The sequence below is a fragment of the Marinovum algicola genome, from assembly GCF_900109145.1.
Lineage (GTDB): Bacteria > Pseudomonadota > Alphaproteobacteria > Rhodobacterales > Rhodobacteraceae > Marinovum > Marinovum algicola.
Window position 1 is genome coordinate 1 of the sequence record NZ_FNYY01000023.1, and the last position, 57,671, is coordinate 57,671.

Annotated in this window: 50 protein-coding genes and 1 riboswitch (1 of these 51 running past the window's edge); of the genes, 21 read left to right on the top strand and 29 right to left on the bottom strand. The window is 63.9% G+C overall.

All coding sequences use genetic code 11. The features are described from left to right. From BMW90_RS21780 to tkt, 5 genes are all read left to right on the top strand, one after another. Positions 1 to 249: ABC transporter permease subunit (locus BMW90_RS21780; RefSeq protein WP_139211511.1), on the top strand; the 249-nt coding region annotated here is incomplete at its 5' end. Next, a complete protein-coding gene (locus BMW90_RS21785; protein ID WP_244526574.1) occupies positions 225 to 1,025 on the top strand; it encodes an ATP-binding cassette domain-containing protein in 801 nt (266 codons plus the stop codon). The genes BMW90_RS21780 and BMW90_RS21785, both read left to right, overlap by 25 nt. Next, positions 1,012 to 1,668: a nucleoside/nucleotide kinase family protein gene (locus tag BMW90_RS21790; RefSeq protein ID WP_074839217.1), complete on the top strand. Its 657-nt coding sequence runs from the start codon at positions 1,012 to 1,014 to the stop codon at positions 1,666 to 1,668. Before BMW90_RS21785 ends, BMW90_RS21790 begins: the two co-directional genes overlap by 14 nt. 38 nt (positions 1,669 to 1,706) lie before the next feature. After that, on the top strand, positions 1,707 to 2,663 hold the full coding sequence (gene tal, locus BMW90_RS21795) for a transaldolase (RefSeq protein ID WP_074839220.1): 957 nt from the start codon (positions 1,707 to 1,709) through the stop codon (positions 2,661 to 2,663). Between the two features lie 93 nt (positions 2,664 to 2,756). Then, positions 2,757 to 4,823 (top strand): transketolase, encoded by a 2,067-nt coding sequence (gene tkt / locus BMW90_RS21800; RefSeq protein WP_074839222.1) that lies wholly within the window; start codon positions 2,757 to 2,759, stop codon positions 4,821 to 4,823. 121 nt (positions 4,824 to 4,944) lie between these two features. On the opposite strand, the gene BMW90_RS21805 is transcribed toward tkt, so the two are convergent. The 20 genes from BMW90_RS21805 to BMW90_RS21900 all read right to left on the bottom strand — a co-directional run bounded on the left by BMW90_RS21805 (position 4,945) and on the right by BMW90_RS21900 (position 30,058). Beyond that, positions 4,945 to 6,714 (bottom strand): IlvD/Edd family dehydratase, encoded by a 1,770-nt coding sequence (locus BMW90_RS21805; protein ID WP_074839224.1) that lies wholly within the window; start codon positions 6,712 to 6,714, stop codon positions 4,945 to 4,947. Position 6,715: 1 nt separating this feature from the next. Further along, positions 6,716 to 8,236, bottom strand: coding sequence for an aldehyde dehydrogenase (NADP(+)) (locus BMW90_RS21810; protein WP_074839227.1), 1,521 nt, complete (start codon positions 8,234 to 8,236; stop codon positions 6,716 to 6,718). Positions 8,237 to 8,248: 12 nt separating this feature from the next. Then, entirely contained in the window at positions 8,249 to 9,352 is a 1,104-nt protein-coding gene (locus BMW90_RS21815) for a fumarylacetoacetate hydrolase family protein (RefSeq protein ID WP_074839229.1), read from the bottom strand. Between the two features lie 228 nt (positions 9,353 to 9,580). Continuing rightward, positions 9,581 to 10,600 (bottom strand): LacI family DNA-binding transcriptional regulator, encoded by a 1,020-nt coding sequence (locus BMW90_RS21820; protein WP_074839232.1) that lies wholly within the window; start codon positions 10,598 to 10,600, stop codon positions 9,581 to 9,583. Positions 10,601 to 10,872: 272 nt separating this feature from the next. Then, complete coding sequence (locus BMW90_RS21825) at positions 10,873 to 11,901, bottom strand: hypothetical protein (protein ID WP_074839235.1); 1,029 nt, start codon at positions 11,899 to 11,901, stop codon at positions 10,873 to 10,875. Between the two features lie 10 nt (positions 11,902 to 11,911). Next, positions 11,912 to 12,976 carry an ABC transporter ATP-binding protein gene (locus tag BMW90_RS21830; RefSeq protein WP_074839237.1) on the bottom strand — a complete coding sequence of 355 codons (1,065 nt, stop codon included), beginning with the start codon at positions 12,974 to 12,976 and terminating at the stop codon, positions 11,912 to 11,914. Positions 12,977 to 12,993: 17 nt separating this feature from the next. Further along, positions 12,994 to 13,887 carry a carbohydrate ABC transporter permease gene (locus BMW90_RS21835; protein WP_074839240.1) on the bottom strand — a complete coding sequence of 298 codons (894 nt, stop codon included), beginning with the start codon at positions 13,885 to 13,887 and terminating at the stop codon, positions 12,994 to 12,996. A 2-nt stretch (positions 13,888 to 13,889) separates the two neighbouring features. After that, on the bottom strand, positions 13,890 to 14,789 hold the full coding sequence (locus BMW90_RS21840; protein ID WP_244526576.1) for a carbohydrate ABC transporter permease: 900 nt from the start codon (positions 14,787 to 14,789) through the stop codon (positions 13,890 to 13,892). Between the two features lie 69 nt (positions 14,790 to 14,858). Further along, entirely contained in the window at positions 14,859 to 16,154 is a 1,296-nt protein-coding gene (locus tag BMW90_RS21845; RefSeq protein WP_244526579.1) for an extracellular solute-binding protein, read from the bottom strand. Between the two features lie 588 nt (positions 16,155 to 16,742). Then, complete coding sequence (gene xylA / locus BMW90_RS21850; RefSeq protein ID WP_074839328.1) at positions 16,743 to 18,044, bottom strand: xylose isomerase; 1,302 nt, start codon at positions 18,042 to 18,044, stop codon at positions 16,743 to 16,745. Between the two features lie 14 nt (positions 18,045 to 18,058). Then, positions 18,059 to 18,730: a ThuA domain-containing protein gene (locus BMW90_RS21855; protein ID WP_074839247.1), complete on the bottom strand. Its 672-nt coding sequence runs from the start codon at positions 18,728 to 18,730 to the stop codon at positions 18,059 to 18,061. Further along, entirely contained in the window at positions 18,727 to 19,842 is a 1,116-nt protein-coding gene (locus BMW90_RS21860; RefSeq protein ID WP_074839250.1) for a Gfo/Idh/MocA family protein, read from the bottom strand. The genes BMW90_RS21855 and BMW90_RS21860 overlap by 4 nt, the downstream gene beginning before the upstream one ends. After that, complete coding sequence (locus BMW90_RS21865) at positions 19,839 to 20,846, bottom strand: ABC transporter ATP-binding protein (RefSeq protein WP_074839253.1); 1,008 nt, start codon at positions 20,844 to 20,846, stop codon at positions 19,839 to 19,841. The genes BMW90_RS21860 and BMW90_RS21865 overlap by 4 nt, the downstream gene beginning before the upstream one ends. Before the next feature lie 27 nt (positions 20,847 to 20,873). Further along, the gene (locus BMW90_RS21870) at positions 20,874 to 22,520 is read right to left on the bottom strand and encodes a glycoside hydrolase family 43 protein (RefSeq protein WP_074839256.1); all 1,647 of its coding nucleotides are present in this window, start codon (positions 22,518 to 22,520) and stop codon (positions 20,874 to 20,876) included. A gap of 4 nt (positions 22,521 to 22,524) precedes the next feature. Next, a complete protein-coding gene (locus tag BMW90_RS21875) occupies positions 22,525 to 23,355 on the bottom strand; it encodes a carbohydrate ABC transporter permease (protein WP_048534345.1) in 831 nt (276 codons plus the stop codon). Beyond that, on the bottom strand, positions 23,352 to 24,284 hold the full coding sequence (locus tag BMW90_RS21880; RefSeq protein ID WP_048534344.1) for a carbohydrate ABC transporter permease: 933 nt from the start codon (positions 24,282 to 24,284) through the stop codon (positions 23,352 to 23,354). Before BMW90_RS21880 ends, BMW90_RS21875 begins: the two co-directional genes overlap by 4 nt. A gap of 79 nt (positions 24,285 to 24,363) precedes the next feature. Continuing rightward, positions 24,364 to 25,620, bottom strand: a complete 1,257-nt coding sequence (locus BMW90_RS21885) for an ABC transporter substrate-binding protein (RefSeq protein ID WP_074839259.1) — start codon at positions 25,618 to 25,620, stop codon at positions 24,364 to 24,366. A 117-nt stretch (positions 25,621 to 25,737) separates the two neighbouring features. Further along, positions 25,738 to 26,766 carry a LacI family DNA-binding transcriptional regulator gene (locus tag BMW90_RS21890; RefSeq protein ID WP_074839262.1) on the bottom strand — a complete coding sequence of 343 codons (1,029 nt, stop codon included), beginning with the start codon at positions 26,764 to 26,766 and terminating at the stop codon, positions 25,738 to 25,740. Between the two features lie 119 nt (positions 26,767 to 26,885). Beyond that, a complete protein-coding gene (xylB, locus tag BMW90_RS21895) occupies positions 26,886 to 28,331 on the bottom strand; it encodes a xylulokinase (protein ID WP_074839331.1) in 1,446 nt (481 codons plus the stop codon). Between the two features lie 584 nt (positions 28,332 to 28,915). Then, positions 28,916 to 30,058 (bottom strand): alpha-hydroxy acid oxidase, encoded by a 1,143-nt coding sequence (locus BMW90_RS21900; RefSeq protein WP_074839266.1) that lies wholly within the window; start codon positions 30,056 to 30,058, stop codon positions 28,916 to 28,918. Between the two features lie 217 nt (positions 30,059 to 30,275). Between BMW90_RS21900 and BMW90_RS21905 the strand changes: the two genes are divergently transcribed. The 6 genes from BMW90_RS21905 to thiD all read left to right on the top strand — a co-directional run bounded on the left by BMW90_RS21905 (position 30,276) and on the right by thiD (position 36,534). Then, positions 30,276 to 31,406, top strand: a complete 1,131-nt coding sequence (locus tag BMW90_RS21905) for a sugar ABC transporter substrate-binding protein (protein ID WP_083416151.1) — start codon at positions 30,276 to 30,278, stop codon at positions 31,404 to 31,406. A 68-nt stretch (positions 31,407 to 31,474) separates the two neighbouring features. Next, the gene (locus tag BMW90_RS21910) at positions 31,475 to 33,010 is read left to right on the top strand and encodes a sugar ABC transporter ATP-binding protein (RefSeq protein WP_211568996.1); all 1,536 of its coding nucleotides are present in this window, start codon (positions 31,475 to 31,477) and stop codon (positions 33,008 to 33,010) included. Further along, entirely contained in the window at positions 33,007 to 34,011 is a 1,005-nt protein-coding gene (locus BMW90_RS21915; protein ID WP_083416152.1) for an ABC transporter permease, read from the top strand. The genes BMW90_RS21910 and BMW90_RS21915 overlap by 4 nt, the downstream gene beginning before the upstream one ends. Before the next feature lie 2 nt (positions 34,012 to 34,013). Beyond that, positions 34,014 to 34,784 (top strand): SDR family NAD(P)-dependent oxidoreductase, encoded by a 771-nt coding sequence (locus BMW90_RS21920; protein ID WP_074839271.1) that lies wholly within the window; start codon positions 34,014 to 34,016, stop codon positions 34,782 to 34,784. A gap of 13 nt (positions 34,785 to 34,797) precedes the next feature. Further along, positions 34,798 to 35,520, top strand: a complete 723-nt coding sequence (locus BMW90_RS21925; protein ID WP_048534332.1) for a FadR/GntR family transcriptional regulator — start codon at positions 34,798 to 34,800, stop codon at positions 35,518 to 35,520. Between the two features lie 46 nt (positions 35,521 to 35,566). Further along, a riboswitch (TPP riboswitch) is annotated at positions 35,567 to 35,659 on the top strand. Positions 35,660 to 35,718: 59 nt separating this feature from the next. Then, complete coding sequence (gene thiD, locus BMW90_RS21930) at positions 35,719 to 36,534, top strand: bifunctional hydroxymethylpyrimidine kinase/phosphomethylpyrimidine kinase (RefSeq protein ID WP_074839274.1); 816 nt, start codon at positions 35,719 to 35,721, stop codon at positions 36,532 to 36,534. A 35-nt stretch (positions 36,535 to 36,569) separates the two neighbouring features. Here thiD and BMW90_RS21935 read toward each other — a convergent pair whose 3' ends face one another. The 4 genes from BMW90_RS21935 to BMW90_RS21950 form a co-directional block, all read right to left on the bottom strand. Then, positions 36,570 to 37,325 carry a sulfite exporter TauE/SafE family protein gene (locus BMW90_RS21935; protein ID WP_074839276.1) on the bottom strand — a complete coding sequence of 252 codons (756 nt, stop codon included), beginning with the start codon at positions 37,323 to 37,325 and terminating at the stop codon, positions 36,570 to 36,572. A 96-nt stretch (positions 37,326 to 37,421) separates the two neighbouring features. After that, entirely contained in the window at positions 37,422 to 39,428 is a 2,007-nt protein-coding gene (locus tag BMW90_RS21940) for a sensor histidine kinase (RefSeq protein ID WP_074839279.1), read from the bottom strand. Between the two features lie 256 nt (positions 39,429 to 39,684). Beyond that, positions 39,685 to 40,209 (bottom strand): hypothetical protein, encoded by a 525-nt coding sequence (locus BMW90_RS21945; protein WP_048534325.1) that lies wholly within the window; start codon positions 40,207 to 40,209, stop codon positions 39,685 to 39,687. Positions 40,210 to 40,346: 137 nt separating this feature from the next. Beyond that, a complete protein-coding gene (locus tag BMW90_RS21950; protein WP_074839282.1) occupies positions 40,347 to 42,737 on the bottom strand; it encodes a GcvT family protein in 2,391 nt (796 codons plus the stop codon). A 111-nt stretch (positions 42,738 to 42,848) separates the two neighbouring features. On the opposite strand from BMW90_RS21950, the gene BMW90_RS21955 reads away from it, so the two are divergent. The 5 genes from BMW90_RS21955 to BMW90_RS21975 all read left to right on the top strand — a co-directional run bounded on the left by BMW90_RS21955 (position 42,849) and on the right by BMW90_RS21975 (position 48,950). Beyond that, positions 42,849 to 43,700: a MurR/RpiR family transcriptional regulator gene (locus tag BMW90_RS21955; RefSeq protein ID WP_211568998.1), complete on the top strand. Its 852-nt coding sequence runs from the start codon at positions 42,849 to 42,851 to the stop codon at positions 43,698 to 43,700. Between the two features lie 33 nt (positions 43,701 to 43,733). Next, positions 43,734 to 44,702: a TAXI family TRAP transporter solute-binding subunit gene (locus BMW90_RS21960; RefSeq protein ID WP_048534322.1), complete on the top strand. Its 969-nt coding sequence runs from the start codon at positions 43,734 to 43,736 to the stop codon at positions 44,700 to 44,702. A 126-nt stretch (positions 44,703 to 44,828) separates the two neighbouring features. Beyond that, complete coding sequence (locus tag BMW90_RS21965; RefSeq protein ID WP_074839284.1) at positions 44,829 to 47,429, top strand: TRAP transporter permease; 2,601 nt, start codon at positions 44,829 to 44,831, stop codon at positions 47,427 to 47,429. Further along, positions 47,426 to 47,854, top strand: coding sequence for a universal stress protein (locus BMW90_RS21970; RefSeq protein WP_048534318.1), 429 nt, complete (start codon positions 47,426 to 47,428; stop codon positions 47,852 to 47,854). Before BMW90_RS21965 ends, BMW90_RS21970 begins: the two co-directional genes overlap by 4 nt. 112 nt (positions 47,855 to 47,966) lie before the next feature. Then, on the top strand, positions 47,967 to 48,950 hold the full coding sequence (locus tag BMW90_RS21975) for an MBL fold metallo-hydrolase (RefSeq protein ID WP_074839287.1): 984 nt from the start codon (positions 47,967 to 47,969) through the stop codon (positions 48,948 to 48,950). 8 nt (positions 48,951 to 48,958) lie between these two features. Here BMW90_RS21975 and gspD read toward each other — a convergent pair whose 3' ends face one another. From gspD to gspG, 5 genes are read right to left on the bottom strand one after another with little or no spacing between them, the layout of a single operon-like run. Continuing rightward, positions 48,959 to 50,890 carry a type II secretion system secretin GspD gene (gene gspD, locus BMW90_RS21980; RefSeq protein WP_074839290.1) on the bottom strand — a complete coding sequence of 644 codons (1,932 nt, stop codon included), beginning with the start codon at positions 50,888 to 50,890 and terminating at the stop codon, positions 48,959 to 48,961. A gap of 9 nt (positions 50,891 to 50,899) precedes the next feature. Next, positions 50,900 to 51,808, bottom strand: coding sequence for a type II secretion system protein N (locus BMW90_RS21985; RefSeq protein WP_074839293.1), 909 nt, complete (start codon positions 51,806 to 51,808; stop codon positions 50,900 to 50,902). Between the two features lie 13 nt (positions 51,809 to 51,821). Continuing rightward, on the bottom strand, positions 51,822 to 52,154 hold the full coding sequence (gspI, locus tag BMW90_RS21990) for a type II secretion system minor pseudopilin GspI (protein ID WP_053083396.1): 333 nt from the start codon (positions 52,152 to 52,154) through the stop codon (positions 51,822 to 51,824). Continuing rightward, a complete protein-coding gene (locus tag BMW90_RS21995; RefSeq protein ID WP_048534313.1) occupies positions 52,151 to 52,621 on the bottom strand; it encodes a type II secretion system protein in 471 nt (156 codons plus the stop codon). Before BMW90_RS21995 ends, gspI begins: the two co-directional genes overlap by 4 nt. Beyond that, positions 52,618 to 53,103: a type II secretion system major pseudopilin GspG gene (gene gspG / locus BMW90_RS22000; protein WP_083416155.1), complete on the bottom strand. Its 486-nt coding sequence runs from the start codon at positions 53,101 to 53,103 to the stop codon at positions 52,618 to 52,620. The genes BMW90_RS21995 and gspG overlap by 4 nt, the downstream gene beginning before the upstream one ends. 166 nt (positions 53,104 to 53,269) lie before the next feature. On the opposite strand from gspG, the gene gspL reads away from it, so the two are divergent. The 5 genes from gspL to BMW90_RS22025 all read left to right on the top strand — a co-directional run. Beyond that, positions 53,270 to 54,355 carry a type II secretion system protein GspL gene (gene gspL / locus BMW90_RS22005; protein ID WP_275937333.1) on the top strand — a complete coding sequence of 362 codons (1,086 nt, stop codon included), beginning with the start codon at positions 53,270 to 53,272 and terminating at the stop codon, positions 54,353 to 54,355. Then, the gene (gspM, locus tag BMW90_RS22010; protein ID WP_074839298.1) at positions 54,352 to 54,810 is read left to right on the top strand and encodes a type II secretion system protein GspM; all 459 of its coding nucleotides are present in this window, start codon (positions 54,352 to 54,354) and stop codon (positions 54,808 to 54,810) included. The genes gspL and gspM overlap by 4 nt, the downstream gene beginning before the upstream one ends. Then, positions 54,807 to 56,273: a GspE/PulE family protein gene (locus BMW90_RS22015; RefSeq protein ID WP_074839301.1), complete on the top strand. Its 1,467-nt coding sequence runs from the start codon at positions 54,807 to 54,809 to the stop codon at positions 56,271 to 56,273. The genes gspM and BMW90_RS22015 overlap by 4 nt, the downstream gene beginning before the upstream one ends. 3 nt (positions 56,274 to 56,276) lie before the next feature. Next, positions 56,277 to 57,485: a type II secretion system F family protein gene (locus tag BMW90_RS22020; protein ID WP_074839304.1), complete on the top strand. Its 1,209-nt coding sequence runs from the start codon at positions 56,277 to 56,279 to the stop codon at positions 57,483 to 57,485. A gap of 65 nt (positions 57,486 to 57,550) precedes the next feature. Beyond that, positions 57,551 to 57,671, top strand: the beginning of a protein-coding gene (locus tag BMW90_RS22025; protein ID WP_074839307.1) for an ABC transporter substrate-binding protein. 947 nt of this gene lie beyond the right edge of the window; the window shows 121 of its 1,068 coding nt (coding positions 1–121); the start codon lies at positions 57,551 to 57,553; its stop codon lies off the right edge, out of view.

Sequence of the window (57,671 nt, forward strand, 5' to 3'; positions counted from 1 at the left end):
TCGCCCTCGGCCACGACCGGCGTGATCGGCAACATCCAGGCGATCACCGCCGTGGTGATCGGCGGCATCTCGCTCTTTGGCGGGCGCGGCTCGATCCTCGGCGCGTTCTTCGGGGCGCTGATCGTCGGGGTCTTCGAACTGGGGCTCCGGATGGCCGGCGCCAACCCGCAATGGACCTTCCTGCTCATCGGTGCGCTGATCATCGCCGCCGTGGCCGTGGACCAGTGGATCAGAAAGGTGACAGCATAACCCAACCCATACTCAAAGGACGCAACCTCACCAAACGCTACGGCAAGGTGACGGCACTCGATCATTGTGACTTCGACCTCTATCCGGGCGAGATCCTCGCCGTGATCGGCGACAACGGCGCCGGCAAATCGACGCTGATCAAGGCGGTCTCGGGCGCAGTGATCCCCGACGAGGGCACGGTGGAGCTGGACGGCAAGCCGGTCAACTTCCACTCGCCGATCGACGCCCGCAACGCCGGGATCGAGACCGTGTACCAGACGCTGGCCATGTCGCCCGCCCTGTCGATCGCTGACAACATGTTCATGGGCCGCGAGATCGTGCGCAAGGACTTCATGGGCAAGTGGTTCCGCAAGCTCGACAAGAAGGAAATGGAGCGGTTCGCCCGCGAGAAGCTGTCGGAGCTGGGCCTGATGACGATCCAGAACATCAACCAGGCGGTCGAGACGCTCTCGGGCGGCCAGCGTCAGGGGGTGGCGGTGGCCCGCGCTGCGGCCTTCGGATCGAAGGTCATCATCCTCGACGAGCCGACGGCGGCGCTCGGCGTCAAGGAGAGCCGCAAGGTGCTGGAGCTGATCCAGGACGTGAAGTCGCGCGGCATCCCGATCATCCTGATCAGCCACAACATGCCGCATGTCTTCGAGGTCGCCGACCGGATCCACGTCCACCGGCTGGGCAAGCGGCTCTGCGTGATCAACCCCAAGGATCACAGCATGTCCGACGCGGTCGCCTACATGACCGGCGCCAAGGTGCCGGAGCGTGCAGATGAGTTCGCCTGACGCGTTCGCCCCCGGCAATGTGGTCGATCTTGCGCGGCGCATTGCCGGATTGCCGCGGACGGGGAACCGCTGGCTGGTGGCCGTCGCCGGGGCGCCGGCAGGCGGAAAGTCCCTGCTGGCCGGAATGATTACGGCCGCAGTAAAAGCGGCGGGCCGCCCCGCCCGCGCCATCCCGATGGACGGGTTTCACCTCGACAATGGCCTGCTTGAGACACGCGGGCTTGTGGCGCGCAAGGGTGCGCCCGAGACCTTCGACGCGCAGGGCTTCATTCACATGATGCACCGGTTGAAGCAAGGCGGCGAGGTCGTCTATCCGCTGTTCGACCGCAGCCGTGACCTCGCCGTCGCGGGAACGGCCTCGATCGAGGCGGAGTGCGACGTGGCGATTGTCGAGGGCAACTACCTGCTCTTCGGCGAAGACCCTTGGCAATCGCTAAAGCCGCTCTGGGACCTGTCGGTCTGGCTCGACACGCCCGAGGAGGTGTTGCGGGGCCGTCTCTTGCAGCGCTGGCTCGACCATGGGCACACACCCGACGAGGCCCTGGCGCGCGCCGAACGCAACGATCTGCCGAACGCGCGCCGCATTCTCGCCGGCCGCCTGGAGGCGGATGTGACGTTTGCCGCAGACGACATCCGGGTCTGACGTTCGAACACAGCACAACCGATCAAGGAGGAAGACCCATGGCAAGCAGCCTGAGCCAATTGCGGGAGATGACCACCGTTGTCGCCGATACCGGAGACGTGAATGCGATCCGGGCGCTGAAACCCCACGACTGCACAACCAACCCCAGCCTGATCCTGAAAGCGTTGCAGATGCCAGCCTTCGAGGAGATGGTCGCCAAGGAGATCGAGGCCGGCAGGTCGGCCGGGAAGACGCCGCTCGAGATCGCGGATACCCTGACTGTCGGGGTCGGCGTGGAACTGGCGCAACTGGTACCCGGCCGGGTTTCGACAGAGGTGGATGCGCGCCTGTCCTTCGACACCGAGGCCTCGCTTGCCAAGGCGCGGGCGCTGGTCGCGGCCTACGGCGAACGCGGGGTCGGTCGCGAGAAGATCTTCATCAAGCTGGCCTCCACCTGGGAAGGCATCCGCGCCGCGGAAATCCTGCAAGACGAAGGCATAGACTGCAACCTTACGTTGCTCTTCTCGCTCGCGCAGGCTGCGGCCTGCGCCGAAGCCGGCGTGGCGCTGATCTCGCCCTTCGTCGGCCGGATCACCGACTGGTACACCGCCAAGGAGGGCCGCAGCTTCGACGCCGAGGAGGACCCCGGCGTGCGCTCGGTGCGCGAGATCTACGATTACTACAAGTCGAACGGGATCGAGACCATCGTGATGGGCGCCTCGTTCCGCAATACCGGCCAGGTCAAGGCGCTGGCGGGCTGCGACCGTCTGACGATCTCGCCCAATCTGCTCGAGGAACTCGACGCCGAGGAGGCCGGGGTGCGGCGGGTGATGACGCCCGAGAGTGCATCAGGCATGGCGCGGATCTCGCTGGACGAGTCGGATTTTCGCTGGCGGCTGAACGCCAATGCCATGGCCTCCGAGAAGCTGGCCGAAGGCATCCGTAATTTCGACGCCGACCATCAGAAGCTTCTGCAAGGCATCGAGCAAAAGCTGACGCAGTCGTCCGCCGCCTGATCAATCGGAAGGCCGGGGATATTCATCCCGGCCTCCACTCCCCTCATCAAAGCGCGTTCGCGCCTCATTGCCGAACTTGGAAGGAACGCAGTCATGAGCAATTCCGACGATCTCGATCAACTGTCGATCAACACGCTGAGAACTCTGACGATCGACGCGGTTCAGGCCGCCAATTCCGGCCATCCGGGCGCGCCCATGGGGCTTGCGCCGGTGGCCTACACCCTCTGGCAGCGCTTTCTGCGCTTTGATCCCGACAGACCGATCTGGCCGAACCGAGACCGCTTCGTGCTTTCGGTCGGCCATGCCTCGATGCTGCTCTATTCGTTGTTGCACGTTACGGGCGTCAAGGCGGTCAATCCCGATTACGAAACCCAGGGCGAACCGGCGGTGCCGCTCGATGCGATCCGGAATTTCCGCCAGATGGGCAGCGCGTGCCCGGGCCATCCGGAATATCGCTGGACCACCGGCGTCGAGGCCACGACCGGCCCGCTCGGCCAGGGCGTCGCCACCACAGTGGGTATGGCGATCGCGCAGCGGTGGCTTGCGGCGACCTACAACCGGCCGGGTTTCGAGCTTTTCGATTACGATGTCTACGCGCTGGCCGGCGACGGCTGCATGATGGAGGGAATTTCCGGCGAGGCGGCCTCGCTTGCCGGGCACCTCAAGCTGTCCAACCTTTGCTGGATCTACGACGACAACAAGATCACCATCGAGGGGTCGACCGACCTGGCCTTCAGCGAGGATGTGGGCAAGCGGTTCGAAGCCTATGGCTGGAACGTGCTCCGGGTCGCGGATGCCAACGATCTCGATGCGCTGGATCAGGCCTTTCGGAGTTTCAGGGCGGCAGAGGACCGACCGACGCTGATCATCGTGCGCAGCCATATCGGTTATGGATCCCCCAACAAGCAGGGCACCTACGGCGCGCATGGCAGTCCGCTGGGCGACGATGAAATCCGCCTGACCAAGCGGAATTACGGCTGGCCCGAGGACGCGAAATTCGAGGTGCCGGACGAAGTGATCGCACATTTCCGCGACGGGCTTGGAAAGCGGGGCGATGAAGCGTCCAGCGCCTGGAACGCGCTGTTTTCCGAGTACCAAGACACATATCCGGACCTCGCGCATCAGCTGAACTGCACGCAACGGCGCGTGCTGCCGGACGGCTGGGACCAGAGCCTGCCCAGCTTTCCGGCGGATGACAAGGGGCTGGCAGGCCGGGTCGCCTCGGGCAAGGTGCTAAACGCCATTGCCGAACAGGTGCCCTGGCTGATCGGCGGCGCGGCCGACCTTGCGCCGTCGACGAATACAAGGCTGACCTTCGACGGCGCCGGCGACTTCAGCGCCGAGGACCATGCCGGCCGCAACTTCCACTTTGGCGTCCGCGAACACGCGATGAGCGCCGTCCTGAACGGCATGTCGCTGTCCAAGGTCCGGCCCTATGGCTCTGGCTTCCTGATCTTCAGCGACTACGCGCGCCCGGCCATCCGGCTGAGTGCATTGATGGAGATCCCGACGATCCACATCTTCACCCATGATTCCATCGGCGTCGGCGAGGACGGCCCGACCCACCAGCCGGTGGAACACCTTGCCTCGCTCCGGGCGATCCCGGGGCTTGTGGTTCTGCGGCCCGCCGATGCCAACGAAGTGGTCGAGGCCTGGCGCGTCATCATGCATCTGCGCCATGAGCCGGCGGTGCTGATCCTCAGCCGCCAGAACCTGCCCACTCTGGACCGCTCTCGCTATGCCCCGGCGGCCGGCGTCGCCCGCGGCGCCTATGTGCTGGCCGATGCCGTCGACGGCAAGCCGGACGTCCTGCTACTGGCCACGGGCAGCGAAGTGTCGCTGTGCATCGCGGCCTACGAGGAGCTGAAGGCTGCGGGTATCGCCGCGCGCGTCGTCAGCATGCCGTCCTGGGAGTTGTTCGAGCAGCAGGAGCGGGCCTACAAGGACGCCGTCCTGCCGCCGGACGTGACCGCCCGCGTGGCGGTTGAGAAGGCGTCGATCCTGGGCTGGACCAGGTATACCGGACTGCGCGGCCAGATCATCGGCATGCGCACTTTCGGAGCCTCAGCGCCGCTCGCGGAACTCCAGCGTCAATATGGCTTCACGCCGGGCAACATCGTGGCCGCAGCCAAGGAGCAGGTGGCTAACGCAAGGACATGATTTCCCCTGGGGGCGCCTTGGATTTCAGGCGCCCCCGGGTTCAGGTGGATGGCGGGAGCACACTTTTGCGGTGTAGTTCCTCGGGGGATGACTCGATCCAGAACCACCTTTGGAAAAGCGTTCAGTGATTGTGCCGCGGAAGGCGGTTCTTGGTCGCGCGAAACGATGGCGCCCCTTTGAGAATTCCGCCGTATTCGAGCTGCGTGACATTTTCGCGGTATAACCGCTCCCAAGGCGTATTCGCCTCGGGAACTTCAACGCCGCCTGCACTGCGCTGGCGCAGTTCCTCGTCGTCAACAACGGCATTGCAGGTGCCATTCTTGATATCAATTCGGATTGTATCACCGGTTCTCAGCAACGATAGGCCGCCGCCCGCGACACTCTCTGGCGAGGCGTTCAGGATGGACGGGCTATCAGCCGTGCCGGATTGGCGGCCATCGCCAAGCGTGGGCAGGCTGGTAATTCCCGATTTCAACAAATGATCCGGCGGCTGCATGTTGACCACTTCTGCCGAACCCGGCCATCCAATGGGGCCCGCCCCCCTGATCACAAGAATACAGTGGGCATCGATATTGAGGGCCGGATCGTTGATCCGCGTGAGATAGTCGTCTGAGCTTTCAAAGACGATCGCGCGGGCTTCAAACACGCCGGGCCTCTCAGGGTCGGACAGGTAACGTTCGGAAAACTCGTCTGAAATGACGCTCGTCTTCATAATGGCGAAATCAAAAAGATTGCCGCTCAAAACAAGAAAGCCGGCGCGGTCTTTCAACGGTTGCGAGTAAGAACGAATGACATCGCCGTCAGGGGCGGCGGCCCGCGCCAGTTGGATCGAGATTTTCTCGCCGGAGACGGTCAGGCATTCCCCGTTTAGCCTTTTGTTGTCCAGCAGTTCGCGCATGATTGATGCCACCCCACCGGCACGATGAAAACTTTCCCCGAGATAGTCGCCGGAGGGCTGAACGTTGGCCAAGAGCGGTATGTCATAGGCCGCCGACCAGTCTGCCGCCGTCAGGGACAGGCCTGCATGCAAGGCCATGGCGTTCAGATGGGGTTGTGCATTCGTGGATCCGCCAAGGGCAGCGCATGTGTTTACAGCGTTCAGAAATGCGGCTTTGGTCATGATATCGGACGGGCAGAGATCTGCGCGCACCATCTCGACGATCCGCATTCCCGTCCTGTACGCAATTTGGCCGCGCTCGCGGTAAGGCGCTGGGATCGTGGCGCATCCGGGCAAGGACATTCCCAGCGCTTCTGCCATTGCGTTCATCGTCAGGGCGGTGCCCATGGTGTTGCAATGTCCGGCCGACGGGGCCGAATCCAACGCTTCATCAAGGAATTCGTCACGGGTCATCTCGCCGGCAGCAAGTTTTCGCCGCGCCCGCCAGATGACGGTGCCGGACCCCACCCGTTCGCCGTTGTGCCACCCGTCCAACATCGGGCCGCCAGACAACACGATCGCAGGGATATCGACGGTCGATGCCGCCATGAGCGCGGATGGCGTGGTCTTGTCACAGCCCGTCGTCAGAACAACCCCGTCCAGCGGATAGCCGTTCATAATTTCGACGAGACCCAGATATGCCAGGTTCCGATCCAATGCCGCGGTCGGACGGCGGCAGTTTTCGAAGATTGGATGTGTCGGAAAGGCGATGGGGATACCTCCCGCATCGCGAATTCCGTCCCTGACGCGCGATTCATTGGCCAGATGCCCACGGTTGCAGGGGGCCAAATCGCTACCGCTCTGCGCAATCCCGATTATGGGACGACCTGATCGCAATTCGTCCGGCGTGATCCCGTAATTCATGAACCGTTCGAGGTAGAGAGCCGTCAGGTCGGCATGGTCGGGATTGTCGAACCAATCCTGTGAACGAAGGCGCGGTTTGGGCTGTGTCATGTCACGGATTGCCTGCGAAGTCGTCGACGAGCGAGTCAGGCAGGTTCTGATAGCAGACCGGACGGACAAAGCGGCGAATGGCCAGTGTTCCGACCGAAGTTGCCCCGAAATTCGTCGAAGCCGGGTAAGGGCCGCCATGCACCATCGTGTCAGATACTTCGACGCCGGTCGGAAATGCGTTGGCAAGGATGCGGCCTGCCTTGCGCTCGAGCGTCGGAATGAGCCTGCCGGCCTCTTCGCGGTCGTCGTTTTCCATTTGGAGCGTCAGCGTCAACTGACCATCGAGAGAAGCGGCAATCTTGTGCATCTGCCTGACGTCATCAGCCAGAACTACCAGGCCAAGGGGCCCAAAGACTTCGTGGTGCAGACTGGCATTTTCCAACCAGTCCTTTGCCGGGACCGACAGCAAGACCGGACGCGCCGTGCGCCCGTCACCCACCGAGCCGTCATGACCTGTGTGACGGGTGGTGGTGGCGTCGCTGTCAAATTTTGCGGCGCCGGATTGATAGGCTTGCGCAATCCCATCGGTCAGCATCGTCTGCGGGGCAATTCCATCAAGGGCGGTGGCCGCTGCCGCAATAAACGTATCTGCCTCTGGCCCGGCGACAACGATTGCGATCCCGGGTTTTGTGCAGAACTGGCCGACGCCCATTGTCAGGGAACCTGCCCACCCCTCCCCTATCGATGCCGCACGTGCCGACAGGGCGGCGGGCAGAACGAACATCGGATTGACAGACCCGAGTTCGCCAAAAAACGGAATTGGGGTCGGGCGTTGGGCGCACAGGTCAAACAGCGCCCTGCCGCCTGCCAAAGACCCGGTAAATCCGACGGCGGCGATCAAAGGGTGCTGCACCAAAGCGGTGCCGACATCGCGGCTGCCACCCTGAACCAACGAGAAGACGCCGGCGTCTATCCCGTGCGTCTTGCGCGCAACGTCGATCGCCTGCGCGACGATTTCACTGGTTCCAGGATGACCTGAATGCCCCTTGACCACGACAGGACAACCGGCCGCCAAGGCGCTCGCGGTGTCACCGCCAGCCACACTGAAGGCCAGCGGGAAATTTGACGCACCAAAGACCGCGACAGGACCAATCGGGCGCTGGATCAGTTTGAGATCGGGGCGGGGCAAGGGGGCGCGATCCGGCAAGGCGGCATCGTGACGGCGATCAAGATAATCACCCGCTGTGATGTGATCGGCGAACAGACGCAATTGCCCGGTTGTGCGGCCACACTCGGCGATCAGACGTTGTTCGGGCAGCCCGGTTTCCTGAGATCCGATCTTTGCGATCTCATCCACACGGCTATCAATTTCCTTCGCGATTTCGTTCAGAAAGGCGGCGCGATCTGCGCGGCTGGTCTTTCCATAGCTCGCAAAGGCAGCCTCGGCAGCTTCCACGGCTGCGTCAACAAGGTCGGGCGTGCCGACCGAGAATTCCCGAGGTTCGCCATGCGCCGGATCGGACCGGAACGTCCGCTCTCCGCCAATCCAGCTTCCAGCTATCAGATGTTTTCCGACACTCATTATTTGTCCTTGTTAGATAAGATTGCGCGCCGCCAAATTGCGCATCATGTCTGCCAGACCAAAAGTCCATTCGGCGCAGGATGTTGAAAGATCGACCGAGTTGACGAGCTGGCCTAATTCGGGACAGGACACAGTGACAATATCGCCTATTTTATGTGTAAATCCTTGTCCGGGCGCATCTCGGTCCTGTGTGGGGGCGAACAAGGTTCCGAGAAAGAGCACCAACCCGTCGGGGTACTGGTGATGCCTTCCGATGGTTTGTTTTACCAAGTCTTCGGGGTCTCGGCTGATCTGTTTCATCGAACTCGACCCTTCAAGCCGATAGCCGTCAACGCCCTCGATTGTGAGCTGAATTTCCAGATTCCGCACGGCGTCAAGGTCAAAAGTATCGTCAAAAAGCCGGATCATCGGTCCGATGGCGCAGCTGGCATTGTTGTCTTTTGCCTTGGACAACAACAAGGCGGATCGGCCCTCTACGTCGCGCAAATTGACGTCATTTCCCAATGTCGCGCCCAGGACGGCGCCCTTGGAATTCACAACGAGCACCACTTCGGGTTCCGGGTTGTTCCAGTTCGAAATGGGATGCAAGCCGACCGCGCTGCCAAAGCCGACAGATGACAGAACCTGGGCTTTGGAAAAGACTTCGGCGTAGGGGCCAATGCCCACCTCGAGGTATTGGGACCACAACCCCTCGGCCTTTAGAGCTTCTTTCACCTTTTCGGCCTCGGCAGAGCCCGGGACGATGTTGTTGAGACTGTCACCGATACGGGCGGCAACCCGATTTCGGATATCCTCGGCTTTTGCCGCATCGCCCGCGGCTTGCTCTTCAATAACGCGTTCAACCATCGACCCGGCAAAGGTCACGCCGCAGGCTTTGACGGCCTGCAAGTCACAGGGCGCCAGCCAATCCCATTCACCTTCGACCGGGCGTCCGGGCGCCGCCGCCACATAGGAGGCCGGGTCGTCCATTTCCATGATGTCGCGTACCGCCGGCGCATCGCGCGATGTGATATCCAGCAAGGTTCCGTCACGGGCCGTCACGACACATGGACCGACATCCGGGACAAGAATGCGCCCAAGCCAGAGGCCATCTGTTTCTGGTATTGGAAGTGGCATAAGAGTTTCCATCTGTGTTTCGCGGGCGCGGTCGAAAAATCAACTCATGCGCTGACGCCCTCCCCGAGGCGCTCCTTCAGCACCCACACGGCTTGAGCCCTGTCAGCGCGCCGATGACTCTATGATCATTTTAGATCATCGTCAATGATCATTTTGGGTCATTCCAGGATCGATATTTGACATTTTGCACTCTTCAAAATTGACAGCCAGAGCAACCAAATCTTCAGGTCAAGGCATGTTGTCGGCGAGGAAGATATCGATGGTTATCTTCTCCTGGCTTTCGACAATTGGCGCCCCCAGGCAATGAGCCCGCAGGACACGTACCGCGCTTCTGGCGATGTGATCGACGTTCTGGCCAATAACCGCATCCAACTCACCGCGCGACAAGGCTTCCCGCAGGCGCGGCGTCAACTCATGCATGATGACAATCGGTCGCTGTTCTATTTCGCTCAATGCCCTCAGTATGCCACTGTTGCCTGCGCTGCTGGAATAGATGCCGGAAATGTCCGGATGCTCCGCCAGCAGCTTGCGAACCAACTGATAATTCTTTTCGATTATGCTGTTGCCTTCAAGCGGCTCCAGAACCTCGACTGTCTTAAGGGTCGCGTCCAAGGCTTGGTTAAAGCCATAGATGCGATCAATTTGATCCCGCAACCGCGCCGTGCCGCAAACGATCGCGATCTTGTGGCGTCCGGCCGGCAGGAAGCGCCCCATCAGGCTTCCCGCAACACGCCCGGCGTTCACATTATTGATGCCGATGAAATTGACCGGCGCGTCGGTGATGTCCGAAACCAACGTCACCACCTGAAGCCCGCGGGTCTTGGCCCTTTCGATCGCATGCCGCACGCCGGGCGCATCCACGGCAAAGACAGCAATCCCCTGATAGTCCTCGCAGGACACGGCATCCAGCTGCGCGATGATCGCTTCATCATCGTCGAACGGGATATATCCGAAATCGATTTTCACCTCATAGTCGGGCACTGCGGCGGGGGCGGAGGCCACCGCTTGCTTGAACATTTGCAGGAAGGCACTTTCCCCGTTTGGAATGAGAAACAAGAACTTGAGGACACCGCGAACCGAATGCGTGATGGAATCAGGCAATTGGCGGTAACCCAGCTCCCGGACGGCGTTCGCCACCTTCTCGCGGGCATTGGCGCTGACGCTTCCGCGATTGTTCAGAACGCGCCCCACGGTCGCCGTGCTGACATCTGCATGTCGAGCTATATCCTCGACCGTCGGCTTCTTCATCGAGATCCTCCCCAGTTAGCGCCCCTCTCCTTTACCCTGAGGGCTGGGCAAGAAAAAGACAACGGTTCTGACGTAAAAAGATCATCTAGAGCCGCATTTTGATCGCACATACCAAGAGGTGAGCCCGCGACACCGCCCGTCAACAACGGGGCTGGCCATCCCCTCCCGGGGGATCTGTGCCGTTTATCAAGGCGTCCAATCATCGGCGAAACGACAACCGGCGGCAAATCTGTCTCTCCTGCCGCCGGCCTTCGCTTCAACGGCCGCTGGGCTCAAGTGCCTGCGATTTCCTTTGCCTTTTCAAAGAACCCGCGTTTGCGTGGGGATGAGATGCCCCAGTTCACCGGCACCGATTGATAGCCATCGTCGGGGCCATCCCCGTCCATCCTGTAGTCGAAAAAGCCCCAGCCGGCATAGCTTTCCACCGCGGCAACGAAATTGTTGTCATCCTTGTCAAAGTCGAAATGGTCATCCTCGTTGAACAGGATAGGCATCGGCCTGTAGCCCGGCACCTCGCGGGTCTTGCGCACCATGTCGCGGATCAGGTCGGGGTCATCCTGACCGTTTCCGTGAATCAGGATGAAATCGCTGCGCTCGACGACGTTGGTCTTGGGAATGAAGCCGCCGCCATAACTTGTCCCGGTCAAAAGACGACGACCATCCTTTTCGACGGATTTCGCGATGTCGATCAATTCGTGCACACCGTCCGGCATGAGAACCGGCAGCTGGTAAAGGATATCGCACTCATTGTTGATTTCCAGAAGGATGTTGCTGTGCCCCGTCTCCAACAACCAGGTCACGGCATTGTGCACGGCCGTTCGCACCGCATCCTCGCTGGCGAATATCTTCTCTTGACCGAAGTAGAACAGCCCGACGATCACCACCATGCCCAGCTCATCCGCCGCCCTGAGAATGCGGCTCAGCCGATCGAGGTATTCGTCGCGCAACGCGCCCTCAGGCGTGAATGCCGAGTTGATCCATGGCTGTTGCTTGGAATAGCCGTAGGGACTGCCTCCCTGAAGGTTGATCGTGAAAGCCAGCACGCCATGCGCCTTCCAGCTCGGCATTGCCGCGATGAACTCCTCGGTGTTGCGATCCGCATCCCAGCTCCCGGTATCCGCATAGGCCCAGTCGTCACGTGTCTCCGGATTCAGATCGTCAAAGATGCCTTGCACCATGCGGGTGTTCAGCAAGAGACCCTCGACCGGATGCCCTTTCCAGCTCCGCCCGCGATAGGTCGGCGCCCCGTTGATCTGGAACTTCGCGCCGTCAATGGTGACTTCGGTAGATTTGGTGGTCATGTGATGTCCCTTACTGGTCCAGGCGAATGCCGGACGATGTGTCGAACAGATGGCAATGCTCCTTCGCCATCCAGATATCGATGAAGTCCCCGACCCTGTGAGCCACCCGACCGGTCACCTCGATGGTCACTTTTTCGTCGCCCATTTCGACGACAAGGATCGTCGCGGGGCCGGTTGGCTCGATCACCGAGACCATGCAGCGCACTTTCATGCCCCCGGTATCCGAAAGCGAAATATATTCAGGCCGAATGCCAAGCGTGACCTCGGCCCCGGCCCGCAAGGACGCTCCCAGCGGCAGTTCAAGTCCACTGCCCAGCACGACAGTACCGCTGTCCGAAATGGTCCCGTCGATCAGGTTCATGGACGGCGAGCCAAGGAATTCCGCGACAAAGCGGTTGGCGGGCTGGTCATAGAGATCCAGCGGCGCTCCGACCTGTTCGATTGTGCCGGCGTTCATGACGACAATGCGGTCGGCCATGGTCATGGCTTCGATCTGGTCGTGGGTGACATAGACAATCGTGGTGCCCAGACGGTTGTGCAGCGACTTGATCTCGGCGCGCATCTGAACCCGCAGCTTTGCATCCAGATTGGACAGCGGTTCATCGAACAGGAACACCGAAGGATCGCGCACGATCGAACGCCCCATCGCAACCCGTTGGCGTTGCCCGCCCGACAATTGCGCCGGCTTGCGATCCAACAGGGAATCCAGCGCGAGGATCTTTGCCACCTCGTTGACGCGCTCGGCAACCTCCGCCTTGTCCGCGCCGTCGAGCTTCAGCGAAAAACCCATGTTTCCGGCAACCGTCATATGCGGGTAGAGCGCGTAAGACTGGAACACCATCGCGATATTTCTTTGGCGCGGCATCATGTTGTTGACGACCTCGCCATCGATCGCGACCTCGCCCTCGGTGATGCTTTCCAGCCCCGCCAACATGCGCAAGAGCGTGGACTTTCCGCAGCCCGATGGCCCGACCAGCACGATGAATTCGCCTTTCGTCACCTCCAGCGACAGATCGGGAATGGCCGTGACGGCACCGTATTTCTTGGTGACGTTCCGAACAGAAATTGTGGACATTCTTGGGGGTCCTCAGCTTATTTGACAGAGCCAGAGGTCAGCCCGGAAACGAGCCATCTCTGCACGAAAATGAACATGATCAGCGCCGGCACAGTGGCCAACACGCAGGCGGCCATGAACATGCTGACATAGCGGGTGCCGCCACCTTCGGCCGTCAGATCTCCGATCCCGACCTGGATCGTCTTCATCTCGCTGGAATTGAGCAGCAAGGACGCCCAGAGAAAATCGTTCCATGCATTGAGGAAGGTAAAGATCGTCACCGCGGCCAATCCCGGAAGGGAAATCGGCAGGATGATCCGCAGGAAGGTCGAGATGTAGCTGCACCCATCCACCAGCGCCGCCTCTTCGATCTCGGGCGGACATGAGGATTCGAAATACCCTTTCAGCAACAGGATCGAAAACGGCAGAGAGAACCCGGCATAGGACAGGATCAAACCGGTATAGGTGTTCAACAGGCCGGCATCCTGAATCAGCGCATACAGCGGAAAGACACGGGTGATCGGCGGGATCAGCTGGGTCACAAGGATCGTGACGAGGATCAGGGTCATGCCCGGAAAGCGGAACCGCGACAGGACATAGGCGGCGCTGGTCCCGATCAACGTTGCCAACAGCGCCGCCGCCGCCGAGACGTAGATCGAGTTGAAGATATAGCGCCAGATTGGGATCAGCAGGTTGATGTCCTGGTAGGAATCCAGCCGGATCTGATCGGGAATCCACTTTGGCGGCAATTGCTTGATTTCCGCCGCCGTCTGGAACGAGCTTTTGAGCATCCAGAAGATCGGCAGCAGAATGTAGATCAGCGCAATGACGGTTGCGGCAATGACGGTCAGCTTGGTGATCGTGTCGACACGGCGATAGCGGGAAAAGATCCCCTGCCCCTGACGCACAGCCGGATTGACGGTGGCATCCATGGTTATTTGTCTTTCCTGATTTGCGCGCGGATATAGAAGATGCAGATCACGCTGGTCATCAGAAAGACCACACCGCTTGCCGCAGACGCATAATCGAAGCGGAAGAAGTTGAAGGCCTGCTGATAGGCGTATACCGCCGCGACATTGGTCATGTCCTGCGGGCCACCGCCGGTCATGATGAAGTTGATTTCGAAGTGTCCGAAACCGGTGATCAGCAACAGCATCACGATGACACCGAGAACCGGTTTCAGCAAAGGCAGGGTGATATACCTGAAACGCCCGATCAGGCTTGCCCCGTCGATCGAGGCCGCTTCGTACAAGCTGCGCGATATCGACTGCATGCCCGCCAGCAGAAAGATCACCACAAACGGCAGCCCGTTCCACACCCGCACCGCCACCACGGACGCCAACGGCAGCGAAAGCGGTCCGGCGTCAGTGGTATCGGTCAGAAACCGCAGGTTGCCGTCGATCAGCCCCCAATCCATGAGAAGTGCGTTGATCGGGCTGCGATCGGTGTCCAGCATCCACACCCAGATGGCCGCGGCCACGACGGGCGGCACGAACCACGGGGCGCAGATCAGGGTTCTGACAATGGCGCGCCCGCGATATTTCGCATTCATGACATGCGCCAGCAGCAGCCCGAGCGCCACGACCAGAGCCATGACCATGACGGTCATCACCACGGTATTGACCAGCGAGGTCACGAACCGTTGGTCAGACAAGACTACCTGATAATTGCGCCATCCCACGAACGTCTCGCCGGCGGTTTCCGCCTGAATCAGATCGTAGTCCAGAAAGCTCCACCATAGCGACGTGACCATCGGCACGATGCCAAGGGCCAACGTAATCAGAAGCGCCGGTGCAACCATCAGATAGCAAAAGAGATTCTTGCGCAGTTCCATCGCCATCACGTCCTGTTTGTCTGGAAATGCGGCGCGAGACCCGGCCAGCCGGGCCCCGCACCAGGGAGGTTACTTGTTGAACGCCCGATCCATTTCGGCCTGCATCCGCTCTTCGGCCCGCTTGATCGTTTCGTCCATGTCGGCCTGCCGGATCACCACGTCATAAACCATGTCGTAGATCACGGCGCCGGCCTCATCCGCGGCAAGCGCATTCCACACCGGCGACGGGTGCTGCGACGTATGGGCGAATTCGAGACTTTCGGTCAGGACCGACTTCCATTCGGTATCGCTCCAGAATTCGGAATTCATCACACCGCGGTGCGGGCTGACATTGCCGCTCGCCTCGCTGAGCACCTGCATGTTTTCTTCTCGGCTCAGGAACTCGATCCATTTGACGCAGGACTCGACGTTTTCGCTGCCGCGCAGGACGCCAAAATATCCTGACCCCGAATAGGCATCGCGCCCCTCCGGGCCGGCCGCAGGCACGGCCAGGGCCCATTTGTCGTTCAGCTCGGGATATTCCACCGTCCAGTTCGAGGGCCAGCCGCCGGGTACGCTGCCGACGATCGACACCTTGCCCGCCAGAAAGGCCTCGCCGGTGTCGTTCCCCTTTTCCATGAAGTCAGGATCAAGAACCTCATGCGTCCAGACAAGGTCTTTCAGGAATTGCAGGGCGGTGCGCATGGCTTCGTTGTCGATGGTCGCGGTGCGGCCGTCTTCGGTCATCATTTCACCGCCGGCCTGCCAGTATAGCGGCGGAAACGATTGTCCGATGTTGTTGTTGCCAAGCCCGAAGCCCCATTGCGTCACGTTGCCGTTTTCGTCGCGCAAGGTCAGCTTCTTGGCATGCTCAACCAATTCGTCCCAGGTATCGGGGGGCGCGGTCAGGCCGGCCACCTCGAAATGATCGGTGCGATACATCATCGGACGCACGTCGCCACGCCAGGGGATGCCGTAGAAATCACCGCTCCACGTCACGTCCTGAAGGCTGCCCGTGAAAAAGTCTGTGTCGAGCGCAGGCCAGGTGCTGTCACGGTATTCATTGAGCGGCAGCGGCCCATGCTCGGTTCCGCCGATGGCGGAAAATGAATGCAGGAAGAACATGTCGGCGCAGTCCGGGGCCGGCCCGCCCTGAGCCACTGTAAGCCACCGCCGAAAGGCGACGCTCCAGTTGATCGGCTCGTAATTGACGGTGATGCCCGACTCGGCCTCGAATTCGTCGGCCAAGGCTTCGATTGACTGTTTCCAAGCAATGAGGTCGCCGTACGGCTGCGTCCAGAACTCGACCTCCTGAGCTTGCGCGGCCACATGAAGCGATCCGATGATCGCACCCAGCGCAACGCTCCGCGCCAATTTTCCCTGCATTTGATGTCCTCCCTGAGTCGCCATTCCACCACCCACACTATGTGAGCGATGCTTGTGCGTGAGTTAACGTATGCACTAATTTCAACATAGTCAATGACTGATTTGGATCATCCCAAGGCTGTAATGCGTCACGTCCCGTGCGCGAAGCCACGCCGAAGGGCGCGATGAAGATCGCGCGCCACACCAAAGTTAAAAGGATTTTTCCAATCGGCATTGCGCTCACGCGCCTGCTCGCCGCCCTGTCACAGCGGCCTGACCGAAACCGGGGAACACCACGTCTTCGAACACTATCATGAGCAGAAGCGCCCCCATGATCGGCAAACGTCCCGCCGTTCGCGCAGTAATGCGCGGGTCGCGTGGGAGCGATGCACGCGCGTCATTCAGGGTCTGGTTTGCAGACCTGCCCCATCACCGTCAGGATCAACCACGGGTGCCACCCGCTTCGCCGGCAGTTCGGGCATCAAACACTCCGATCCCGTGCCGCGTCACCCTCGGATCGCTGCGGGTCGCGCCGAGAACTTCGGCCTTCCTGATAAATCTGGCCGGAGGTGCAGCGGCGGCCCCGGTCGGGACCGCCGCTGCAAAACCTCAAACGTAACGGTTTACCAGGTTTTCGAGCCTTTCCTGCCGCCCCGAACGCGGAGTCGGGTTGAGGCCTTCGCCCTCGACACGGGCCGCGATCTCGTCCAGCCCTTCGGCGAGCATGGCCTGCACCTCGGCGCTGTCCCAGCCGGCGTAGCGGGCCTGCCGGGCTTCTTCCAGCTTGCCGTCTTCCAGCATCTTCGCCGCCGCCTTGAAGCCTGCGGCACAGGCGTCCATGCCGCCGACATGCGCGAGGATCAGATCCTCGGCATCTAGCGACTGACGCCGCAACTTGCTGTCGAAGTTGGTGCCGCCGGTGGTAAAGCCTCCGGCGCGCAGCACCTCGTAATAGGCCAGCGCCATTTCGGGCACGTTGTTCGGGAACTGGTCGGTGTCCCAGCCCGACTGGTAATCGTTGCGGTTCATGTCGATCGAGCCAAAGATCCCCAGCTCACGCGCCAGCGCCAACTCGTGCTCGAAGCTGTGACCGGCAAGGATCGCGTGGCCCTGCTCGATGTTGACCTTTACCTCCTTTTCGAGACCGAAGTCCTTGAGGAAGCCGTAGACCGTCGCGACATCGTAATCGTACTGGTGCTTGGTCGGCTCCTGCGGCTTGGGTTCGATCAGGATGGCGCCGTCAAAGCCAATCTTGCGGGCGTATTCGACGGCCTGTGTCAGGAACCGCCCGGCCTGCTGACGCTCGCGCCCCATGTCGGTGTTGAGCAGCGTCTCATAGCCTTCGCGCCCACCCCAAAGCACGTAGTTCTCGCCGCCAAGCTGATGGGTAGCGTCGATGCAGGTTTTCACCGTCGCCGCGGCAAAGGCATAGACGTCCGGATCCGGGTTGGTCGCCGCGCCGGACATGTAGCGCCGGTGCGAGAACAGGTTCGCGGTGCCCCAGAGAAGCTTTGTGCCGGTCGCCTCCATCTTGCCCTGGAAGTAATCGGTGATCTCGCGCAGGTTTCGGGTGTTCTCGGCAAAATCCGCGCCCTCGGGGCGAACGTCGACGTCGTGAAAGCAGAAATACGGTGCGCCGAGGATCTCGAACATCTCGAAGGCCACGTCGGCTTTGAGCTTGGCCTTTTCCATACCCTCGCCGAACCAAGGCCGCTCGAAGGTCTGCCCGCCGAAGGGATCGCCGCCCTCCCAGGCGAAGCTGTGCCAATAGGCGACCGAGAAGCGCAGGTGCTCCTTCAGGGTCTTGCCCATCACCACCTCGTCGGGGGCGTAATGGCGAAAGGCGAAATCATTGTTGCTGTCGGGCCCTTCGTGGCGGACCTTTGGGATGCCCTTGAAGAAATCTGTCATGCTTGTCTCGTCTTTCATGTGCCTGTCTCTCGGCTGTCTGTCGTTCGGCTGGCCCAGACCAGCCCGCGGCGAAGGATTTCGCGCATTTGGGGATTGGTGAATTCGGAGGCCTGATGGCCCAGGGCCGAGTAGAAGACCCGGCCGCGCCCATGGCGGCGGGTCCAGACTACCGGCATCACGGTGCCGGCGATCCAGGGCGCATGGCTGCCGTCGAACGTGGTCGTCGCCAGCACCTCGTTGCCGGGATCGACATGCAAGAAATACTGTTCCGAGCGATACTCGAAATCGTCGATCCCCTCCATCAGCGGGTGCTGCGGCTGGGCGATCTCGACGCGGTAGTCGAGGATGTCGCCGGGATGGGCCACCCATTGGCCGCCCGCCATGAACTGATAGGCCGGCGCATCGCGAAAGGTGTCGCCCATGCCGCCGTGAAAGCCCGCAAGCCCGGTGCCGGCCTCGATCGCCGTGCAAAGCCGCTCGAGCGGCACCTGGTCGATGCTCACCTGCGTGCACATCGGCACGATCAGGTCGAAGCGGGCCAGATCGGCCTCGCCCAAGACCGCGACGCCTGCCTCGGACCGGACGTCGAAGCCCTCGGCCTGCAACATCTCCTCGACGATGGCGGCGCAAGCTTCGGGCTCGTGCCCCTCCCAGCCGCCGTAAAATATCAGTGCCTTGGCGCTCATGCCGCCTCCTCCTGCAATGCGATTTCGCCGGTGCCGAGACCGGCTGCCAGCGGCGCGGGCCGCGCACAGCGCGTCGTGATCTCGATCGCCCTGCCCTCTTGGGCCGCAAGGTGCATGGCCTCCATCACCTCGAGAGCGTGCAGCGCCAGATCGCCGCTGGCGCAATGCGGGCGCCCCGAGCCGATGGCCTCTGCCATCTGTGCCAGACCGAGCCCGCGGAAATTGCCGTCGCCATGGCCATGGTGCATCGGTTGATCCCGCCATTCGCCGGTCTCGAACAGTTCGACCGTACCGTCGAAGCGATTGGGATCGGGGATCGTCATCGATCCCTCGGTCCCGTAAAGCTCGAGCGGCCCGTGCCGGTGCGCGCGGACATCAAAGCTCGTGGCGATCTGCACCAGCGCGCCCTGGGCGAACTCCAATACCCCCGCGAGGTGTGTATCGACCTCGACCGGCACTTGCGCACCCGCCCGCGGGCCGGTGGCAATCTCGCGGCTGTCGCGCGCGCGGCCGCCTAAGGCGGTCACACGCGCAATCGGGCCAAGCAGGTTCAGCATGGCGGTGATGTAATAGGGGCCCATGTCCATCATCGGCCCGCCGCCGGGCTGGCTGTAGTAGAAATCCGGGTTCGGATGCCAGGCCTCGTGGCCGGGCAGCATCAGGGTCGCGGTGCCCGCGACGGCGCGCCCAATGCGCCCCGCATCGATCAGCGCCCGCGCGGTCTGATGCGCGCCACCAAGGAAGGTGTCGGGGGCGCAACCCAACCGCAGACCCGCCGCACCCGCCGCCGCGTTGAGCGCGCGCGCCTCCTCGAAGCTCCCCGCGAGAGGCTTTTCCGAATAGACGTGCTTGCCCGCCTCCAGCGCCCGGTGACCGATCTCGGCATGGGCGGCGGGGATGGTGAGATTGAGCACGATATCGATGTCGTCGCGCGCCAAGAGCGCCTCGACCGTCATCGCCTCGCTGCCGTATTCATCCGCCTTGGCCTGCGCCGCCTCGGCACGCAGATCCGCGACGGCGCGGATCTCGAACTGCGGAAACACCGCCGCGTTCTTCAGGTAAATGTCGCTGATGACGCCGCAGCCGACGACGCCCACTCCCAAAGCGCTCATGCCGAGTGCTCCATGCGGCGGCCATCATGCCCGAAGAGATGCAGGTTCGCCGCCTCCGGGCTCAGCGCCAGCCGCTCGCCCGCCTTGAGGCGTATATGCCCCGGCAACCGCACCGTGATTTCGCCCAGACCTTCGGCATCCATATAGGCGATGGTGTCGGCCCCGAGGGTCTCCACGACCTTGGCCACGGCGCGCCATTGTCCCTCGCTCTCGATATGCAAGTGCTCGGGCCGGATGCCGGCGATCTTCACGTCGTCGCGCGCGATGGCACGCCCCGGCAGCAGGTTCATCTTGGGCGAGCCGATGAAGCTCGCCACGAACTCGGACGCCGGGCGGTCGTATAGCTCCATCGGCGCGCCGACCTGCTCGATGTGACCGTCCTTCATCACCACGATCTGATCGGCAAGTGTCATCGCCTCGACCTGATCGTGGGTGACATAGATCATCGTCGCCCCGATCGACTGGTGCAGCTGCGCCAGCTCGACACGCATCTGCGTCCGCAGTGCCGCATCGAGGTTGGACAACGGTTCGTCGAACAGGAACACCTCCGGGTGGCGCACGATCGACCGGCCGATCGCCACGCGCTGACGCTGCCCGCCCGAGAGCTGGCCCGGCTTGCGGTCGAGATAGGCTTCGAGCGACAGAATGCGCGCGGCCTCGCTGACGCGGGCGGCCCGTTCGGCCGCGGGCACCTTGGCAAGGCGCAGGCCGAAGTCGATGTTCTGCGCCACCGTCATGTGCGGATAGAGCGCGTAGGACTGGAACACCATCGAGATGCCGCGATCCGAAGGCTCGGCATCGGTCACATCGGTGCCCCCGATGCGGATCCCGCCCGCGGTGGGGCTCTCCAGCCCGGCAATCATCCGCAGAAGCGTGGACTTGCCGCAGCCCGAAGGGCCGACCAAGACCGTGAAAGAGCCGTCGGGCACGCTGAGATTGAGATCGGGGATCACCGTCACCGCGCCGAACGTCTTGGTGATGCCCGTCAGTTGAACGTCAGCCATCAGAGGCCCTCCTTGTCAGGCCCGCCATCAGCGGGGCTCGTATTGAAAATGCAGGAAGTCGGCGTGAAGGCCGCGCCCCGAGGTGTCATGCGCCGCCATACCGATAAAGGCGCCGGTGAAATTGTTGCCCGGCCCGTTGCCCGCCTCGTCCGAGATCGCGGATTGATCCAACGCGAGGCCGAGATCGGTCCAATCGCCGCCTTCGATGGCGAAGCGAAAGCGCAGGGTCATACCGTCGACATCGCAGCCGAGCCGGACCCGGCCCGTCGCAGGCAGATCGATCGGGGCGGCAAGCGGCTGTTCCATGCGCATCATCGGCCAGTCGGCAGGACAGCTCATCACCGTGAGCTGGCGCTGCCCGGCATCGCCCGCCGTCACCGCCAGATAGTGGAACTTGAAACCGTTGTACCATGCGACCAGCCCGGCGAACTGCTGGCAGGTCTCGGGGGCATAGTCGATTTCGGTCTCGGCGGCATAGGCGACGTCGGTCTGGCGCCGCGCCACCAGCGCATGTTCGAACAACGATCCCGGTGCTTCGCGGCCAAAGAGCCGCAGCGCGCCGGGGCGAGCGTCGAGCGAGAACAGCCGCGCGCTGTCGGGCGTGCGCAGCCATTGGAACGCGGGCGGCAGCGCGCCCGGCGCGAAGTCAGTGCGGCCTGTCTGTGGCGCAAACCGGTGCTCGGGCAGATCCGGCGCGGGGGCAGTCGGCGCCGGCACACAGCCACCATGGGCCAGGCGCGGAAACTCCCCGGCCTTCCAGATCAGTTTCTGGATCGCGGTTTCGCGGCCCAGGGGCGAGCGGCGCGCATCCTCCTCGTGGATGCCCACGACCCGGCCCGGCGCATCCCCGCGCGTCGCGTCGAGCGGGCGCGAACACAGGTGGACGAGGTAATGTTCCCCGGCCTGCGTTTCGACGATATCGGCATGGCCGGCGCGCTGAAGATAGGCTTCCGGCGCGTCCTTGGACGTCAGAAGGTGCTTTTGCGGATCGGTCTCATACGGGCCGAAGAGATCGCGGGAGCGGGCCATGGTCACCGCATGCTCGTAGCCGGTGCCGCCCTCGGCGGTCAGCAACCAGTAATAGCCGTCGCGGCGGTAGAGATGCGGACCTTCGGTGAGCTTGTGGTCGGAGCCGCGGTAGATGTTGCGCACCTCGCCCACGAGCCGCTTCTCGGCGACCGAATACTCCTGGCACAGGATGCCGCCGAACCTGTCGCCGCCCTGCTGGCGGTGGTCCCAGACCATGTTGACCAGCCACTTGCGGCCGTCCTCGTCGTGAAACAGCGACGGGTCGAAGCCCGAAGAGTTGAGGTACACCGGGTCTGACCAAGGCCCCTCGATTGCAGGTGCGGTCACAACGTAGTTGTGGCTGTCCTTCCACGCGCCGTCGCGGCGTTTCACGTCGGTGTAGACGAGCCAGAACAGCCCGTCGGCATAGGTCAGGCAGGGCGCCCAGATGCCGCCCGAATCCGGGTCGCCGCGCATGTCGAGCTGTGCCGCACGGGTTAGCGGCCGGGTGACGAGCCGCCAGTTCGCGAGATCGCGGGAATGGTGGATCTGCACGCCAGGGTACCATTCAAAGGTCGAGGTGGCGATGTAGTAGTCCTCGCCCACCCGCAGGACAGAAGGGTCTGGGTTGAAGCCGGGCAGAATCGGGTTGCGGATTTCAGTCATAGTCTCATCCCTTGACGGCACCGCCGGTAAGGCCGGCGACGATGTATTTCTGGGCGGCGAGGAAAAAGACGATCGCGGGCAGGATCGTCAGCGTCACGAAGGCCAATGTGCGGTTCCATTCGGTGACGTATTCGCCACGGAACTGCATCATGCCCAAGGGCCAGGTGAAGGCCTCGCGCGAGTTCAGCACCACCAGCGGCAGCAGGAAGTTGTTCCAGCTCTGCACGAAAACGAAGACGCCCACGGTCGCGAGGATCGGAGTCGAGAGCGGCAGGGTGATCCGAAAGAAAAAGCGCACGTAACCGCAACCGTCGATCCGCGCCGCCTCGAACAGCTCCTTGGGCAATTGTTCGAAGAACGTCCGGAACAACAGGATCGCCAGAGAGAGACCAAAGGCCGTCTGCGGCAGGATCACCGCCCAGTAGGTGTCGAGCAGGCCGATATCGCGCACCTTGATGAACAAGGGCAGGATCGCTGTCGCAAAGGGAAACATCAGCCCCAGTAGCATGTAGGAAAACAGCATGCGCGAGCCGAAAAAGCGGATCTGCGCGAAGACATAGGCCGCCGCCGCTCCGACCAGCAGCGTCAGTGCCACGGTGCCGGTCGAGATCAGCAGCGAATTGCCGAGGTAGCGCCAGAACGCGGGGTCAGCGAGGATCGCACCGTAAAAGCTGACGTCCCAGTCCTGTGGCAGTGCGAAGGCATTCATGCGGATCTCGGCGTTGCTCTTGAAGCCGCCCAGTGCGGTGGCCAGCATCGGTGCCAGCACGAAGCTCGCCACCACGCACAGAACCGCGACGCGCGCGAAGTTGCGCCAGAAATGCGACCGGCTCATGCCCGTGATCCTTTCATGAAGATGCGCTGGTAGAAGACCGCCACGAGGATCGCGGCAAAGAAGAGCAGCACGCCCACGGCGCTGCCAAAGCCGATCTTCAGTCGCGTCAGGCCGAAGCTGTAGAGATAGGTGACGATGGTGTGGGTCTGGTTCGACGGACCGCCGTTGGTCAGCGGAATGATCACGTCAAAGACCTGCAACGCCCCGATGATCGCAAAAAAGGCGCTGACGATGATGGCCGGACGGATCTGCGGGATCTGCACGTAGCGCACGATCTGCGACCGCTTCGCGCCTTCGATCTTGGCCGCTTCGATCAGGTCCTCGGGCACACCTTGCAGGGCCGCGATATAGATCATCATGTGAAAGCCGAAGTATTTCCAGACGATCACCGTCATCACCGCGACAAAGGCCCAGTCGCGGTCGGCAAGAATGAAGAAGCTTTCTTGGCCAAAGGAACGCGCGATTGCAGCTGTGACGCCATAATTGCCGTCGAAGACGAAGCTCCAGATCAGGCCCGCGGCCACCTCGGCCAGGATGTAGGGCACAAAGAAGATGAGCCGGAACACCGCGTTGGTCGGCGTCTTGCGATAGATCAGCAGGGCGAGAAACAGCGCCAGCGGCATCTGGATGAAGAGCGAGATCGCGACGATCTTTGTGGTATTGCCGATCGCGGTGTGGAACACGCTGTGGCCCGCGATCTGCTCGAAGTTGCGCAGCCCCACATAGTCCTGCGGCGTGCCATAGCCGTTCCAGTCGAAGAAGGCATAGTAGCCCGACTCGGTGAGCGGCAGGATCACGAACAGGCTGAACAGGATCAGCGCCGGCGGCAGAAGGATCGCGATGGCGGCGAAGCGGCTGGAACCGGCGCCGCGCCAGATGCGGCGCGCGGGGCGCGGCGACGCTGGCGAGCGAGCATCGAGCATTTGCATGGAATGCGTCTCCGTATCGGTAAGAAGGTGGCGCGCGCTCCGGGGAGCACCATGGGAACGCGCGCCGGAGGGGGAACCCTCAGCGGAACTCCCAGGCCTCCTGGACCTGCGCCGCCGCGTCCTCGGGCGTGATGGCGCCCTGCGCCAGATCGGCCGAGATGTCGTTCACCGTGGCACCCACCGAAGCGCCAAGGAACTGGTCGAGGAAGATCTGGTGATAGCTCGAGGCGGCGATGTCCTGCGCAACCTGCTGGAAGAACGGATTTTCCAGTGCCTGCTCGGCACCCTTCACGATCGGGATGAAGATACCTTCACGCGCGACCTCTTCCTGGTGGTCGCGGTTGAGCAGGAACGTCAGGAAGTCGACCGTCCCGGGCGCTGCGTCCGAGGTCACGGCCCAGCCGTTCATGCCGCCCAGGGTGACGTTGTCGCCGTCCTCGGACACCGGGTCGGCGACCGCAGGAAAGGAGATGATCGCCAGTTGCTCGTCGGGAAGGCCCTCGCCGCTCTGCGACCGGCCGCGCATTGGCAGGTAATCCCAGTCCCCCATCAGGTGCAGCGCGCCCTTGCCGTCGGCAAACATGCCGCTGGCGGTTTCATAGGTGGTGCCCATGAACCCCGGCTGAAAGGGCTCGAGGTCGGTCAGCTTCTGGAAATCGGCCCCGGCGGCGATGAAGGGTTCGGCTTCGAAACCGCCATCCGCGCCCTCCATGGCCGCAGTCACGACATCGGCGCCCCCCTCGCGCAAGGCCAGGTAGCTCCAGTAAAAGTGCAAAGGCCACTTGTCCTGACCGCCGACTACAATCGGGGTGACCCCGGCGTCCTTCATGGTCTGCACCGCGGCCAGCAGGTCATCCCAGGTCTTGATCGCAGTGTGGTCGACGCCCGCCTGCTCGGTCAGCGCGGTGTTGACCCAGAACACCACCTCGGTGGCATAGAGCGGCAGGCCGTGCAACGCGCCATCCACCGAATAGGCGGTCAGCGCGGCCTCGGGGAAGGTGGCCCGCACCTCTTCGGTGATCTCGCCGGAGATATCTTTTAGAAAGCCGGCCTCGGCCTGCTCGACAAGCGTCTGGCCGCCCCAGCTATAAAAGATGTCGGGCCGGGCATTGGATTGCAGCAACGTCGGCAGCTTGGATTTGTAGGCCTCATTGGCGATGTATTCGAACACCACGTCAACACCGGGGTTTTGCGCCTCATAGGCCGCCTCTGCGCGCTCATAAAAGGCCTGCTCGGGATCGCTCGGCTGAACCCGCAGCACGCGGATCTCCTCCTGCGCCAGAGCCGTACCGCTCCAAGCTGCGATTGCCACCAGGGCAGTTGACATCACTTTCATCGATAATCCTCCCGGAATTTTGCCGATCTCGGGATCCTCCTGACCCCGATTCTGCTGTGTTTGACTAACGTACGTCAAAAAAATGACGTGTGCAACGCTTTCGCTGCCAAACACGCGTCAGGGCAGGTTGTCGCGGAGGAAGATCTCGGTGTGGATGAGGCCGGTGCGCGGATCTGTCGGCACCGCCTCGATCAGGTTGCGCATGATGACGAGCGCGCTCGTCACCTCTTTGTGTATATCTTGCTGCAAAACGGCGTCGAACACCCCGTCTTGCAACGCCGTCCGCGATTGCTCGGTCAGCTCATGCACGACCACGCGGGGCCGGTCAGCAGCGTCGATCCTGTCCAGCGCCTTTCGCAAGCCGCGATTGCCGCCGCCGAGGCTATAGACACCGACAACATCGGGGTATGCTTGAAGCACGTCAGTCAAAAGCCTGTCAACGCGCGCCGCCTCATCGCCGCCCTCGACGGGCGCCAGCACCTCAAGGGTCGGGAAATCCGCATGCATGACCTGCTCGAAGCCGAGCCTGCGCTCGACATGGTCACGTACCAACATCGAACCGGCGACGATGGCAATACGCCCGGGGCGCGCCTGGCAGAACCGGCCCAGAAGCCCGGCGGCGGTGCGCCCCGCTGCGACGTTGTCGATCCCCACAAAATGCCCGCGCGCCGAGGCCGAAAGGTCGGACACCAGCGTGACGACCTGTATCCCGGCAGCGCGCAACTCCAGGACCGCCTGCCGGACCTCTGCCGATTCAGTGGCAACCATCACCACCCCGTCGACCTTGGCTTCTCGGGCGCGCCGCAAGGCCGCAGCCAGACCGCGGCCATCAAAGGGCGGCACCAGCGAGACGCTGATCTCGGTGCGGTCACGCAGGGCGACCTGCGCATGCGTCTCCAGTTCGGCCGCCAAATTGCGCATGAAACTGTTGGGGCCGTCCGGGATCACGAAATGAATAGCGTAGTTCCGCTTGCGCGACAGGTTGGCGGCCATGATATCGCGCTCATAACCGAGCTGCTTCATCGCCGTGCGCACCCGCTCCTCGGTCGCCGCGCGCACGCCCGTCCGCCCGTTTAGAACCCGGTCGACGGTGGAAAGACTCACATTGGCGACACGCGCCACGTCATGCACGGTCGGTCGCGACATATGACAGCTCCCTTGGTTTGCTTCGACATCCGGATAGACCAGCGCCGACAGATCGACAAATTTCGAGGGGCCCGGGGAACGCGACGCGGCATTGCGTCCCCGCGCGCGCCCCGCACACCTTAGCCGCGGCTCAGCGCCTTGAGCGCAGCGTAGCTCTCCTTGTAGCGGCCGTGCGCCTCCGAGAAGGCTGTGGCCAAGTCGCGCTCGGGCTCCACCACCCGCGAAATCGCAGGCGGCGTCGCGATCTCGGCCCCCTGCCCGCTTGCCGCCATCAGCCCAAGCCGCGCCGCGCCGAACGCGCCGCCGAAATCGCCCGCCACCGGCAGTTCGACCGGCAGGTCGAGCGCCGTCGCGATGGCCTTCAGCCAGTACTCCGAGCGCGTGCCGCCGCCGACGCCGATCAACCGGTCAAACCGTGTACCGGTCGAGGCCAGCGCGTCGCGGCTGTCGCGGATCGCGAAGCTCACGCCCTCCAGCACCGCGCGCACCAGCGCCGGACGGTCGGTGTCATGCCCCATATGCAGGAAGGACGCGCGGACATGCGCGTCGTTGTGCGGCGTCCGCTCGCCCCCGAGATAGGGCAGGAACAGCGTGCGTGACGGCGCGCGAAGCTCCCCCAGATCCGCGGTCAGCGCGGCGGCCGGGCTGCCGAGCACGCCGGAGAACCAGTTCATTGCGTCAGCTGCGGCGAGGATAACCCCCATCTGGTGCCAACGGTCCGGCAGCGCGTGGCAAAAGCTGTGGACGGCGCTCTCCGCGTTCGGGTTAAATCCTTGTGTCGCGGCAAAGAGCACGCCGGACGTTCCCAGCGACACGAAAGCCGTGCCCGTCTCCACAACGCCCATGCCAACCGCCGAGGCCGCGTTGTCACCGCCCCCGCCCGCGACGACGACATCTTCAGCGAGCCCCCAGCGCGCGGCGATCTCCGGCCGCAGCCTGCCGGAGATCTCAGAACCTTCGACCAGCCTCGGCATCTGCGCGCGATCAAGCCCCGTCGCGCCGAGCAGCGGGTCGGACCAATCGCGCGCGGCGACGTCCAGCCAGCCGGTCCCGGCCGCATCCGACATCTCCGAGACATGCTCCCCGGTCAACCAGAGCCGCAGGTAGTCCTTGGGGAGCAGCACCTTGGCGATCTTCTCGAAGACATGCGGCTCGTGGCGGCGCACCCAGTCGAGCTTGGGCGCGGTGAAGCCCGGAAAGACGATGTTGCCGGTGATCTCGCGAAACTGCGGATCGGCATCGAACGCCGCGGCCTCGGCATGGCTGCGCGTATCATTCCACAGCATGCAGGGGCGCAGCACCTTGTCGGAGGCATCAAGCAGCGTCGCGCCATGCATCTGCCCCGAAAGGCCAATGCCCCGTACGGCGCCGGGGTCGATCCTGTCCAGAAGCGCGGCGATTGCCGTTTCGGTGGCGGCGATCCAATCCGCCGGATTCTGTTCAGACCAGCCGTCATGCGGCCGGTCGACCGACAACTCCGCGCTGGCTTCCGCCAGGATCGACTGGTCGTCATCGATCGCCAAGGCCTTGATGCCCGATGTTCCGAGGTCCAACCCGATCACTATCATTCTGTCCTGCCCCTGTCTTTTGCCCTGACTTTGCCGCGCGATGCCCATAGCCAGGAGTGAACCCAGATTTTGACATACGTACCTCAGAAAATTCTGCGAGAAAAGCAAATTGAGAACGACGGCGCAAAGGACGGCGGGGGAAGGCATCGCCAGCCTGTTGGCCCACGGCCTTTCGCCAAAGTGGCCGGGATGGAGATCACACCCACGATGCCGCGCCTGCAAAGGCTACCGCTGCCCTCCCTGGATCGTCGCCAATGCCGTCTTTTCCTTCGGCCGCTTCGCTGAGGGCACAGCGGAGGTCGAGGCGCTGCCTAAGCGCCTGAAACGACCACCTGATTATCGCCGAGCTGGTAACTTCCAGCCAAAGGCAAACGAGCTGGCAATGCCTTCCGGGCCGTTTCGAAGCGGCAGAATGAAACCGGCACGGTGACTGAGAGCGGCGGCGTGACGATTATGACCACGCCGCGAACAAGGTGGAAATTGCCGGGGCAGAGCCCGCCCGGGCAACGATTACGGGGGCTCCGGTTAGCCGGATGCCCCATCACCGGCTGATCCGGCATTCCCAATCATTGGCCTCAAAGCTAAGCCACGGCGAGGATATTGTGCCGTCCGATTTCCTCGATACGGTTGACGCCACATAGACCCATTGTCGTTTCCAGCTCATGCTTGATGAGGTCCAGCGCCTTGACCACGCCGGCCTGTTTTGCGGCGCCCAGCCCGTAGAGCATCGATCGGCCCATCATCACGCCGGACGCACCATAAGCCAGCCCCTTGAACACGTCCTGCCCGCTCGTGAAGCCTCCATCGATCAGGATTTCCGTCCGCGCCTTGGCGGCCTCGACCACCGAGGGTAGCGCGTGGATCGTCGACGCGGCACCATCCAGTTGGCGCCCCCCGTGATTGGAAACGACGATCGCGTCACACCCGGTTTGACAGGCCAGTTCCGTATCCTCCGGGTCGATGATGCCTTTGAGGATCAGCTTTCCCTTCCAGCGATCGCGGAAATATTTGACGTCATCCCAGTTCAACGTCGGATCGAATTGGCTGTCCGTCCATTTCGCCAGGGTTTTGCTGCTGCCGACATCCGCGACATGGCCATGAATATTGCCGAACTGCACCTGTCGGTGGCGCATCATGTCCCAGCACCATTGCGGCTTGGTCGCGAGGTTCAGAAGGTTGCGAAGCGTCGGCGCGGGCGGGGATGACAGCCCGTTGTGGATGTCCTTGTTGCGCTGCCCCACCATCTGCAAATCCAGCGTCAAGACTATGGTGTCGATCCCCACCGCTTCGCAGCGCTGCAACAGGCGTTCGATAAAATCCCGGTCGCGGATGACGTAAAGCTGGAACCAGAACGGCGACGTCGCATGTTGCGCCACCTCTTCGAGCGAGGCGATGGAAACCGTCGACAGGCAATAGGGTACGCCGAATTCCTCACAGGCGCGCATGGCATGTACTTCGCCGTTCGGCCAGAACATTCCAGTCAGCCCCGTCGGCGCCATCGCAACCGGCATCCGCACATCCTGACCGACCATCCGGCCCTTTGCAGTCCGGGTCGAGACGTCCCTGGCAACGCGCTGCCGTAATTTGATGTCGGCCAGATCCCCGGCATTCGCGCGATAGGTGCTTTCCGTCCACGACCCGCCGTCGACGTAGTCATAGAACATTTTCGGCACCCTGCGGCGCGCGGCGCGCCGGAGGTCTTCATTGCAAGCAAAACGGGGCATGGCTTTCCTGTTCGGTTGTCAGCCTGAGGTGCGCTGGCGGCGCGGAACAGAACACACATGAGGCGGGCCGTTCTGATCGTCGGCAAGCGACAAAGGTGGAAAGCGCCAGATCTTCAGGACTTGTTGACGGGTTATCAGTTGTCTGATAACCCTACCACAGGGGCGACGACATTCAAGCTCGAATCTCGACGCTTCGAACCTGAAACGGGAGGACAGAATGACTTGGAATGTATTGACGCGCGCCCTGCGGGGCAGCGCGGTGCTGCTTTGCACCTTGGGGGCACAAGCCGCGGCCGAAACCGCGGTTGAAACGGCGGCAAGCACCTTTTCGACGGACCTTTGCGAGCCGATTGACAAGGCCGCGGTGGCCGACATCCCCGGCGCTGTATCGGGGTTCACCGGCTACGCTTCGGCTCCCGGCATGTGGCTGACAGAGCCCGAGGCCAGCGCCCTGACCGGCAAGCGCATTGCCATGAGCGTCATGAGCCTCGGCCATCCCTATTTCCAGGCCATCGCGAACCACTGGGAAACGCTGGCGGAAAAATACGACTTTGAGCTGCGGGTGTTTGACGGCCGGTTTGATGCCGGAACGGTTCAGCGCATGGTGGACGACATCATCTCATATGCGCCAGACGGCGTGGCTTTTGCGCCGCTCGACAGCGCGGCGTCGGTGCCACAGGTCAAGCGCATGCTGGATGCCGGGTTGAAGGTCGTGACCTATAATGTGCAGCCGGCGGAAATGGTTGCGCCCCGCGTTTTCGCCAATGATTTCGACGGCCCGCGTATCGTCGGCTGCAACCTCGCCCGGTACTTCCAGGCCAAGTTTCCCGAACGCGACCCGGTAATCGGCATCGTCGACCAACCCGAGCTGCTTCAGGTTCAGGATCGTAAGAACGGGTTTCTCTATGGCTTTCTTTCCCTGATGCCCGAGGCGCGTGTGGCCCAGGCCGTCAACGGCGGCGGGGTGATCGACAAGGCCAATGCCGCCGCATCGGACCTGTTGCAGGCCCATCCCGACATCAACGTGATCTTCGGCATCAACAACGACAGCTCGTTGGGCACCGTGGCCGCCTTGAAAGCGGTCGGCAAATATTCCGACGAATGGGGCGCGCTTGCCTCGGTCGACGGGTCCGAGCCGATCATGGGCGAGCTTGGCAATCCGGTGTCCCCGCTCAAGGCCGAAAGCGGATATGGCCCCTACGACTTTTCCCTGGCCGCCTTCAACCTGCTGGCCGCGACGATCGAGGGCGAGGCGGATGAGACCACGCAGGTCGTGGTCGGCTATCCGCCCATCATTCCGACCGAGGACGGGATCGAAAGCTGGTTGGCTCAGCAATACCCCCGCTAAGTTATCCAAAGGGGCGGTGTCATTGCGCCGCCCCGCCTTTCAGACATTTGAATGCAGGAGCATTGCCCGTGCAACATTCGGAGCCGGTTGATCCCGGCCTTTCACCATTGCTGAGAGCCACTGGTCTGGGCAAATCCTTTCCCGGGGTACAGGCATTGAGTGGCGTGAATTTCGACCTTTTCGCAGGTGAAGTACACTGCCTTATCGGCGAAAACGGCGCCGGGAAATCCACGCTGGTCAAAATCCTCGCTGGCGTCCAAGAGGCCGATGCCGGGACATTCGAGGTCAATGGCAAGGCGATGTCCTTTGCCAATCCGCAGGACTCCCAGGCCGCCGGAGTGGCCTGCATCTTTCAGGAACTGGCGGTTGTCGATGGCCTTTCGGTTTCGGAAAACATCCTCTTGGGGGATGAACCGGGGCGATTTGGGTTTTTCGACAGCAAGGCGGCGGATGTCCTGGCGCAGGACCTGCTGGACAGCATCGGGTTTTCAGAGCTGCGCGCAGATCAGCCGGCCCGTGATCTTTCGGCGGCCCAGCGGCAAGCGGTGATGATTGCCAAGGCGCTGCGGCAGAACGCGCGCGTGATCATCATGGATGAACCGACCTCCCCCCTGGAAGAAGCCGAAGTCAGGAAGCTCTTCAAGGTCATCGACCGCCTGCGCGCGGCGGGCAAGGGGATCATCTATGTGTCCCACAAGATGCGGGAAATCGACGAGCTTGGCGACCGCATCACCGTGTTCAAGGACGGCCACAGGGTCGGGACCGTCACGCGTGGCGCGGCGACGCCCGAGGACCTGGTCAGGATGATGGTGGGCCGCAAGCTCGACACGCTTTTCCCCGCGCGTGACAGCCAGCCCGGCGCTCCGACCCTGGAAGTGCGCGGCCTGTCCAATCCGCATATCCGCAATATCGATCTGACGGTTCGCCGGAACGAGATACTCGGCATTGCCGGGCTGGTCGGCTCGGGCCGCACGGAAATGCTGCGGGCGATCTTTGGCGCGGACCGGGTCAGCAGCGGCACGGTCACGGTCGAAAACGCGCCAGTGCCGCTCAATTCCATCCCCGCCGCAATCGAGGCCGGGATTGCCATGGTGCCGGAGGAACGCCGCAGTGCCGGGATCGTGCCGGTTCTCTCGGTGGCGGACAATACCGCGATCATCTGGGATCAATATGTCAATCGCAGGGCCCACGACGGCCCGAGGTCGGACGCGATCCAGAAGATCATCGAGATGCTGGGCGTCCGCACGGCTTCGGTCACACAATCCATTTCCGCGTTGAGCGGCGGCAACCAGCAAAAGGTCGTCGTCGGCAAATGGCTTCTCAGCCAGACGCGGGTTCTTTTGCTGGATGAACCCACACGCGGCGTCGATGTCGGCGCGAAAAAGGAAATCTACCAGATCATTCACGACCTCGCCGAGCAAGGGCTCGCGGTTGTCTTTGTCTCGTCAGAGCTGCCCGAACTGCTTGGGCTGGCAGATCGCATTGTCGTCATGAACGGCGGCGAAATCGTCGGCGGGCTTTCCGGTGATGCAACCGAAGAACAGGTCATCGAACTGTCAATGCTTCATGCTGCGACCCCCATTCTGACAGGAGAACATCCATGAGCGATGTCGCAACGCCCCATTCCACCGCTGGAATGGGCCAGAAATTCCTATCGAACCGCAATATGGTGCTGACCGCCGCGACGCTGGCCGTGCTCGTCTTGATGTGCGGTGTCTTTGCCACCCTGACCGACCGGTTTCTGACGGTGTCGAATTTTCAGAACGTGATGCGCAATGCGGCGCCTGTCATCATCGCAAGCTGCGGCATGACAACGGTGATGATCGCCCGTGGGCTCGATCTGTCAGTCGGAAGCGTGTTGGCGGCCTCTTCGGTCATCGCCGGTTCCCTCGCCGTGGCGGGCGTGCCCCTGTATCTCGCATTCCTGCTGGCGGTTCTGTTCGGTGCGGCGGTCGGTGCCGTAAACGGCGTGATCATCGCCGGGCTTGCCGTCAGCCCGATCATCGTGACGCTCGGCATGCTCAATATTGCCCGCGGCGCGGCGTATCTGATCAGCCCCAGTGCCATCCTCGTCGGCCTGCCATCCGGTTGGAGCTTTCTGGGAACTGCCAAGGTCCTGGGATTGCCCATGCCGATCGTCATCGCGGGCATCGTCGTGGCGGTGTTCTATGTGATGACAAGTTACACGACCTTCGGCAAGCGGATCTATGCCATCGGCGGCAACGAAGAGGCCGCGCGCCTGTCCGGGATCAACATCAAACGGACCCTGCTTTGGCTCTATGTCATGTGCGGCATGACCGCCGCGCTCGCCGGTGTCGTGTTGTCCTCGCGCGTGGGGTCCGGGGATCCCAATATCGGTGTGGGATTTGAACTTCAGGTGATTGCCGCGATCATCATTGGCGGCACCAGCCTGTCGGGTGGCGAGGGTCGTATCCTTGGCACGGTCATCGGCGCTCTGATCATCGGTGTGCTGGCAAACGGGCTGAACCTTGCGGGTGTCGAACCCTTCTGGCAGTTTGTGGCTCAGGGCCTCGTCCTTATCGTTGCCATCATCGTCGACCGTTTGGTGCAGGATGGCGTCCTCAAGATGAGAAAGGGCGCGTGATCATGGCCCGATCAGTCGAAAAATACGCCGTTGTCACCGGAACCGCCGGGATAGGTCTGGGCGTGGCCCGGAGGCTTGTCCGGGATGGCTTTGCGGTCACGCTTTGCGGCGTCGACGCTCAGGACAATTCAGCCGCCACGGAGGCCCTGCCCGAGGCAGCTGTTGTCGAACTCGACGTTTCGGATGATCGGGCCGTTGCGCAGTTTGCCGCATCATTGATCGCGCGTATCCCCAAGCTGGACGCCCTGATCAATTGTGCCGGAATTCAACCCTACGGCACGATCGAAACAACCACCCCCGCAGATTGGCAAAGGGTGATCGGTGTGAATCTTGGCGGGTATTTCAACATGGCGCACTTCCTGTACCCGCTGCTGAAAAAGGCCGGCGCCGCGTCGGTAGTCAATTTTGCCTCGGTACAGGGGCACAGGTGTCAGAACAACGTGCTGGGCTACGCGACCAGCAAAGGCGCGATACATGCCTTCACGCGCGCCCTTGCGGTGGATGCTGCGCGTGATGGCATCCGGGTCAACTCCGTTTCCCCCGGCTCAGTTCGGACCCCCCTGCTGGAATTCGCCGCGCGCGAACTGACACCCGCCGATGGCGACCCGGAGGCAACCATGCAGGGCTTTGGTGACGCCCATCCCGTGGGGCGCGTCGGCACCACGCAAGAAATCGCCGCCTTGGTCTCTTACCTGACCGGCCCGGAAAGCGCGTTTCACACCGGGGCCGATTTCGTTATTGATGGGGGGCTTAACATCAAGTTGGGCGTTTAGTCAGGACAGGCGAATGACAGAGGACCCGGGAACCACAAAGATGCCGTTGCGCGCCTCCCGCGCCGATTTGCCGACCATGCTGGCGGATGCCCTGCGTGAACAAATCCTGTCGGGCGAACTCGCTGCCGGGGACAAGCTTCCGACCGAACGCGCCTTTTGCGAACGCTACGATGTCAGCCGCGCCGTGGTGCGTGAAGCGGTGTCGCGCCTGCGCCACGAGGGGTTGCTGTCCTCGCGGCAGGGTGTCGGCGTTTTTGTCAGCGCGCCCGACAAGAACCGGTTCCTGTCCATCACAGAGGAACAAATGTCCCAGCCCGAGGATTTCCGGCATCTGTACCAGGTGCGAAATATCCTCGAGAGCCAGACCGCGCGACTGGCGGCGCAGTTTCGCAGCGAGCAGGATCTGGCCAAGCTGCGCGCCCTGATCGACGACATGGAAAGCGAAACGGCCAGCCCGGAAAGCTATATCGAAGCGGATTTCGGCTTTCACCGGGCGCTTGCCGCAGCCAGCCAAAACCCGTTTCTGGTGTTGTTCATCTCGTACATCGATCAAACCCTCAAGAACAGCATCGCCCTGGCCATAGACAAACAGATCTTTGAAGAGACGACGAAAATCGCAGCGCAAGAGCATCAGGTCATTCTGGACTGCGTCGAGGCGCAAGATGAACAGGGCGCATGTGACGCGATGACCCGCCACCTTGTCGGGTCATCGGAACGCCTGGGGCTGGCAAGCTGAAGCCCCATCACACTTGACCTCACCATGCGTCGATGCGATGCCGCTATAACTGCGACAGGGGCGCCCGGAAACGGGCTGAGATGTACCCTTGGAACCTGACCCGGATAATGCCGGCGGAGGAAGGCGCGCAAACCCCCGGGGTGCAGGTTCCGGCTTTTGCAATCCTCTCTTCTGCCGGTGCAGATGAGGAGCGCTTTGATGATCCCCAACATTCTCTCGATTGCCGGATCCGACAGTTCCGGCGGCGCTGGCATTCAGGCCGATATCAAGGCGATCTCGGCCAATGGCGGCTATGCGATGACCGCCATCACCGCGCTGACCGCGCAGAACACGCGGGGGGTCTCGTCGGTGCATCTCTGTCCGCCCGACATGCTGTTGGCGCAGATCGCGGCGCTGCGCGCGGATGTGCGCATCGACGCGGTCAAGATCGGCATGCTGGGCGACGTGGCGCTGACCCGGGCCGTGGCCGGCGCGCTCGAGGGGCTGGTCTGCCCGATCGTGCTCGACCCGGTGATGGTGGCCAAGGGCGGCGACAGGCTTCTGGCCGAGCCAGCGGTCATGGCCCTGCGCGAGACGCTGCTGCCACGGGCGGCGCTGGTCACGCCAAATCTGCCGGAGGCGGCCGACCTGCTGGGCCAGGCCGAAGCCCAAAGCCGCGAGGACATGCACGCCCAGGCCCGGGCCCTGCTGGCGCTCGGGTCGGGGGCGGTGCTGCTCAAGGGCGGGCACCTGGCCGGCGAGATCTGTCCTGACCTGCTGGTCACCTCGGCGGCTGACATCTGGCTCGAGGCGCCGCGCATCGCCACCGGCAACACCCATGGCACCGGCTGCACCCTGTCCTCCGCCATTGCCACGCGGCTGGGCCGGGGCCACCCGCTCGAACATGCGGTGCCCGGTGCCAAGGCCTATATCACCGGTGCCATCGGCGGCGCCGACAGGCTCGATGTGGGCGAAGGGCACGGCCCGGTGCATCATTTCCACGCCGTCGAGGCGCAGATCGCCGCAGGCCCGTAAAGACGCCGGGCAAGCCAGTGCGCCGCCGCAAGGCCTTACAACAGCGCGTCGGTCGAGAGCTTGATCGTCAATGCCGCCAACATCAGCAGGATCAGCCGATCAAAGCTCCGGGCCGAGATCGACTTGGCCAGCCAGCCACCGATCCGCATGCCGAGAAACAGCGGCACCAGCGCGGTGACACCGATCAACAGGATCGTCGGGGTCATCACGCCGGCAGCCAGCAACAGCGGCACCTGCACCGCGGTGGTGGCGGCAAAGAACAGCGAGATCGTCGGAATGAAGACCCGTCGCGACAGTTGCATCGCATTGAGAAAGCTCACCGAGACCGGCGCCGAGATCCCGGCAGCACCTTGCAGCACCCCACCGAGCGCGCCCATGGGCGCCGCCAGCCGGTTGGCCCGTGCGGAAGAAAGGGCGAAGGCCGGGCTCAGCAACCGGAGGCCGATATAGGCCAGCACCGCCCCTGACAGGATGAGTTTGAGCGTGTCGGAGCTCAGCCAGACCAGCATGAGCGTGCCAAGGCCCACGCCGACCGCCCCGGCGCCGGCAAAGATCCAGGGAAATCGCCCCGGAAGTCGCGCCTGGCCGAACGCCCGGAGCTGCCAGACATTGGTGGTGAAATTCGGCAGGACCATCAGCGCCACCGCCAGCTTCACGTCAAAGAACGAGGCCATCACCGGCACCGCGATCACCGGCGCGCCCAAGCCGAGCGCGCCCTTGAGCATGCCACCGGCCAGAAGGGCCAAGGCAATCGCGGCCAGCGAGGCCGGATCGGTAAGCGCTGAAACCATGGCAAGTTCCGTTCAGGTCGTGACGGCACTTTATGGATACACTTTTAGAGTATTTGCAAGATGTTTTGCCAAAAACGTATACGTATTAGCTGAGTTTTACTCGAAACGCCCCGTTTCAGCCCCTTGCTCCAGGGCCGAGCGGGGGCAGCGCAGCTCCCATTCCAATCCCTGTGGCGCATAGTCGATCCGCACTTCGCCCGACATCGCCGAGGCGGTCATCGTGTCGAGAACGGTCGAGCCGAAACCCTTGGACCGGGGCGGGCAGACCTCCGGCCCGCCGGTTTCCCGCCAATTCATGCGAAACGTGCTTCCGTCGATCTCCCAGCCGATGTCGACCCGGCCGGCCTCATTGCTGAGACTGCCGTATTTGGCGGCGTTGGTGGCCAGTTCGTGCAGCGCCATGCTCAGGGTCTGGGCCGCCGCCGGCGGCAGAACCACCGGCGGGCCCGAAATCATCACGCGGCTGCCGATGGTGCCGAAATGCCTGAGCTGGCTGGTCACCAGATCGGAGAGGTTGATGCGCTGCCATTCGTTGTTGACCAGCAGATCCTGATTGGCCGCCAGCGCCTGCAACCGTTCGCCAAAGATCTTGACGAACCCCTCGGGCGAATGCGCCGCGGTCTGGCGGGCGATCACCTGGACGATGGACAACAGGTTCTTGCTCCGGTGGTTGACCTCGCGCATCAGCATCTGCCGCGCCTCGTCAGAGCGGCGCCGGGCGGTAATGTCCTGAATGATCTTGATCAGATAGGCGATGCGGCCGTCGGAATGGCGCACACAGCTGACCGTTGTGTGGCCCCAGACCACCGCGCCATCGCGATGCAGGTAACGCTTTTCAAGATCGTATTCATCCGCCGCGCCCGAGGCCAGCCGGCTCCAGGCCTCGTGGTTCAGGGTGAGATCGTCGGGATGGGTGAAATCGTCAAGCGCCTCGCCCTCCATCTCGGACACCTCGCGGCCCAGCATCCGCGCCAGGCTTTCGTTGACGCGCAGCAGCACGCCATTGCCGCCGACGATGCTGATGCCGACGCCGGCATTCTGAAAGGTGGCGCGAAACCGCTCTTCGGCGGCCTCGATGGCGCGGGTGCGCTCGGCCATCCGCACCTCGAGCGCGGCATTGACCTCGGCCAGTTCGGCAACGGCCCGGCGTTGCTGCCTGGTGATTGCGGCGACAATTACCCCGGTCGCGGCGGCGACCAGCAACAGCACCTGCATCCGGGTGTGCGGCAGCACCGGCCCCGAAGGCGAGACCGCGGCGATCTCAAAGGTCTGCGCATGGGCGGCGATGGCCACCGCCAGCGCCAGAACGGCCAGCGTTGCGCCACGGAATTCGAACCGCAAGGCGGCCCAGAGAACCGGCAGCGGCAAGAGAAAGGCATGCGCCGCGCCGGTGCTCATTTCCCACGAGGTGAGCCCGAAAAGCAGCAGGCCGATCACCGCCCCCTCGAGCAGCTGCGCGCTGTCGGGCCGCGGACGCTCGCGCCAGATGTTGTGGGCGGAAATCACCAACGGCGTGGCGATCAGAATGCCGGTGGCATCGCCCAGCCACCAGACGGGCCAGGTGGTGGCAAAAGGATTCTTGCCGACAAGTGCATCAATGGCGCTGCCGAGAGTGGCGCTGATCACCGGCGCGCCCAACACGCCGATTGCCAGCAGCGCCAGGACCTGGCGTAGCGTGTCGATCCGGCGAATCGGTGCGCCGAGATACGGCGCCAGCAACAGGGCCGCCACCAGAACTGCCGCGGCATTCGCCCCGACATAGCCCAGTGCCCAGAGCAGCGGGTTGCCGAACCACAGCGCGTTGCCGGTCAGCTCGCCCAGTGCCGCCACCGCGATCCACCACGGCCAGCTTTGCCGCGGGCTGGTCAGCAACATGGCAAGGATGACGCCATTGGGTGGCCAGACCGTGATCGGGATGTCGGGGATCACCATCATCCAGCGCCCGAAGCCGGCGGCCAGCAGATAAAGCAGATAGACCGCCGCAAGTCCCAAGGCGGTGGGCCGACCCGGGCGCGCCACGGCCGTTGCCGCGGGTGCGGCATTCACCGGCGCGAGGTCGGGGCTCGTATCGACCGAAGCGGCCGCGCGCGCAGATTGGTCCACTCCCATCCCTCTCTCGTTGTGGCTCGGAAAACGACACCACGACCGGCCCGCCCGGTGGCCCGGTTGCCGATCCCGGCGTCCGATACGTAGGATATCACCGCTGGTCATCCTCCTGCGAGCGGATAAGAGTATCAAGGGAAAATCGTCGACTCCGGGCCGAACCGCTCCGGCAGGGAGCCGGGGGCAGCGTCCGGAAAGCGATGCTCCCCAAGGTCTTAGCCAGAAGTTTCCGTGGCGGAACGGATCGCCAGAGCGGTCACTGCGAGAGTTTTTCGAAGACGTCGCGGTGGGCGTCGATGCTGGGCGCCGGGGTCCGGGCCTGTTCGGTCGGCACAGCGATCCTGTTGGCCTGCCAATCCCGCAGAGTGATATTGGCCGGACTGTCCTTGCTGACCGCGAACTGCATGGCGCTGACCCGCCAGCGGTCCTCCTTGCGACGCAAGATGATGAAGCTGAGGTAAGGCTCTTCGGTCAGCAGCTGGCGCTCGCGCACATAGCGGGTTTCATAGGTGGCCCAGATCGTGTCCTCGCCCTTGCGCACCGCATCAAGGCAGCGGCGCACCATATGGGTCAGCCGCTTGCCCTGGATCTCGGCGATGAAATGCGCGCAGAGCGCCCGCATCTCGGCGCGCGTGTTGGCCACGGCGCGGCCCTGAAGACTTTCGAGCGTGCAGGGAATGTCGCAATACTCCAGCGTCGCCTCGACATCGCCAGCCATGGTGGCGTCGCCCTGACGGTCGAGAAAGTCCTGCGTGATAATCCGCGCCTGATCTTCTGTCATCTGAATGCCGGTCCCAAAAACACGCGACGTCAATATGTGATGGCAACAATGCTCGGCTTCCCTTGCCAAGACGTCAATAGCTGCGCGCCAAAATCGGTAAAAAGCGGGGCGAACCCCGCCTTTCCGGCAGGGGCGGCTCAGGGCTTCATCCGTGCGCCTTCCCTGTCAAAGAGCGGCCCGAGGGTGACTGTCGCGTCGAACAGGCGCCGCGCGATATCCACCTGCACCCGCTGCCCGTCGCCGAGGCCCTTGGCATGGCCCAGTGCCACCGGCGCGCCAATACGAAAGCCGAAGGCGGCCGAAGTGGTCTGGCCGACGATCTGGTCTTCGGCGTGGATTGGCTCGTGCCCAAGGGGCACTGCCTCGGCATCGTCAAAGGTGAGCGAGATCACGTGGTTTTCCGCGCCGGCGGCACCACGCGCCGCCAATGCCTCGGCACCAATGAACCCGCCCGTTTTGCGGATGGCAAAGTCGAGCCCGGTCTCGATCGGGGTCACATCGCCGTCAAGCTCGTGCCCCATGGCGCAGAAGCCCTTTTCGATCCGCATCGCGGTCTGGGCGTAGAGCCCGGCAGGCGTGGCCCCCGCCCCGGTCAGTGCGGCGTAGATCGCCGGGGCGTTCTCGGCGCGGCAGGTGATCTCCCAACCGGCCTCGCCGACATAGGACATCCGCGCCGCGCGCACGTGATGGCCGGCGATATGCGCCGGGCCGACCTTGAAGTACCCCAGATCGTTCAGCTCGGGCGCCCCGCAGTCCGCCGCGATCCGCGCCGCCTCGGGCCCCATCAGGCCGAGTACCGCGTAATCTTCGGTGCTGTCGGTCAGGGTAACGTCAAAGCCCTCGGCGTGCCGGCGGAACCAGGCCAGATCGCGCTTGATCGCCGCGGTGCCGACAAACAGGCGGTAGTGATCTTCGGCAATGCGATGGGCGGTGATGTCGGATTCAAACGTGCCCCGGTCGTTCAGCACGGCGGTGTAGATCACCGAACCGGGCTTGCGCGCCATGTAGCCGGCGCAACTGCGCAGCAGAAACGCCTCGGCGTCGGGGCCCTGCACCTCGATCTTGCCAAAGGGCGAGGCGTCAAAGATCGCCGCCCGCTCATGCGCCGCCGCGACCTCGGCTCTGACCTGATCGAACCAGGGCGGCCGGCCAAAGGTGAGGGCCGGTGTGGCCTCGCCGCCAAAGTAAAGCGGCCGCTCCCAGCCGTAGACCTGGCCGAACCGCGCTTCGGCGGCCACGTAGTCCTTGTGCAGCGGCAGAAGGCGCAGCCCGCGCGCGGTCTTGAGCTGCTTGCCGGGAAAGGCGATTTCGTAATGCGTGCCAAGGATTTCCGGCGCCCGGGCCATCAGATGTTCGACCGAGTTGAACACCGGTGCAAACCGCTTGGCATCGGCCTCCGAGAGATCATAGGCGGTGTGGCCATGCACGATGCAATGCGCCAGGTTCATCCCTGCCCCGCCGCCCGAGGCCATGCCGACCGAATTCATCCCGCAGCCAAGGAAAAGCCCGCGCGTCTCGGCCGTCTCGCCCAGCATGAAGGTGCCGTCGGCGGTAAAGCTCTCGGGCCCGTTGAGCAACGATTTCACCTCCGCCGTTTCCAGCGCCGGCAGCCGGTGCAGGGCGTTCATCATCATTGGTTCGAAGTGATCCCAATCCTCGGGCAGCAGGCGGAACTCGAAATTCTCGTCGAGCACGCCCGGCGCGATCGGCTTGCCCATCGGTTCGAAACACCCCACCAGCAGACCGCCGCTGTCGTCGCGAATGTAGAGATGATTGTCGTGGTCCGAGAGCGTCGGCATGTTGCCGGTGATGCCCTCGACCGGCTTGGTCAGCAGGTAGAAATGCTCGCAGGCCAGAAGCGGCACCTCGGCCCCCGCCATCGCCCCGACCTCACGCGACCAGAGCCCGGCACAGAGCGCCACGGCGTCACAGCGGATCGTGCCGCGCGTCGTCTCGACGCCGCGCACCCTTCCGTTCTCGGTCAGGATGCCGGTCACGCCGGTCTGTTCGAAGATCCTGGCATTGCGCTTGCGGGCGGCCTTGGCCAGCGCCGCGCAGACATCAGAAGGCGACACCCGCCCGTCGTCGGGCGACCAGACCGCGCCCAGCACGTCCTCGGCATTCATCAGCGGCCAGCGTTCCTTGGCCTCGCCGGCGCTGATCGAACGGGCATCGATGCCATAGGCATGGGCCAGCGCCTCCTGCCGCCGGATATGGGTCAGCCGGTCGGGGTTGGTCGCGATCGAGAGCGAGCCTTTCTGAATCCAGCCGACATTCTGGCCGGTCTCTTCCTCGAGCTGGGCGTAAAGATCGACGGAATACTGGATCATCCGGGTCAGGTTGCGCGAATGGCGCAGCGCCCGCACCTGCGCCGCCGAATGCCAGGTGGTGCCCGAGGTGAGCTGGTTGCGCTCGACCAGGACGGCGTCGCCGACCCCCATCCGGGCAAGGTGATAAAGGGTCGAGCACCCCATGATGCCGCCGCCAATGACGACAACTGAGGCGTGTTCGGGCAATGTCTCGGACATGGGGGTCTCCTGCTTGGCCATCGTGAGGCTGACTGCATGAAACACTTGTTTCAGGAGTTGACAACACACAAAACGTTTGAAACGCTCAGTTTCAGACGGAAAGGGGATTCTGTGCCGGACACCATCGAGGATCGTATCAGCGCCGAATATGTCAATCTCAGCGCGCAATTGCGGCGGGCGGCGGATTACGTGGCCTCGAACCCGGTGGATGTGGCCACCCGATCGCTGCGGGCGATGGCGCAGTCGAGCGGCGTCTCTCCGGCCACCTTTTCGCGGCTGGCCCGCATTCTGGGCTTCAAGGATTACGAATCCCTGCGCGAAACCCAGCGTGCCGCCATGGGCGAGCGGTTGGTGCCCTATGCCGATCGGGCCGAGGCGCTGCGCCGAGGCGATCAGGCGCCCGAGACCTTCCTGCACCGCCAGGCCGGGATCTGCACCCAGAACATCGCGCAGCTCGAACGCACGATCTCCGGTGCCCGGCTCGCGGCAGCGGTCGAGGCGCTGCACGGCGCCGACAAGGTTCTGCTGGTCGGGCTGCTGGGCTCGGCCGGAATTGCCGACTACATCGGCTATCAGGCGCAATTCTTCGCCCGCAACTGGTCGGTCGCCGGGCGCAGTGGCGCCTCGACGGCGGCGGCCTTTGCCAGCATGTCGCCCGGCGACGCGGTGATCGTTCTGACGAAATCGCCTTATGCCGAGGCCAGCGTTCGCGCGGTGCGTGTGGCGCGGACCAATGGTTTCACCACCATCGTCCTGACCGACAGCCACGCCTGCCCGGCGCTTGAAGTTGCCGACCATCCGTTTATCGTACCTTCACAGACAGCAAATTTCTTTTCTTCCTACACGGCAACCCTTGTGCTGATTGAAACAATGATGTCGATGCTGGTGTCCCGCGTCGGCCCCGAAGCCGAAGCGCGAATACGTGCAACGGAGGAACAGACCCGGAAACTGACCGAGGTCTGACAACTCAAAGAAGACTGAACAGAGGAGACCATAATGTTTGCACATCTCAAATTCACTGCGGCCGCGGCCGCGGTGGCGGCCATGGGCACTGCGGCCCAGGCTCAGGATCAGACATTCATCACCATCGGCACCGGCGGTGTCACCGGGGTCTATTATCCCACCGGCGGCGCGATCTGCCGTCTGGTGAACAAGGACCGCAAAGAGCACAACGTGCGCTGTTCGGTCGAATCGACCGGCGGTTCGGTCTACAACACCCGCACCATCCGAAATGGCGAGCTCGACTTCGGCGTGGTGCAATCCGACGTGCAGACCGCCGCGATGGAAGGCGCCCGCGCCTTTGACGGCGACGAGCCTTATGGCGACCTGCGTTCGGTGTTCTCGATCCACCCCGAGCCGCTGCACGTCATGGTACGCGCCGGCACCGGCATCTCGTCGGTCGCCGACATGAAGGGCAAGGCGGTCAATATCGGCAACCCCGGCTCGGGCACCCGGGCGCTGGCCGACGTGCTGATGGCCGCCAACGAGATCACCCCCGGCGACCTCGGTCTCGCCGCCGAGCTGAAAAGCTCGGAACAGGCGGCCGCGCTCTGCGACGGCAACATCGATGCCGCGATCTGGGCCGCCGGCCTGCCCAATGGCTCGACCATGGAAGCGACCTCGACCTGCGACATCGAGCTGCTTGACCTGAGTACCTCGAACCTCGAGCGGGTGCTGGAGCAGAACAAGGCCTATGCCAAAGCGAACATTCCCGGTGGCATGTATCCGGGCAATGATTCCGACGTGGTCTCCTGGGGCCCGAAAGCCACCATCGTGGCCGATGCCAATACCCCCGACGAGGTGGTCTATGTGCTGGTGAAAGCGGTCTTCGACAATTTCGATGACTTCAAGAAGCTGCACCCCGCCTTTGGTGCCCTGACCAAGGAAGAGATGGTCAAGGACGGTCTCTCGGCCCCGCTGCACCCGGGCGCGGAGAAGTACTACAAGGAAGCCGGCCTGATGTAAGCCGGCGCGCGGGGCACGGCCCCGCGGCCTGACATTGACCGGCGGCGCCTCGACGCGCCGCCGGCAACCAACAAGCGGCGCGCGGCCCTGCGGGGCCAGCGCATCCGCAGCCAACAGGGGATACCGATGGAACAAAAGCGCGGACAGCCGGGGCCCGATCCGGCGCTCGACGATATCGTGGCAGATGCCGACACGGGGGGCCGGGCACCGCATGACGCCCTTGGGCGGCGCGCGCTCTGGGTCATTCCGCTCTGTTGGTCGATCTATCAGCTCTGGATCGCCTCTCCCCTGCCCTTCATGGTCGGCTTCGTCTGGAACGACACCCAGACCCGCGCCATCCACCTCGGCTTTGCCGTGCTGCTCGCCTATCTCGCCTTTCCCGGCTACAAGGGCGCGCCCCGGCACCATATTCCGGCGCTGACCTGGGTCATCGCCATTGTCGCCGCAATCGCCGCCTCTTACCTGTGGTGGGATTATCGCGGCGTCGCCAACCGCACCGGCAACCCCAACACGGTCGATCTGATCATGGCCGGCATCGGGTTGATCCTGCTGCTCGAGGCCGCCCGCCGCTCGCTCGGCATTCCGCTGATGGCGGTGGCGCTGTTCTTCCTGTCTTATGTCTTCTTCGGCTCCTGGTCGGGCCTGCCGGAAGTGGTGCAGTGGAAAGGCGCCTCTTTCGAAAAGGCCATGTCGCATATGTGGCTGACCACCGAAGGCGTCTTTGGCGTGGCGCTCGGGGTCTCCTCGGGCTTTGTCTTTCTCTTCGTGCTCTTCGGCTCACTGCTCAACCAGGCGGGCGCCGGCAACTATTTCCTCAAGCTCGCCTTCGCGGCCCTGGGCCACCTGCGCGGCGGTCCTGCCAAGGCGGCGGTGATCGCCTCGGCGGCGACCGGGCTGATCTCGGGCTCGTCGATTGCCAATGTGGTCACCACCGGCACCTTCACCATTCCGCTGATGAAGAAGGTGGGCTTTCCCGCCACCAAGGCCGGCGCGGTCGAGGTCTCCAGCTCGATCAACGGCGTGCTGACGCCGCCGGTGATGGGCGCCGTGGCCTTCCTGATGACGGAATACGTCGGCATTTCCTATGTCGAAGTGGTCAAGACCGCCATCGTACCGGCCGCGATCTCCTATTTTGCGTTGGTCTATATCGTGCATCTCGAGGCGCTCAAGATGGGCATGACCGGCACCAGCCGCATGCACCCGGTCAAGTTCATCCTCGGCGCGATCTTCATCATCGCCATTTCCATCGTCATCGCCGGCGGCACGCTGTTCCTGACCGGGGTGATCGTCGGTGCGATCGGCAGCGCCTTTGGCGGCGCCTCGCTCTGGGTGATCGTCGCGATCATGCTGGCGGCCTATGTGGCCGCCGTGCGTTATGCGGCCCAGGGCGAAGACCTGGCGATGAGCCTTGAATCGATGGAGCATCTGCCGCCCACCAAGGAGATCTTCAAGACCGGCATCCACTACCTGATGCCGATCCTGCTGTTGATGTACCTGCTGATGATCGAACGCAAATCGCCGGGCCTCTCGGCCTTCTGGTCGACCATCGCCATGCTGTTCATCCTGCTGACGCAAAACCCGCTCAAGGCGTATTTCCGCGGCGAGGGCAACGTCATGGGCCATATCAGCGAAGGCATTTCCGACATCGCCGAAGGCATGATCGCCGGCGCGCGCAACATGATCGGCCTGGCCGCCGCCATGGGCGTCGCGGGCATCATCGTCGGCGCCGTGACCCTGACCGGCATCGGCCAGGTGATGGCGGAATTCGTCGAGTTCCTGTCGGGCGGCAATCTGCTGGCGATGTTGTTCTTTGTCGCGGTGATCTCGATCATCCTCGGCATGGGGCTTCCGACCACGGCGAATTACATCGTGGTCAGCTCGCTGATGGCCGGCGTCGTGGTCGAACTGGGGTCGCAGGCCGGGCTGATCGTGCCGCTGGTGGCGGTGCATATGTTCGTCTTCTACTTCGGGATCATGGCGGATGTGACGCCACCTGTCGGGCTGGCCAGTTTCGCCGCCGCCGCGATCTCCAAGGGCGATCCGCTGAAGACCGGCTTCCAGGCCTTCTTCTATTCGATCCGCACGGCGCTCTTGCCCTTCCTCTTCATCTTCAACACCGACTTGCTGCTGATCGATGTCGGGCCGGTCCAGGCGATATTCGTCTTTATATTCGCGCTGATTGCCATGCTGCTCTTTGCGGCGGGGACGATGAATTATTTCATGGTCAAGTCGCGGCTCTATGAAAGCGCCATCCTGCTCATCGCCGCCTTCGTGCTGTTCCGGCCGGGGTTCTTCCTCGACCAGATATCACCCGAGTTCGAAACCCGCCCGGCAACGGAAATCTTCCAGATGGCCGAGGTCGCGCCAGACGATGCCTCGCTCCGGGTCAGGCTGGTGGGCGAGAACCTCAACGGCGATCCGATCGATGCCCGCTTCCTGCTGCCGCTCGGCCCCGCCGGAGAGGAGGGCATCGCCCGGCTGTCTTCCGGCGCCGGCATCGAGTTCCGTCAGGAGGACGACGGCGGTATCTTTGTCGACAACCTCGAGTTTGGCGGGCCGTCGGAACAGCTTGGCATTGACTGGGATTGGGAGTTGGTCGAGCTGGAAGTCGCGGCCGACCGCATGCCGAAGGAAATCTTCTACATCCCGGCGCTGCTTCTGGTGCTGATCGTCTTCCTGTTGCAACGCAGACGCCAGACCGACCAACCCGAGGAGGCCTTCGCATGAGCAAGCGGTTTCTCTGCGCCATCGACCTGACCCACGAGGACGACGCAAAGGCGCTGTTGACAGAGGCGGGCCGACTGGCCCGGCTCGAGGGGGCGGCGCTCAGCGTCGTCACCGTGCTGCCGGATTACGGCTCCACCTTCGTCGGCTCCTTCTTCAAGCAGGGCACGCTCAAGAATGCCTCGGAATCGGCGCAGGAGGCGCTGCACCAGATGGAGCGGGAGCTCCTGTCGGATCTGGCGCCGGTGCAGAGCATCGTGGTGGTGGGCTCGGCATACGAAAAGGTGCTCGAGGCGGCCGAGACGGTTTCGGCCGACCTGGTCATCGTTGGCGCGCACAAGCCCGATTTCGCCACCCGTGTCATCGGCCCCAACGCCGCCCGCATCACCCGCTACGCCCAGACCTCGGTGCTCGTGGTCCGGCTGTAGGCCGCAACATCCTTGCCCGTTGCAATCGCCCGCTATCGGCGTTTGCGAGGGCGCGGCCGTGTGAAATTCACGCGGGCCTGTGGTATCCTGTCCCCGTCATGGAGGGATCACCATGGAACTGAAACCTGTAGATGCCTGCGACGTCCTCGTTCTTGTCGACAATGTCAGCGATATCCTGTCGACGGTCCCGGACAATGTTACGGCGGAAATTCCCAATGTCCTGCGGGCCGGCGCGCAGGAATTGTCGGGGCGGTGCCTGTGCTGCGCACAATGGGGGCTGTCGCTGATCGTTTCGGCCCGGTCGGGGGACACGCAACGAACGATGCTCTTTGATTCCGGGCCCGAAGATTATGGCGTCGACCGGAACAGCAACCGGTTGGGCGTGGATCTGGCGGTGATCGATGCGGCGGTCTTCTCGCATGGCCACTGGGATCACGTCGGCGGCATGATCGCGGCCTTGCGGCTCATTTCCGATGCCAAGTCCGGCGGCACGACCCCGATCTACGCCAATAGGGGCATGTTTGTCGATCGCGCCATGCAGCGCGCCGACGGCAGCCTTCTGCCGTTTGCCAAGGTGCCCTCGACCGAAGAACTCGAGGCGGCCGGCGGACAGGTGTCGTTGAACGATAATCCACAGCTGCTGTTGGACGACCTGTTCTACCTCAGCGGCGAGATCCCGCGGGTGACGTCATACGAAAAGGGGTTGCTGGGCCAGGTCCGGCTCGCCGCCGATGGCAGCTGGCAGCCGGATGAGCTGATCCTCGACGAACGCTTCGTTGCAGTGCATGTCCGAGATCGCGGCATCGTGGTTTTCACCGCCTGTTCACATGCCGGCGTGGTCAATGTGCTGCACCACGCCCGGGAGGTCTTTGACCCGGTGCCGCTTTACGGCGTCATGGGCGGATTTCACCTCTCCGGCCCCTATTGCGAATCCATCATTCCGCAAACCGTCGAGGACCTGCGCCAGTTCGACTTGCAGATTTTCGTGCCCGGGCATTGCACCGGCTGGCGGGCAACCCACAAGCTTGTCGAAGCATTTGGCGAAAGCCGGGTCGTGCCGTCGGCGGTGGGCCGGCGTCACATGTTCACCGCCTAGACCGGCGCTCAGTACAGCCCGTCGATCTCCAACGGGATCCGCTTGACCTTGCGCGATTTCAAGAGATTGCGCGGCAGCTCGTCGGCATCGGCCTTGCGCAGCCGTTGATAACGCTTCTGCGCCACGTCTTTCATCTTGTATTCGCTGTCGATCACCGTCGGCCGCATGAAGACAAACAGCGTGCGGCGGGTCTGCTGACGGTTCTTCGACCGGAACAGACGCCCCACCAGCGGCGCATCCCCCAGCCCCGGCACCTTGCTGTCGAGCGCCTGGCTGTCATCGGTGATCAACCCGCCCAACACCACCGTGCCGCCATCGCGGGCCTGCACCGTGGTTTCGATCACCCGGCGGTTGGTGATCAGATCGGCGGCGCCCTGCACGTTGGTATTGACCAGCGACGACACCTCCTGGGTGATGTCCAGCCGGACAACCCCGCCGGCGGTGACCCGCGGCAGCACCTCCATGGTGATGCCGACATCGCGGCGTTCGATGGTGGTGAAGGGTTCGGCGGTATTGCCGTCGGTGGCGAAAGAGCCGGTGCGGAACGGCACGTTCTGCCCCACCACGATCGAGGCGGCGCGGTTGTCCATCGTGGTGATCGACGGCGTCGACAGCAGGTTGGCGCGCGAGGATTGCGACAGCGCCTGCACCAGGATGCCGAAATCATCGACCGTGCCGGCCAGCGTCAGGCCAGAGGCCAGCGCCCCGGCCGGCGCCACGCCAAGCGCGGTCAACACCGCCGAAAGCGGCGCACCGCCGCTGTCGAAGGAGGTGCTGGCAAAGACCCCCTGCGGCAGATCCGGCCCGATGCCAAGCTGGGTGCCGATCCGGTCGGCGACCTCGCCCGAGACCTCGACGATTGCCGCCTCGATCACCACCTGCGCCCGCCGCTTGTCGAGCGCGTCGACGAGTTGCGTCACCTCGGCAACCTGGCGTTCCGTGCCGCGGATCACCACCGCGTTGGTTTCCGGCGAGGGCTGCACCGAAACCTCGGTCACCGCCCCGGGCTGCACCGGCGCGCCCGAGGCCTCGGCATCGGCCACCGGATTGGCCAGATCGGCGCCGCCGCGTATCGTGTTGGCGACGATCTCGGCCACAGCTTCGGCATCGGCGAATTTCAACTGATAGATATGGGTGCGCAGCACCTCTTGCGGGCTCGAACGCGGCGCCCGGTCAAGGCTCTCGGCCAGCAGCCGGATTTCGGTGAGTTCGGCATCGCTGCCGCGCACCAGAAGCGCATTGGCCTGCGGATCGACCGAGATCCGCGCACCGGTGCCGGCCGAACCAAGCACTTCGGTGATCGCCGTCGCCACCGTCGCGGCCTCGGCAAAGGTAAAGCGAACCACCTCGGTCTTGAGGCTCTCGGGGCTGTCGAAGGTGGCGGCGATGGCGGCGATCCGGTCGACATTGGCACGGGCGTCGGACACGATGATCGCATTCGGATCGCTCAGCGCCTCGATATAGCCGCTCTCGGCCACAAGCGGCCGCAGCACCCGCACCGCCTCTTCCGAGGGCAGACGGTCGAGCGGCAGCAGCCGGGTCACCACATCCTGCGAACCGGCTTCGTTGGCGCCGCTCAGCGTGCCGCCTTTGGCGCGGGCCTCGGCCTCGGGGATCACTTCCCAGATGACGCCGCTTTCGACGGCAGTAAAGCCGCGCACCCGCAGGATCGACTGAAACAGCGCCCAGACCCCGGCCCGGGTCAGCGGTTCGGCCGAGACCACGGTGACCGGCCCCTGAAGCCCCGGATCGATGACCAGGGTGCGGCCGGTGATCTCGGAGACCTGTTCGGCAAGCACGGTGATCTCGGTATTGCGAAGGTTGACGACGAAGGTCTCGCCATCGTCCTCCTGGGCCATCAGCGGCCCGCCGGCGAGCAGCGCCACGACCAAGGTCGAGACAAGCGCCACCGCGTAAAAAACCTGCCAGACTGCCCGCATTGCCTTCCCTTATCTCAGCGAGAAGGTCATCAGCAGCGTTTCTCCTGAACGCTCGACTTCCAACCGTGCCACTCCCGCCGCTGCTACTTGGTCATAAAGTTGGCGGTCTTTGTCAATGTTACCGACCGCTTGACCGTTAAGCCGCGTGACAATGTCACCCGGTTGCAACCCTGCCAGCGTCACCCCGATGTCGGGATCGGGCTTGATGCGATAGCCGCGGTCGGTGCGTTCGACGCCGATGGTCTCCATCACCTCGGCCGGGTCGCGCTGAATGCGGCCGCGCCACTTGTCGATGTAATCGTCGATGGTTTCCGGCGGCGGCGCCTCGCGCAGATCGAGCGAGCCGCGCCCGGCGGTCAGCGAGGCGGCCAGCCGCGCCAGCGGATCGTTCGGCGCCTCGGCAACCTCGGTGACATCGGCCGTCGGCGGGGCGGTCTGGCCGGCGATCAGGTCGTCGCGGATAAAACCGTCGAATCCCAGCTCGTGCTCGGTGCCGTCTATCTTGAGAATCACCGAAGCCGCCAGCACGTCGGTCAGCACAACGTCGTCTTCGACGCTCTCGCCGATGCGATAGGCATTGGTGTCGGTGCCATCGTAGATAAAGGCCCGCGACACCGCCTTGTCGGCATAGGCGAGGATGCCGCGCAGGGCGAAGTTCACCTTGGTCGGCGCCGGTTTCGCCGGGGCGTCGCTCTCGGCCACCACCCGGTCGGGCCGGCCAAAGGGGGCAAAGGCGAGGATCGCGCCGATATCGGGCGCCACCGCAGAGCCGGTGTCGAGCGGGCGCAGGATATCCGCCGGCAGGGTCGAGACCCGCGCAAGGCGCAGCCAGCCGCGCTCGTTGGCTTGCCAGCCCAGGCTGGCCAGGGCGGCGGCAAAGACAAGGGCGGTCATGGCCCAGAGCTGTCTTGCGGTCATGTCGTTCCCTTTCCTACCAGGTATAGCCGCGCAGCACGACGCCGCCGCGCGCGCCCTCGACCGTCACGATCCGTTCGGTAAGGCCGGCGTCGGTCAATGTCCGCTCGGCCTCGGTCACCGCGGCCCGGCGGCCAAAGACCGCATCCCAGGCCGGCTGCACCTCGAGCCCGAGATGGCGCGCCGCCAGCCGGTTTTCGGCCACCCAGCGCAGGGTGACCCGGTCTTCCAGCCCGGCGATCCGGCCGGTGTGATCCTCGACCACCCCGAGAAGCGCCACCGCGCCGGTGGCCAGAACTGCCAGCGCAACCAGCGTCTCGATCAGGGTAAAGCCGTCGTCACGCCTCATGTGCCGGCCTCCAGCATTGCCGCGAAGCCATCAAACCGCAACACCGCCGGGGCGCCGCCACGCAGGGTCAGGCGCAGCGGCCCGTCCTCGGGGGGCAGCAGCTCCGGGGTGATGCTGAGCGTGCCCTCCCCCTCGAGCGAGACGCCGCCGGGAAAACCGTGCCGCGCCGCCAGCACCGGCGCCGGATGCGCCTGCCAGCCGTCATCCTCCCAGACCTCGAAAACGTAACCCGTCGGATCCCAGAGCATCCGCACCGGCGCCAGCGTCTCGAGGCTGGCATCCACCGCCCGGGTCAGCCGCGCCTGCAACAGCCGCGCCTCGCGGGTGGCACCGGGCGCCTCGGTGCCCCGTGGGATCGCCAGCATCGCCGCCCCGACTGCCGTGCCGATGATCGCCAGCACCACCAGCGTCTCGATCAGGGTGACGCCCGCGTCGGGGCGGCGTGTCTGGGGGGCCGTCCGGGTCATTTCGCGCTCACTTGCACTCCATGTGCGATATCCGCGTTCACGCCGTCGCCACCGGTCTGGCCATCGGCGCCGAGGCTGATGAGATCGAAGGCCCCGGTTTCGCCCGGCGAACGATACAGGTAGTCGTTGCCCCAGGGATCGGCCGGCATCGCCGCCAGATATCCGCCCTGCGCCCAGTTCTGCGGCACCGGCGCCGCCGTCGGCCGCTCGACCAGCGCCGCCAGCCCCTGCGCGGTCGAAGGATAGACCCGGTTGTCGAGCCGATAGAGTTCCAGCGCGCTGGCGATCGAACGGATGTCGGTTTCGGCCACGGTGACCCGCGCCTCATCCGGGCGGCCAATGACATTGGGCACCACCATCGCGGCCACCACCGCGATAATTACCAGCACGACCATCATCTCGATCAAGGTGACGCCGGCGTCGGACGCCCGGCCCGGGCGGCGCTTTGGTCTGCGGCGACGCATATTGAGCACTACAAACATGCAACTTTTCTCCCCGATAAGCGTATCTATAATTGGGTGTTAGAAAAACCGTGCGGAGGAGATACAGTAGAGCATAGCACGCTCAAAGGGTGGAGAGAACCGAAAAATGCTGGCTTCACAGGACGTTAATCCTGAAATCTCCGTCAATCCGGCGGCCGATGAAGTTATGCCTGCCGCCGCTGGCGGCTCCGGGATCGGCATTTCCCTGCCGCGCACCATCCTGCCGGACGCAATAATTTCAAAGCGATTGCACGGCAAAACTGCATTCGTAATTCCAGCACTCAGCGTCACGTTGCATACGGTGCATTTGCCGGTGCGCGGACAGGCACAAAAGCTCGCGGCGTTGCCCTATGCGCTCGAGGAAGACATCGGCCGCCCCGAGGCCGAAATCCATCACGCGCTCTGCGGGGCGTCTGCCGATGGCGCCATGCTGGCCGCGGCGGTGTCGCGCGAGGCAATGACGCTGGCCGTCGATGCCGCGGACGGCGCGCTGGTGACACCGGAACATTTCCTGTTGCCGGTGCCGGCGCCCGCCGACGGCGAGGGCGGCAGCTGGATCGCCTGGCGCGAGGGCGATCTGGTGCTGGTGCGGGCCTCGGACGGCACCGGCTTTGGCGCCCGGGCCGACATGCTGGCGGCACTCTGGGCCGCTGCCGGCCGGCCGGTGATCGACAGCTATGGCGCCGCGCTGCCCGCCGGTCTTCCGGCGCGGCGCCGCAGCGCCGAGGATCTGCCGCCGCCGGGCCCCTTGCCCAATCTGCGCCAAGGCGATTTCGCCCCGCCGCAACGGCTGCGCGCGCCCGCCATCGCGCTGGCGCTTACCCTCCTGCTGGCGCTCGCCGGGCACCTCGGCCTCGCCTTTGCCGATCTTCAGCGCCAGCGCGCCACCGTCGAGACCCTGCGCGCCGAGGCGTCCGAGCTTCTGGCCCGCAATGTCCCCGGCGCCCGCGTCACCGATGACCCCCGGCTGCTCTATCGCCGCCTGGCGGCAGGCGGGCAGGAGGCGCCCGGCTTTCTCGCCGTTCTGGCGCGGGCGTCAGAGGCACTGGCGGCGACGCCGGTGCAGCTCTCCAATCTCAACTGGTCGGGTCGCGACGCAGCGCTCACCCTCGAGGCCGAGGCCCAGGGAATCGACGTGTTGCAGGCCGCCGAAGCCGCCCTGCGCGCCGCCGCTCTCGATGTGGCTGCCGGGGCCGTCACCGCCGGCGGCGGCAGCGCCCGCATGACCCTGACCGTGAGGAGCGCACAATGATCTCCGCTTTCGCTTCGCTCTCGCGCCGCGAACGGCTGCTGATCGGACTGGCCGCGGTCGTGCTGCCGGCGGCCTTGATCTGGCAAATGCTGTGGAAACCGCTCGAGGCCGAACGCGCCGCCACCGCGGCCGAGATTGCCCGCCTCGACGCGCTGATCCATGTCGCCGCTCAGGCAAATACCACCGCCAGCCAGGACAGCGCCCCGGTCGATACGCGCCCGCCCAGCCAGCGCATCACCCAGAGTGCCGCCGCCGCCGGCATCGCCCTCACCCGGCTGGAACCGGAGGGCCGGCAATTCCGCGTCGCGGTATCGGAGCTGCAATTCGACGATGCGCTGCAATGGATTGCCGCCCTGCGCGACGAGCACGGGTTGAAGGTGGCCGAGCTTGACATGGCTCGCCGCCTGACCCCCGGCGCCGTAACCCTGACCCTTGCGCTGGAGCCGCTGCAATGACCGCCCGCCTCGATTATGGCTTTGCCCGCCGCCACGGCGTGATCCTGCTGGACACCGACGACGGCGCGCCGGAATGCGCCCATCTCGCCAAGGCGCCGCTCTCGGCACTGCTCGAGGCGCAGCGCTGTGCCAACCGCGCCATCGCCTTTCGCCAGATCGACGCCACCGCCTTCGATACTGCGCTCTCGGGGCTCTACAGCAATTCCGCCACCCAGGCGGCGCAGATCGCCGCCGAGGATGACACCGATCTGACCGCGCTGGCCGAGACTGCCGCCTCGGTCGACGATCTGCTCGATCAGAAGGACGATGCCCCGGTGGTGCGGCTGATCAATGCGCTGCTGCTCGAAGCGGTCAAGGAAAACGCCTCTGACGTGCATATCGAGCTGGAAGAAACCCGCCTCGTGGTCCGGCTGCGGATCGACGGCACCCTGCGCGAGGTTCTGGAGCCGCGCCGCGCGCTGGCGCCGCTCTTGACCAGCCGGCTCAAGATCATGGGCAAGCTCGACATCGCCGAAAAGCGCCTGCCGCAGGATGGCCGGGTGTCGCTCAAGGTTGGCGGCTATGCGCTTGACGTGCGGATCTCGACCCTGCCGTCGCAATATGGCGAACGCGTGGTGCTGCGACTGCTGGACCGGGGCCAGACCCGGCTGGGCATTCCGGCGCTGGGGCTGTCCGAGGATGACCGGGCGCGCTTCGAACGGATGCTTTCTTCGCCCGAGGGGCTGGTGCTGGTGACCGGGCCGACCGGTTCGGGCAAGACCACGACGCTTTATGCCGCGCTCTCGCATCTCAACGACCGGGCGCGCAATATTCTGACGGTCGAGGATCCGATCGAATATGCCATGGACGGGGTCGGCCAGATGCAGGTCGAGGCCAAGACCGGGCTGACCTTTGCCCGCGGGCTGCGGGCCCTGCTGCGGCAGGATCCCGATGTCATCATGGTGGGCGAGATCCGCGATGCCGAAACCGCCAAGATCGCGGTGGAATCGGCAATGACCGGCCACCTCGTCCTGTCGACCCTGCACACCAACACCGCCGTCGGCGCGGTCTCGCGGCTGCTCGACATGGGGGTCGAACGCTATCTGCTGGCGCCGATGCTGCGCGGGCTGGTGGCGCAGCGGCTGGTGCGCCGGCTCTGCCCCGACTGCCGCGAACCGCACCCGCTCAGCGCCCGTGATGCGGCACTGCTGGGCCATGCGATGCGGGAAGGCGCGCCGGCCTATCACGCGCCGGGATGTGACGCCTGTTCGCAAGAGGGCTATCGCGGCCGGCTGCCGATCTACGAGGTGGTCGAAGGCACCACGACCCTGGAGCAGATGATCCACGATGGCGCCTCGGAGGCCGATCTGATCGCCGAGGCCCGCCGCGCCAGCACCAGCATCCTCGACGACGGCATCGCCAAGATCAAAGCCGGGCTGACCAGCGCCGAAGACGTCGCCCGCGCCGTGCGGGACAGGGTCTGACCGATGTCGGCCTTTCTCTATACCGCCGTCGACCAGGCCGGCAAACGTTCCAAGGGCCTGCTGGACGCCGCCAGCGCCGCCGAGGCCCGCGCCCAGTTGCGCGCCCGCGCCCTGCTGCCGCTCAGCGTCGAGGCGACGCGGGCGCGCGCCGGTGTCAGGACCTCGCTGTTTCGCCACAAGCTGTCGCTGCGCCGGCTGACGCTGATCACCCGGCAACTCGCCACGCTGATCGGCGCCTCAGTGCGGATCGACGATGCGCTGCGCATCACCGCAGACCAGCAGGTCAAGCCGCGCGACGCCTCGTTCCTTCTGAACCTGCGCAGCGCGGTGCAGGACGGTCAGAGCCTGGCCGATGCGCTGGATGCCGAACCGGCCAGTTTCAGCCCGGCGTACCGCGCCTCGGTGCGCGCGGGCGAACGTGCCGGGCGGCTGTCGGACGTGATGAACCAGCTCGCCGATCATATCGAGGCGCAATCGCGCAATCGCCAGAGCATCCAGCTGGCGCTGATCTATCCGGCGCTGCTGGCGGTGGTCTCGATCGGGGTGATCCTGGCGCTTCTGGGCTTCGTGGTGCCCGATATCGTGCGGGTCTTTACCGCCCGCGGCGCCGATCTTCCGGCGCTCACCCGCTCTCTGATCGCCCTGTCCGAAGGATTGCAACGGTTCGGCCCGATGATCGCCGCCATCGCCCTGCCGCTTGTTCTGGGCACGCTGGCGCTGCTGCGCCGGCCAGGGCCGCGCGCTGCCTGGCACCGGCTTTTGGCCACCGGGCGCCTGACCCGACGGCTGGTGCAGCGGGTCAATGCGGCGCAGTTCACCGGCACCCTGGCGATGCTGTTGCAAAGCGGCGTGCCGCTGGCCGATGCGCTGCGCGCCGCCGCCGGCACGGTGTCGAACCTGCATTTGCGCGCCCGCATCGCCACCATGACCCGCGAGATCGAGGATGGCGCCGCGCTCTCTTCGGCGGCAAAACGCGCCGGCATCTTCTCGCCCATGTTGATTGCGATGATTGCCAGCGGCGAGGCCGGCGGTACGTTGGGAGCGAGCCTCGACCGCGCCGCCAGCGATCAGGCGCGCGAGCTCAAGGCCTCGGTGGCGACGCTGGTGGCGCTGGTCGAACCCGGCGTGCTGCTGGTGATGGGCGGCATCGTGATGCTGCTGGTGTTGGCCATCCTGATGCCGATCATGCAGCTCAATTCGCTGGTCGGATGAGGCCGCGCATGGCCCCGCCACCTTCGATCTGATAGCAAGGCCGCAACCCCTCAGGAAAATCCCGAATGCCCGATCTCCTTCGCCCCTCCCGCCGCCGCTTCCTCGCCCTGACCACAGGCTTTGCCGGGCTGGCGGGCTGTGCCTCGATCGACGGGCTGGGCGAAATCGGCGGCACCACCGAGGGCC

Excerpts from the sequence above, each read along its gene's own strand:
- BMW90_RS21790 (WP_074839217.1), top strand. The coding sequence starts at position 1,012 with ATGAGTTCGCCTGACGCGTTCGCCCCCGGCAATGTGGTCGATCTTGCG.
- tal (WP_074839220.1), top strand. The coding sequence starts at position 1,707 with ATGGCAAGCAGCCTGAGCCAATTGCGGGAGATGACCACCGTTGTCGCC.
- tkt (WP_074839222.1), top strand. The coding sequence starts at position 2,757 with ATGAGCAATTCCGACGATCTCGATCAACTGTCGATCAACACGCTGAGA.
- BMW90_RS21805 (WP_074839224.1), bottom strand. The coding sequence starts at position 6,714 with ATGACACAGCCCAAACCGCGCCTTCGTTCACAGGATTGGTTCGACAAT.
- BMW90_RS21810 (WP_074839227.1), bottom strand. The coding sequence starts at position 8,236 with ATGAGTGTCGGAAAACATCTGATAGCTGGAAGCTGGATTGGCGGAGAG.
- BMW90_RS21815 (WP_074839229.1), bottom strand. The coding sequence starts at position 9,352 with ATGCCACTTCCAATACCAGAAACAGATGGCCTCTGGCTTGGGCGCATT.
- BMW90_RS21820 (WP_074839232.1), bottom strand. The coding sequence starts at position 10,600 with ATGAAGAAGCCGACGGTCGAGGATATAGCTCGACATGCAGATGTCAGC.
- BMW90_RS21825 (WP_074839235.1), bottom strand. The coding sequence starts at position 11,901 with ATGACCACCAAATCTACCGAAGTCACCATTGACGGCGCGAAGTTCCAG.
- BMW90_RS21830 (WP_074839237.1), bottom strand. The coding sequence starts at position 12,976 with ATGTCCACAATTTCTGTTCGGAACGTCACCAAGAAATACGGTGCCGTC.
- BMW90_RS21835 (WP_074839240.1), bottom strand. The coding sequence starts at position 13,887 with ATGGATGCCACCGTCAATCCGGCTGTGCGTCAGGGGCAGGGGATCTTT.
- BMW90_RS21840 (WP_244526576.1), bottom strand. The coding sequence starts at position 14,789 with ATGGAACTGCGCAAGAATCTCTTTTGCTATCTGATGGTTGCACCGGCG.
- BMW90_RS21845 (WP_244526579.1), bottom strand. The coding sequence starts at position 16,154 with ATGCAGGGAAAATTGGCGCGGAGCGTTGCGCTGGGTGCGATCATCGGA.
- xylA (WP_074839328.1), bottom strand. The coding sequence starts at position 18,044 with ATGACAGATTTCTTCAAGGGCATCCCAAAGGTCCGCCACGAAGGGCCC.
- BMW90_RS21855 (WP_074839247.1), bottom strand. The coding sequence starts at position 18,730 with ATGAGCGCCAAGGCACTGATATTTTACGGCGGCTGGGAGGGGCACGAG.
- BMW90_RS21860 (WP_074839250.1), bottom strand. The coding sequence starts at position 19,842 with ATGAGCGCTTTGGGAGTGGGCGTCGTCGGCTGCGGCGTCATCAGCGAC.
- BMW90_RS21865 (WP_074839253.1), bottom strand. The coding sequence starts at position 20,846 with ATGGCTGACGTTCAACTGACGGGCATCACCAAGACGTTCGGCGCGGTG.
- BMW90_RS21870 (WP_074839256.1), bottom strand. The coding sequence starts at position 22,520 with ATGACTGAAATCCGCAACCCGATTCTGCCCGGCTTCAACCCAGACCCT.
- BMW90_RS21875 (WP_048534345.1), bottom strand. The coding sequence starts at position 23,355 with ATGAGCCGGTCGCATTTCTGGCGCAACTTCGCGCGCGTCGCGGTTCTG.
- BMW90_RS21880 (WP_048534344.1), bottom strand. The coding sequence starts at position 24,284 with ATGCAAATGCTCGATGCTCGCTCGCCAGCGTCGCCGCGCCCCGCGCGC.
- BMW90_RS21885 (WP_074839259.1), bottom strand. The coding sequence starts at position 25,620 with ATGAAAGTGATGTCAACTGCCCTGGTGGCAATCGCAGCTTGGAGCGGT.
- BMW90_RS21890 (WP_074839262.1), bottom strand. The coding sequence starts at position 26,766 with ATGTCGCGACCGACCGTGCATGACGTGGCGCGTGTCGCCAATGTGAGT.
- BMW90_RS21900 (WP_074839266.1), bottom strand. The coding sequence starts at position 30,058 with ATGCCCCGTTTTGCTTGCAATGAAGACCTCCGGCGCGCCGCGCGCCGC.
- BMW90_RS21905 (WP_083416151.1), top strand. The coding sequence starts at position 30,276 with ATGACTTGGAATGTATTGACGCGCGCCCTGCGGGGCAGCGCGGTGCTG.
- BMW90_RS21915 (WP_083416152.1), top strand. The coding sequence starts at position 33,007 with ATGAGCGATGTCGCAACGCCCCATTCCACCGCTGGAATGGGCCAGAAA.
- BMW90_RS21920 (WP_074839271.1), top strand. The coding sequence starts at position 34,014 with ATGGCCCGATCAGTCGAAAAATACGCCGTTGTCACCGGAACCGCCGGG.
- BMW90_RS21925 (WP_048534332.1), top strand. The coding sequence starts at position 34,798 with ATGACAGAGGACCCGGGAACCACAAAGATGCCGTTGCGCGCCTCCCGC.
- thiD (WP_074839274.1), top strand. The coding sequence starts at position 35,719 with ATGATCCCCAACATTCTCTCGATTGCCGGATCCGACAGTTCCGGCGGC.
- BMW90_RS21935 (WP_074839276.1), bottom strand. The coding sequence starts at position 37,325 with ATGGTTTCAGCGCTTACCGATCCGGCCTCGCTGGCCGCGATTGCCTTG.
- BMW90_RS21945 (WP_048534325.1), bottom strand. The coding sequence starts at position 40,209 with ATGACAGAAGATCAGGCGCGGATTATCACGCAGGACTTTCTCGACCGT.
- BMW90_RS21950 (WP_074839282.1), bottom strand. The coding sequence starts at position 42,737 with ATGTCCGAGACATTGCCCGAACACGCCTCAGTTGTCGTCATTGGCGGC.
- BMW90_RS21960 (WP_048534322.1), top strand. The coding sequence starts at position 43,734 with ATGTTTGCACATCTCAAATTCACTGCGGCCGCGGCCGCGGTGGCGGCC.
- BMW90_RS21965 (WP_074839284.1), top strand. The coding sequence starts at position 44,829 with ATGGAACAAAAGCGCGGACAGCCGGGGCCCGATCCGGCGCTCGACGAT.
- BMW90_RS21970 (WP_048534318.1), top strand. The coding sequence starts at position 47,426 with ATGAGCAAGCGGTTTCTCTGCGCCATCGACCTGACCCACGAGGACGAC.
- BMW90_RS21975 (WP_074839287.1), top strand. The coding sequence starts at position 47,967 with ATGGAACTGAAACCTGTAGATGCCTGCGACGTCCTCGTTCTTGTCGAC.
- gspD (WP_074839290.1), bottom strand. The coding sequence starts at position 50,890 with ATGCGGGCAGTCTGGCAGGTTTTTTACGCGGTGGCGCTTGTCTCGACC.
- BMW90_RS21985 (WP_074839293.1), bottom strand. The coding sequence starts at position 51,808 with ATGACCGCAAGACAGCTCTGGGCCATGACCGCCCTTGTCTTTGCCGCC.
- gspI (WP_053083396.1), bottom strand. The coding sequence starts at position 52,154 with ATGAGGCGTGACGACGGCTTTACCCTGATCGAGACGCTGGTTGCGCTG.
- BMW90_RS21995 (WP_048534313.1), bottom strand. The coding sequence starts at position 52,621 with ATGACCCGGACGGCCCCCCAGACACGCCGCCCCGACGCGGGCGTCACC.
- gspG (WP_083416155.1), bottom strand. The coding sequence starts at position 53,103 with ATGTTTGTAGTGCTCAATATGCGTCGCCGCAGACCAAAGCGCCGCCCG.
- gspL (WP_275937333.1), top strand. The coding sequence starts at position 53,270 with ATGCCTGCCGCCGCTGGCGGCTCCGGGATCGGCATTTCCCTGCCGCGC.
- gspM (WP_074839298.1), top strand. The coding sequence starts at position 54,352 with ATGATCTCCGCTTTCGCTTCGCTCTCGCGCCGCGAACGGCTGCTGATC.
- BMW90_RS22015 (WP_074839301.1), top strand. The coding sequence starts at position 54,807 with ATGACCGCCCGCCTCGATTATGGCTTTGCCCGCCGCCACGGCGTGATC.
- BMW90_RS22020 (WP_074839304.1), top strand. The coding sequence starts at position 56,277 with ATGTCGGCCTTTCTCTATACCGCCGTCGACCAGGCCGGCAAACGTTCC.